Origin of the sequence: Burkholderia sp. 22313, assembly GCF_052045245.1 — a bacterium.
Lineage (GTDB): Bacteria > Pseudomonadota > Gammaproteobacteria > Burkholderiales > Burkholderiaceae > Burkholderia.
Genome location: NZ_JBQEON010000031.1, coordinates 1 through 53,789, shown reverse-complemented (window position 1 = coordinate 53,789; position 53,789 = coordinate 1). Strand labels below are relative to the sequence as shown.

At 64.4% G+C, this 53,789-nt stretch carries 61 protein-coding genes (1 of these 61 running past the window's edge); 6 read left to right on the top strand and 55 right to left on the bottom strand.

Translation table 11 applies throughout. From position 1 onward, the window contains the following. A protein-coding gene (gene thpR, locus ACTJKF_RS23565) for an RNA 2',3'-cyclic phosphodiesterase (RefSeq protein ID WP_440626569.1) crosses the window boundary here: on the bottom strand, nt 1–433 show its 5' portion. 113 nt of this gene lie to the left of the window's left edge; the window shows 433 of its 546 coding nt (coding positions 1–433); the start codon lies at nt 431–433; its stop codon lies beyond the left edge, outside the window. Next, nucleotides 430–1,920, bottom strand: coding sequence for an alanine/glycine:cation symporter family protein (locus ACTJKF_RS23560; protein WP_440626567.1), 1,491 nt, complete (start codon nt 1,918–1,920; stop codon nt 430–432). The genes thpR and ACTJKF_RS23560 overlap by 4 nt, the downstream gene beginning before the upstream one ends. Before the next feature lie 552 nt (nt 1,921–2,472). Here ACTJKF_RS23560 and ACTJKF_RS23555 point away from each other — a divergent pair. Further along, nucleotides 2,473–2,859 (top strand): hypothetical protein, encoded by a 387-nt coding sequence (locus ACTJKF_RS23555; protein WP_440626565.1) that lies wholly within the window; start codon nt 2,473–2,475, stop codon nt 2,857–2,859. A gap of 72 nt (nt 2,860–2,931) precedes the next feature. On the opposite strand, the gene ACTJKF_RS23550 is transcribed toward ACTJKF_RS23555, so the two are convergent. From ACTJKF_RS23550 to ACTJKF_RS23540, 3 genes are all read right to left on the bottom strand, one after another. Then, complete coding sequence (locus ACTJKF_RS23550) at nt 2,932–4,398, bottom strand: glutamate synthase subunit beta (protein ID WP_440626563.1); 1,467 nt, start codon at nt 4,396–4,398, stop codon at nt 2,932–2,934. A gap of 85 nt (nt 4,399–4,483) precedes the next feature. Next, the gene (locus ACTJKF_RS23545; protein ID WP_440626562.1) at nt 4,484–9,187 is read right to left on the bottom strand and encodes a glutamate synthase-related protein; all 4,704 of its coding nucleotides are present in this window, start codon (nt 9,185–9,187) and stop codon (nt 4,484–4,486) included. Nucleotides 9,188–9,475: 288 nt separating this feature from the next. Continuing rightward, nucleotides 9,476–10,189, bottom strand: coding sequence for a transposase (locus tag ACTJKF_RS23540; protein WP_440626560.1), 714 nt, complete (start codon nt 10,187–10,189; stop codon nt 9,476–9,478). A 193-nt stretch (nt 10,190–10,382) separates the two neighbouring features. Here ACTJKF_RS23540 and ACTJKF_RS23535 point away from each other — a divergent pair, with 193 nt between their 5' ends. Then, nucleotides 10,383–11,114 (top strand): OmpW/AlkL family protein, encoded by a 732-nt coding sequence (locus tag ACTJKF_RS23535; RefSeq protein WP_440626558.1) that lies wholly within the window; start codon nt 10,383–10,385, stop codon nt 11,112–11,114. Nucleotides 11,115–11,279: 165 nt separating this feature from the next. Here the strand turns inward: ACTJKF_RS23535 and ugpQ are convergent, their stop codons facing one another. The 12 genes from ugpQ to ACTJKF_RS23475 form a co-directional block, all read right to left on the bottom strand. Further along, complete coding sequence (gene ugpQ / locus ACTJKF_RS23530; RefSeq protein ID WP_440626556.1) at nt 11,280–12,044, bottom strand: glycerophosphodiester phosphodiesterase; 765 nt, start codon at nt 12,042–12,044, stop codon at nt 11,280–11,282. Between the two features lie 36 nt (nt 12,045–12,080). Then, the gene (locus ACTJKF_RS23525; protein ID WP_440626554.1) at nt 12,081–13,166 is read right to left on the bottom strand and encodes a sn-glycerol-3-phosphate import ATP-binding protein UgpC; all 1,086 of its coding nucleotides are present in this window, start codon (nt 13,164–13,166) and stop codon (nt 12,081–12,083) included. 27 nt (nt 13,167–13,193) lie between these two features. Then, nucleotides 13,194–14,039, bottom strand: a complete 846-nt coding sequence (gene ugpE, locus ACTJKF_RS23520) for a sn-glycerol-3-phosphate ABC transporter permease UgpE (protein WP_440626552.1) — start codon at nt 14,037–14,039, stop codon at nt 13,194–13,196. Beyond that, the gene (ugpA, locus tag ACTJKF_RS23515) at nt 14,036–14,920 is read right to left on the bottom strand and encodes a sn-glycerol-3-phosphate ABC transporter permease UgpA (RefSeq protein WP_440626550.1); all 885 of its coding nucleotides are present in this window, start codon (nt 14,918–14,920) and stop codon (nt 14,036–14,038) included. Before ugpA ends, ugpE begins: the two co-directional genes overlap by 4 nt. A 98-nt stretch (nt 14,921–15,018) precedes the next feature. After that, complete coding sequence (gene ugpB / locus ACTJKF_RS23510; RefSeq protein WP_440626548.1) at nt 15,019–16,353, bottom strand: sn-glycerol-3-phosphate ABC transporter substrate-binding protein UgpB; 1,335 nt, start codon at nt 16,351–16,353, stop codon at nt 15,019–15,021. A 90-nt stretch (nt 16,354–16,443) separates the two neighbouring features. Next, the gene (locus ACTJKF_RS23505) at nt 16,444–17,652 is read right to left on the bottom strand and encodes a deoxyguanosinetriphosphate triphosphohydrolase (protein WP_440626547.1); all 1,209 of its coding nucleotides are present in this window, start codon (nt 17,650–17,652) and stop codon (nt 16,444–16,446) included. Nucleotides 17,653–17,692: 40 nt separating this feature from the next. After that, nucleotides 17,693–18,772: a 3-dehydroquinate synthase gene (gene aroB, locus ACTJKF_RS23500; RefSeq protein WP_440626545.1), complete on the bottom strand. Its 1,080-nt coding sequence runs from the start codon at nt 18,770–18,772 to the stop codon at nt 17,693–17,695. Beyond that, nucleotides 18,769–19,323, bottom strand: coding sequence for a shikimate kinase (locus tag ACTJKF_RS23495; RefSeq protein ID WP_440626632.1), 555 nt, complete (start codon nt 19,321–19,323; stop codon nt 18,769–18,771). The genes aroB and ACTJKF_RS23495 overlap by 4 nt, the downstream gene beginning before the upstream one ends. Before the next feature lie 40 nt (nt 19,324–19,363). Beyond that, a complete protein-coding gene (locus tag ACTJKF_RS23490) occupies nt 19,364–21,028 on the bottom strand; it encodes a type IV pilus secretin PilQ (protein ID WP_440626543.1) in 1,665 nt (554 codons plus the stop codon). Next, the gene (locus ACTJKF_RS23485; protein ID WP_440626541.1) at nt 21,025–21,894 is read right to left on the bottom strand and encodes a pilus assembly protein; all 870 of its coding nucleotides are present in this window, start codon (nt 21,892–21,894) and stop codon (nt 21,025–21,027) included. Before ACTJKF_RS23485 ends, ACTJKF_RS23490 begins: the two co-directional genes overlap by 4 nt. Next, entirely contained in the window at nt 21,891–22,523 is a 633-nt protein-coding gene (locus ACTJKF_RS23480; RefSeq protein ID WP_440626630.1) for a fimbrial protein, read from the bottom strand. Before ACTJKF_RS23480 ends, ACTJKF_RS23485 begins: the two co-directional genes overlap by 4 nt. Then, on the bottom strand, nt 22,523–23,446 hold the full coding sequence (locus ACTJKF_RS23475) for a competence protein ComA (protein WP_440626539.1): 924 nt from the start codon (nt 23,444–23,446) through the stop codon (nt 22,523–22,525). Before ACTJKF_RS23475 ends, ACTJKF_RS23480 begins: the two co-directional genes overlap by 1 nt. A 226-nt stretch (nt 23,447–23,672) precedes the next feature. Between ACTJKF_RS23475 and ACTJKF_RS23470 the strand changes: the two genes are divergently transcribed. Then, entirely contained in the window at nt 23,673–26,060 is a 2,388-nt protein-coding gene (locus tag ACTJKF_RS23470) for a penicillin-binding protein 1A (protein ID WP_440626537.1), read from the top strand. 117 nt (nt 26,061–26,177) lie between these two features. Here the strand turns inward: ACTJKF_RS23470 and cyaY are convergent, their stop codons facing one another. Beyond that, complete coding sequence (gene cyaY, locus ACTJKF_RS23465) at nt 26,178–26,504, bottom strand: iron donor protein CyaY (protein ID WP_440626536.1); 327 nt, start codon at nt 26,502–26,504, stop codon at nt 26,178–26,180. A 36-nt stretch (nt 26,505–26,540) separates the two neighbouring features. Between cyaY and lptM the strand changes: the two genes are divergently transcribed. Then, complete coding sequence (gene lptM, locus ACTJKF_RS23460; protein ID WP_440626534.1) at nt 26,541–26,819, top strand: LPS translocon maturation chaperone LptM; 279 nt, start codon at nt 26,541–26,543, stop codon at nt 26,817–26,819. Nucleotides 26,820–26,904: 85 nt separating this feature from the next. Here lptM and msrQ read toward each other — a convergent pair whose 3' ends face one another. The 5 genes from msrQ to ACTJKF_RS23435 all read right to left on the bottom strand — a co-directional run bounded on the left by msrQ (nt 26,905) and on the right by ACTJKF_RS23435 (nt 33,080). Continuing rightward, on the bottom strand, nt 26,905–27,603 hold the full coding sequence (gene msrQ, locus ACTJKF_RS23455; protein WP_440626532.1) for a protein-methionine-sulfoxide reductase heme-binding subunit MsrQ: 699 nt from the start codon (nt 27,601–27,603) through the stop codon (nt 26,905–26,907). 19 nt (nt 27,604–27,622) lie between these two features. Then, a complete protein-coding gene (msrP, locus tag ACTJKF_RS23450; protein WP_440626531.1) occupies nt 27,623–28,618 on the bottom strand; it encodes a protein-methionine-sulfoxide reductase catalytic subunit MsrP in 996 nt (331 codons plus the stop codon). A 167-nt stretch (nt 28,619–28,785) separates the two neighbouring features. Then, nucleotides 28,786–29,976 (bottom strand): c-type cytochrome biogenesis protein CcsB, encoded by a 1,191-nt coding sequence (gene ccsB / locus ACTJKF_RS23445; protein WP_440626530.1) that lies wholly within the window; start codon nt 29,974–29,976, stop codon nt 28,786–28,788. Between the two features lie 4 nt (nt 29,977–29,980). Next, nucleotides 29,981–32,197: a cytochrome c biogenesis protein ResB gene (locus tag ACTJKF_RS23440; protein ID WP_440626529.1), complete on the bottom strand. Its 2,217-nt coding sequence runs from the start codon at nt 32,195–32,197 to the stop codon at nt 29,981–29,983. Nucleotides 32,198–32,423: 226 nt separating this feature from the next. Beyond that, nucleotides 32,424–33,080, bottom strand: coding sequence for a c-type cytochrome (locus ACTJKF_RS23435; protein ID WP_440626527.1), 657 nt, complete (start codon nt 33,078–33,080; stop codon nt 32,424–32,426). A 216-nt stretch (nt 33,081–33,296) separates the two neighbouring features. Here ACTJKF_RS23435 and yihA point away from each other — a divergent pair, with 216 nt between their 5' ends. Continuing rightward, the gene (gene yihA / locus ACTJKF_RS23430) at nt 33,297–33,956 is read left to right on the top strand and encodes a ribosome biogenesis GTP-binding protein YihA/YsxC (RefSeq protein WP_440626525.1); all 660 of its coding nucleotides are present in this window, start codon (nt 33,297–33,299) and stop codon (nt 33,954–33,956) included. 253 nt (nt 33,957–34,209) lie between these two features. Then, a complete protein-coding gene (hemB, locus tag ACTJKF_RS23425) occupies nt 34,210–35,208 on the top strand; it encodes a porphobilinogen synthase (protein ID WP_440626524.1) in 999 nt (332 codons plus the stop codon). Nucleotides 35,209–35,306: 98 nt separating this feature from the next. On the opposite strand, the gene dsbD is transcribed toward hemB, so the two are convergent. The 32 genes from dsbD to tuf form a co-directional block, all read right to left on the bottom strand. Continuing rightward, nucleotides 35,307–37,154: a protein-disulfide reductase DsbD gene (dsbD, locus tag ACTJKF_RS23420; protein WP_440626522.1), complete on the bottom strand. Its 1,848-nt coding sequence runs from the start codon at nt 37,152–37,154 to the stop codon at nt 35,307–35,309. Further along, on the bottom strand, nt 37,147–37,473 hold the full coding sequence (gene cutA, locus ACTJKF_RS23415; RefSeq protein WP_440626519.1) for a divalent-cation tolerance protein CutA: 327 nt from the start codon (nt 37,471–37,473) through the stop codon (nt 37,147–37,149). Before cutA ends, dsbD begins: the two co-directional genes overlap by 8 nt. A gap of 202 nt (nt 37,474–37,675) precedes the next feature. Continuing rightward, complete coding sequence (gene rplQ / locus ACTJKF_RS23410; RefSeq protein WP_440626517.1) at nt 37,676–38,071, bottom strand: 50S ribosomal protein L17; 396 nt, start codon at nt 38,069–38,071, stop codon at nt 37,676–37,678. A gap of 148 nt (nt 38,072–38,219) precedes the next feature. Beyond that, the gene (locus ACTJKF_RS23405) at nt 38,220–39,197 is read right to left on the bottom strand and encodes a DNA-directed RNA polymerase subunit alpha (protein ID WP_006477176.1); all 978 of its coding nucleotides are present in this window, start codon (nt 39,195–39,197) and stop codon (nt 38,220–38,222) included. Between the two features lie 124 nt (nt 39,198–39,321). Next, nucleotides 39,322–39,945, bottom strand: a complete 624-nt coding sequence (rpsD, locus tag ACTJKF_RS23400) for a 30S ribosomal protein S4 (protein WP_166966043.1) — start codon at nt 39,943–39,945, stop codon at nt 39,322–39,324. Nucleotides 39,946–40,101: 156 nt separating this feature from the next. Continuing rightward, a complete protein-coding gene (gene rpsK, locus ACTJKF_RS23395; protein WP_004197937.1) occupies nt 40,102–40,503 on the bottom strand; it encodes a 30S ribosomal protein S11 in 402 nt (133 codons plus the stop codon). Nucleotides 40,504–40,531: 28 nt separating this feature from the next. After that, nucleotides 40,532–40,897, bottom strand: a complete 366-nt coding sequence (gene rpsM / locus ACTJKF_RS23390) for a 30S ribosomal protein S13 (RefSeq protein ID WP_014898353.1) — start codon at nt 40,895–40,897, stop codon at nt 40,532–40,534. A 38-nt stretch (nt 40,898–40,935) separates the two neighbouring features. Next, nucleotides 40,936–41,052 (bottom strand): 50S ribosomal protein L36, encoded by a 117-nt coding sequence (gene rpmJ / locus ACTJKF_RS23385; RefSeq protein ID WP_004199844.1) that lies wholly within the window; start codon nt 41,050–41,052, stop codon nt 40,936–40,938. Between the two features lie 20 nt (nt 41,053–41,072). Then, the gene (infA, locus tag ACTJKF_RS23380; RefSeq protein WP_004521905.1) at nt 41,073–41,291 is read right to left on the bottom strand and encodes a translation initiation factor IF-1; all 219 of its coding nucleotides are present in this window, start codon (nt 41,289–41,291) and stop codon (nt 41,073–41,075) included. Between the two features lie 8 nt (nt 41,292–41,299). Continuing rightward, nucleotides 41,300–42,649 (bottom strand): preprotein translocase subunit SecY, encoded by a 1,350-nt coding sequence (gene secY / locus ACTJKF_RS23375; RefSeq protein ID WP_440626512.1) that lies wholly within the window; start codon nt 42,647–42,649, stop codon nt 41,300–41,302. Between the two features lie 42 nt (nt 42,650–42,691). After that, nucleotides 42,692–43,126: a 50S ribosomal protein L15 gene (gene rplO / locus ACTJKF_RS23370; protein WP_006482880.1), complete on the bottom strand. Its 435-nt coding sequence runs from the start codon at nt 43,124–43,126 to the stop codon at nt 42,692–42,694. A gap of 26 nt (nt 43,127–43,152) precedes the next feature. Next, a complete protein-coding gene (gene rpmD / locus ACTJKF_RS23365; protein WP_006400644.1) occupies nt 43,153–43,335 on the bottom strand; it encodes a 50S ribosomal protein L30 in 183 nt (60 codons plus the stop codon). Between the two features lie 15 nt (nt 43,336–43,350). Then, nucleotides 43,351–43,869, bottom strand: coding sequence for a 30S ribosomal protein S5 (gene rpsE / locus ACTJKF_RS23360; RefSeq protein ID WP_006752931.1), 519 nt, complete (start codon nt 43,867–43,869; stop codon nt 43,351–43,353). Nucleotides 43,870–43,883: 14 nt separating this feature from the next. Further along, complete coding sequence (rplR, locus tag ACTJKF_RS23355) at nt 43,884–44,249, bottom strand: 50S ribosomal protein L18 (RefSeq protein ID WP_006477183.1); 366 nt, start codon at nt 44,247–44,249, stop codon at nt 43,884–43,886. Nucleotides 44,250–44,261: 12 nt separating this feature from the next. Continuing rightward, nucleotides 44,262–44,792 carry a 50S ribosomal protein L6 gene (gene rplF, locus ACTJKF_RS23350; RefSeq protein WP_006758786.1) on the bottom strand — a complete coding sequence of 177 codons (531 nt, stop codon included), beginning with the start codon at nt 44,790–44,792 and terminating at the stop codon, nt 44,262–44,264. Nucleotides 44,793–44,810: 18 nt separating this feature from the next. Further along, the gene (gene rpsH / locus ACTJKF_RS23345) at nt 44,811–45,206 is read right to left on the bottom strand and encodes a 30S ribosomal protein S8 (protein WP_006477185.1); all 396 of its coding nucleotides are present in this window, start codon (nt 45,204–45,206) and stop codon (nt 44,811–44,813) included. 14 nt (nt 45,207–45,220) lie between these two features. Then, nucleotides 45,221–45,526: a 30S ribosomal protein S14 gene (rpsN, locus tag ACTJKF_RS23340; RefSeq protein WP_006482884.1), complete on the bottom strand. Its 306-nt coding sequence runs from the start codon at nt 45,524–45,526 to the stop codon at nt 45,221–45,223. Nucleotides 45,527–45,533: 7 nt separating this feature from the next. Then, the gene (gene rplE, locus ACTJKF_RS23335; RefSeq protein WP_006477186.1) at nt 45,534–46,073 is read right to left on the bottom strand and encodes a 50S ribosomal protein L5; all 540 of its coding nucleotides are present in this window, start codon (nt 46,071–46,073) and stop codon (nt 45,534–45,536) included. Between the two features lie 16 nt (nt 46,074–46,089). Next, entirely contained in the window at nt 46,090–46,398 is a 309-nt protein-coding gene (rplX, locus tag ACTJKF_RS23330) for a 50S ribosomal protein L24 (RefSeq protein WP_006477187.1), read from the bottom strand. Nucleotides 46,399–46,407: 9 nt separating this feature from the next. Beyond that, complete coding sequence (rplN, locus tag ACTJKF_RS23325) at nt 46,408–46,776, bottom strand: 50S ribosomal protein L14 (protein WP_006752929.1); 369 nt, start codon at nt 46,774–46,776, stop codon at nt 46,408–46,410. 309 nt (nt 46,777–47,085) lie between these two features. Further along, the gene (gene rpsQ, locus ACTJKF_RS23320; RefSeq protein ID WP_440626506.1) at nt 47,086–47,358 is read right to left on the bottom strand and encodes a 30S ribosomal protein S17; all 273 of its coding nucleotides are present in this window, start codon (nt 47,356–47,358) and stop codon (nt 47,086–47,088) included. Next, a complete protein-coding gene (gene rpmC, locus ACTJKF_RS23315; RefSeq protein WP_006400652.1) occupies nt 47,355–47,549 on the bottom strand; it encodes a 50S ribosomal protein L29 in 195 nt (64 codons plus the stop codon). The genes rpsQ and rpmC overlap by 4 nt, the downstream gene beginning before the upstream one ends. Before the next feature lie 9 nt (nt 47,550–47,558). Then, a complete protein-coding gene (gene rplP / locus ACTJKF_RS23310) occupies nt 47,559–47,975 on the bottom strand; it encodes a 50S ribosomal protein L16 (protein WP_006482873.1) in 417 nt (138 codons plus the stop codon). A 2-nt stretch (nt 47,976–47,977) separates the two neighbouring features. Further along, on the bottom strand, nt 47,978–48,778 hold the full coding sequence (gene rpsC / locus ACTJKF_RS23305) for a 30S ribosomal protein S3 (protein WP_006482899.1): 801 nt from the start codon (nt 48,776–48,778) through the stop codon (nt 47,978–47,980). A gap of 11 nt (nt 48,779–48,789) precedes the next feature. Continuing rightward, a complete protein-coding gene (gene rplV / locus ACTJKF_RS23300; RefSeq protein WP_004199272.1) occupies nt 48,790–49,119 on the bottom strand; it encodes a 50S ribosomal protein L22 in 330 nt (109 codons plus the stop codon). 12 nt (nt 49,120–49,131) lie between these two features. Then, the gene (gene rpsS, locus ACTJKF_RS23295; protein ID WP_004199273.1) at nt 49,132–49,407 is read right to left on the bottom strand and encodes a 30S ribosomal protein S19; all 276 of its coding nucleotides are present in this window, start codon (nt 49,405–49,407) and stop codon (nt 49,132–49,134) included. Nucleotides 49,408–49,417: 10 nt separating this feature from the next. After that, nucleotides 49,418–50,245, bottom strand: coding sequence for a 50S ribosomal protein L2 (gene rplB, locus ACTJKF_RS23290; protein WP_440626499.1), 828 nt, complete (start codon nt 50,243–50,245; stop codon nt 49,418–49,420). Between the two features lie 2 nt (nt 50,246–50,247). After that, nucleotides 50,248–50,562, bottom strand: a complete 315-nt coding sequence (gene rplW, locus ACTJKF_RS23285) for a 50S ribosomal protein L23 (protein ID WP_004199275.1) — start codon at nt 50,560–50,562, stop codon at nt 50,248–50,250. Continuing rightward, nucleotides 50,559–51,179: a 50S ribosomal protein L4 gene (rplD, locus tag ACTJKF_RS23280; RefSeq protein ID WP_006477192.1), complete on the bottom strand. Its 621-nt coding sequence runs from the start codon at nt 51,177–51,179 to the stop codon at nt 50,559–50,561. Before rplD ends, rplW begins: the two co-directional genes overlap by 4 nt. Further along, nucleotides 51,179–51,829: a 50S ribosomal protein L3 gene (rplC, locus tag ACTJKF_RS23275; protein ID WP_006752926.1), complete on the bottom strand. Its 651-nt coding sequence runs from the start codon at nt 51,827–51,829 to the stop codon at nt 51,179–51,181. Before rplC ends, rplD begins: the two co-directional genes overlap by 1 nt. Nucleotides 51,830–52,007: 178 nt before the next feature. After that, entirely contained in the window at nt 52,008–52,319 is a 312-nt protein-coding gene (rpsJ, locus tag ACTJKF_RS23270; RefSeq protein ID WP_004199280.1) for a 30S ribosomal protein S10, read from the bottom strand. A 288-nt stretch (nt 52,320–52,607) separates the two neighbouring features. Next, a partial coding sequence (gene tuf, locus ACTJKF_RS23265) for an elongation factor Tu (protein WP_027805213.1) occupies nt 52,608–53,789 on the bottom strand: 1,182 nt, incomplete at its 5' end.

The following is a 53,789-nucleotide window of genomic DNA, read 5'->3' as shown; positions in this document are numbered from 1 at the left end:
CGCCGCCGTGCGCGGGTTGTCCGTCCGCATCGCGCGGCAACCGCGCGAGTGTCACATGCGGCCGGAACGGCCGGCGGTCGGCCGGCACGTCCAGGTCGCGCAACAGGGCCGACAAGTCGGCATTCAACGCCGCACAGGCGGGATCGGGCGCGAGTTCCGCGACGATCAGCCTCGCGCGCGGCAGGCTCGGCCACCACGCGATCCGCTCGACCGGCAGCAACGGCAGCGCATGCGCGGCCGCGAGCGCCGGTAACTGCTCGGCCAGCGCGTCGCACCGTGTGCGTTCGATCGCACCGATGAATGCAAGCGTCACGTGCAGTTGCGCGGGCAGCGTGCGCCGTGCACCGCGGGTGACCGGCAACGCGTGCAGCGCGTCGCGCGATGCCGTATCGGGCATCAGCGCGACGAACGCACGCAGCCGCTCGCCGTTCATGACTCGCGCACGGTCACGCGCGCTTCGGCCATCGCTTCGGCCGAAACCGGACGCCGCGGCAGCGGGCCGTGCTCGCCCCACACGTCGGCCGGCAGCACGCGTGCGAGCTCGGGAATCGTGTTGCGCGTGAACACGGGATCGGCAACGCCCTGCGCGCGCTGGTGGCGATAGTCGCGCCACGCGGCATGCGCATACTTGCCGAGCGCGAGAATCGCGACAAGGTTGATGATCGCCATCAGCCCCATGCTCGTATCGGCCATCGCCCACACGAGCGGCAGTTGCCCGACGCTGCCGAACATCACCATCCCCAGCACCGCGATGCGGAACAGCGGCAGCACGCCGCGCCGCTTCGTGATGAACTCGACGTTGCCTTCCGCATACGCGTAGTTGCCGATCACCGACGAGTACGCGAAGAAGAAGATCGCGACGGCCATGTAGATGCCGCCCCAACCGCCGACGTGGCTCGCGATCGCGCGCTGCGTGAGCGCCGCGCCTTCCATGCCGGTGCCGAGCGCATACTGACCCGACAGCAGGATCACGAACGCGGTCGCGCTGCAGATCACGATCGTGTCGACGAACACGCCGAGCATCTGGATCAGCCCCTGCACGACCGGATGCCGCACGCTCGCGGTCGCGGCCGCGTTCGGCGCGCTGCCCATGCCGGCCTCGTTCGAGAACAGCCCGCGCTTCACGCCCATCGCGACTGCCTGACTGAGCGCATAGCCGGTCAGGCCGCCCGCCGCCTGCTCGAGCCCGAACGCGCTCTTCACGATCAGCGCGATCACGTCCGGCACCAGCGCGACGTGCGTCGCGACCGCGTAGACCGCCAGCGCGAGGTAGCCGATCGCCATCACCGGCACGATCACCTGTGCGACCGACGCGATGCGGCGAATTCCGCCGAAGATGAGCGGCGCGGTGAGCAGCACGAGGCCGAGGCCGACCGTCTCGCGGCGCCAGCCGAACGACGTGTGAAAGGCATCGGCGATCGCATTGGCCTGCACCGCGTTGAACACGAAGCCGAACGCGAGGATCAGCGACAGCGAGAACAGCACGCCGAAGCCGCGCGAGCGCAGGCCCGTCTGGATGTAGTACGCGGGGCCGCCGCGATAGCTGCCGTCCGGGTGCGATACCTTGAAGATCTGCGCGAGCGTCGCCTCGACGAACGCGGACGACATCCCGACGAGCGCCGTCATCCACATCCAGAAGATCGCGCCCGGCCCGCCGACCGTCAGCGCGACCGCGACGCCGGCGATGTTGCCGGTGCCGACGCGGCTCGCGAGCCCGGTCGCGAACGCCTGGAACGACGAAATGCTGCCCGGCTCGCCCTTGCTGCCGACCAGCCTGATGCTGAGGAACAGCGCCTTCAGCTGGATCATCCGGAACCGCAACGTGAACCACGCGCCGGCGCCGAGCAGCAGCGCGATCAGCACGTAGTTCCACAGCACGCCGTTGATGGCGTCGATCAGGCCTTGCACGAATGCTTCCATCCAGAGTCCTTGTAAATGGGATCAGTCATATGAGGTGGCCGCCCGCTTCACGGCCGAAGGGGCGACATGATATGACAATTCACAAGAAAAATTACAAAACGAAAGGATTCAGCACCACGACAAATCAAGGGCGCGCCCCTTCCCAATCAGAGTCAACACCCCTTACCTTAAGCAATCTCGCGTGACTATTGGACACATTGATCAGCCCGGCGCCGGCATGCCGAGAAAGACATCCCCGCATTTCGATTTTTTAGCGCCTGCCCGAAGGATACGCAGCGGTAGCTGATCAGCCCGCCGACCATGCCTCGGCGGCTACAAATATTTGCCGGGCGCCAACCAATACGGGTTCAACTTCGAACCAGGTCACTATGCCAACATCACTGCATTATTTGTGCATATACATTGGTCAGTCACACGGCATCTTCCAACGAATACATTCGGATCGTATGGCGATTTATCGCGTCGACACCTATTCATTCGGTACCGCCTTCAGCACCAACATCTTCAATCACGGGACAAAGGATCTCTGCTCTCGTCCACATCGAGCACCTCATGATTTCCAGAGTCAGACGCGGAGTTCTCAGGCTAGCGCTCTGGCTAGTTGTCGCAACGATCTGCGTCTACATACTGCTGTTCATTGTCGTCGCGATTTCCCGGTACGAGAGAACCGAAGGCAGCTGCCCCAACATGTCTCTCGCTACGCTGAGAAAGCAACTCCTGGTACGTCTTCTCGATGAGCACGGAATACCGCCGGACCGCATCCGGTTCGACGGTGCGCCGCAGTATCACGCATGGAAGCTGGGGGTATGGGAGTTTCCGCTACGCGTCGACGAAATCAGATACACCGCGATGATCGATTGCAACGAGCAGCTTTCAAGCTACGGGCGAACCATCGATCGGCCGCTCGACCAGACCGGACAAGCTCACGCTCGCCAATAACTGCGGAAATAAAAAAACCGGGCGCCCCTTTCGAGCGCCCGGTCGATACGCCAGCAACCTGGCGAGCGGCGCTCAGCGCGGCAGTTCCGAATGCCCCATCAGGTACGCGTCCACCGAGCGTGCGCACTGGCGGCCTTCGCGGATCGCCCAGACGACGAGCGACTGGCCGCGACGCATGTCGCCGGCCGCGAACACCTTGTCGACCGACGTGTAGTACGAACGATCGCCTTCGGTCGCCGCACGCGCATTGCCGCGCGCATCCTTCGCGACGCCGAATGCCTCGAGCACGGTGGCTGCCGGCTGCGTGAAGCCCATCGCGAGCAGCACCAGATCGGCCTTCATCTCGAACTCGGAACCCGGCACTTCCTGCATCTTGCCGTCCTTCCACTCGACGCGCACCGCGATCAGCTTCTCGACCTTGCCGTTCTTGCCTTCCAGGCGCTTCGTCGCGACCGCCCAGTCACGCTCGCAGCCTTCGTCGTGCGACGACGACGTGCGCAGCTTGATCGGCCAGTACGGCCACACGAGCGCCTTGTTTTCCTCTTCCGGCGGCTGCGGCAGCAGCTCGAACTGCGTGACCTGCTTCGCGCCGTGACGGTTCGACGTGCCAACGCAGTCCGAACCCGTATCGCCGCCGCCGATCACGATCACGTGCTTGCCCTTCGCCAGCAGCTGATCGACGAGCTTGTCCCCCGCGTTCACACGGTTCTGCTGCGGCAGGAAGTCCATCGCGAAATGCACGCCGGCGAGCTCGCGGCCCGGCACCGGCAGGTCGCGCGGCGTTTCAGAGCCACCCGCGATCACGACCGCGTCGAACGCTTCCTTCAGCTTCTCCGGCGAAATGGTTTCCTTCGCGAGGCTGCCGATCGATTCGGGCAGCGGATCCTTGCCGATGAACACGCTGGTACGGAACGTCACGCCTTCGGCTTCCATCTGGCGCATGCGGCGATCGATCAGCCACTTTTCGAGCTTGAAGTCGGGGATCCCGTAACGCAGCAGGCCGCCGATGCGATCGTTCTTCTCGAACACCGTCACGTCGTGACCGGCACGCGCGAGCTGCTGCGCGACGGCGAGGCCCGCGGGGCCCGAACCGACGACCGCGACCTTCTTGCCGGTCTTGTGCTCGGCCGGCAGCGGCTTCACCCAGCCTTCCGCCCAGGCCTTGTCGATGATCGCGTGCTCGATCGACTTGATGCCGACCGGATCGTCGTTGATCCCGAGCGTGCACGCCGCTTCGCACGGCGCCGGGCAGATGCGGCCCGTGAATTCGGGGAAGTTGTTGGTCGAATGCAGGACTTCGATCGCCTGCTGCCAGTCCTGGCGGTAAACGAGATCGTTGAAGTCCGGGATGACGTTGTTGACCGGGCAGCCGTTGTTGCAGAACGGGATGCCGCAATCCATGCAGCGCGCGCCCTGGACCTTCGCGTCCGCGTCGGTCAGCGCCGCGACGAATTCCTTGTAATGCTTCACGCGCGTAAGCGGTGCTTCGTACGCCTCGTGGCGGCGTTCGAACTCCAGAAAACCGGTTGCCTTGCCCATAAGGTGCTCTTCTGTTCGGTGTATCGGGTGGGGGAGCCGCGCGCGGCAATCATGCGCGCGCGGCATTCGCTATGTCGTTCGTCGCTCAGGCGGCCAGCACTTCCTTCGCCGCCTTCTTCGCACCGATCTCGCCCAGCGCGCGCTTGTATTCGTGCGGGAACACCTTCACGAACTGGCGGCGCGCCGCGTCCCAGTTTTCCAGCAGCGACTTCGCGCGCGGCGAACCCGTGAACTGGAAATGACGCTCGACGAGCCCCTTGAGCAGCGCTTCGTCCGTCGTGCCCGCATGCCAGAGCGCGCGGTCGACCGTACGCTCCTGCTCGGCCTGCTGCAGCACCGGCTCGAGCGCGACCATCGACTTGTTGCACTTGGCCGCGAACGTGCCTTCCGGATCGTAGATGTACGCGAGACCGCCCGACATGCCGGCCGCGAAGTTGCGCCCGGTTTCGCCGAGCACGACGACCGTGCCGCCCGTCATGTATTCGCAACCGTGGTCGCCCGTGCCTTCGACGACCGCCGTTGCGCCCGAGTTACGCACGCAGAAGCGCTCGCCCGCGACGCCGCGGAAGAACGCTTCGCCTTCGATCGCGCCGTACATCACCGTGTTGCCGCAGATGATGTTTTCCTCGGACTTGCCGCGGAAGTCGTTGGTCGGACGGATAATGATCCGGCCGCCCGACAGGCCCTTGCCGACGTAGTCGTTGCCGTCGCCGACGAGATCGAGCGTCACGCCCTTCGCGAGGAACGCGCCGAAGCTCTGGCCGGCCGTGCCCTTCAGCTGGATGTGCACCGCGTCGTCGGCCAGGCCGTCGTGGCCGTGCTTCTTCGCGATCACGCCCGACAGCATCGCGCCGACCGTCCGGTTCACGTTGCGCACCGGCTGGATGAACGACACATGCTCGCCGTTCTCGATCGCGGCCTTCGCCTTCTCGATCAGCACGTGGTCGAGCGCGCGCTCGAGGCCGTGATCCTGCACGTCGACGTGACGCGGCGCGACGTCCTCGCACTCTTCCGGCTGGTAGAAGACGCGCGAGAAGTCGAGGCCCTTCGCCTTCCAGTGCTCGATGCCCTTGCGGGTGTCGAGCAGGTCGGCACGGCCGATCAGGTCGTCGAACTTCGCGACGCCGAGCTGCGCCATGATCTCGCGCACTTCCTCGGCGACGAAGAAGAAGTAGTTCACGACGTGCTCGGGCTGGCCCTTGAACTTCGCACGCAGCACCGGATCCTGCGTCGCGACGCCGACCGGGCACGTGTTCAGGTGGCACTTGCGCATCATGATGCAGCCCTCGACGACGAGCGGCGCCGTCGCGAAGCCGAATTCGTCCGCGCCGAGCAGCGCGCCGATCACGACGTCGCGGCCCGTCTTCATCTGGCCGTCGGCCTGCACGCGGATCCGGCCGCGCAGGCGGTTCAGCACCAGCGTCTGCTGCGTTTCGGCCAGGCCGAGTTCCCACGGCGTGCCCGCATGCTTGACCGACGACAGCGGCGATGCGCCCGTGCCGCCGTCGTGGCCGGCGATCACGACGTGATCGGCCTTGGCCTTCGCGACACCGGCCGCGACCGTGCCCACGCCCACTTCCGACACGAGCTTCACCGAGATGCTCGAGCTCGGGTTCACGTTCTTCAGGTCGTGGATCAGCTGCGCCAGATCCTCGATCGAGTAGATGTCGTGGTGCGGCGGCGGCGAGATCAGGCCGACGCCCGGCACCGAGTAACGCAGCTTGCCGATGTATTCCGACACCTTGTGGCCCGGCAGCTGACCGCCTTCGCCCGGCTTCGCGCCTTGCGCCATCTTGATCTGGATCTGGTCGGCCGATGCCAGGTACTCGGCGGTGACGCCGAAGCGGCCCGACGCGACCTGCTTGATCTTCGAGCGCAGCGAATCGCCGTCCTTCAGCGGAATGTCGCTGACGATCTCGTCGCCGATCACCGACTTCAGCGTCTCGCCCGCCTTGATCGGAATGCCGCGCAGTTCGTTGCGATAACGCTTCTGGTCCTCGCCGCCTTCGCCGGTGTTCGACTTGCCGCCGATCCGGTTCATCGCGACCGCGAGCGTCGCATGCGCTTCGGTGCTGATCGAACCGAGCGACATCGCGCCCGTCGCGAAGCGCTTGACGATGTCCTTCGCCGACTCGACGTTTTCGATCGGGATCGCCTTGGTCGGCTCGACCTTGAACTCGAACAGGCCGCGGAACGTCATGTGACGCTTGGTCTGGTCGTTGATCAGGTGCGCGTATTCCTTGTACGTCTGGTACGAGTTGCTGCGCGTCGCGTGCTGCAGCTTCGCGATCGAATCCGGCGTCCACATGTGGTCTTCGCCGCGCACGCGGTACGCGTACTCGCCGCCCGCGTCGAGCATGTCGCGCAGGACCGGGTTGTCGCCGAATGCGTCGCGGTGCAGGCGAATCGCTTCTTCCGCGACTTCGAACAGGCCGATGCCGCCGACCTTCGAAGCCGTGCCCTTGAAGTACTTCTCGACGAGGTCGCTCGACAGGCCGAGTGCTTCGAAGATCTGCGCACCCGTGTACGACATGTACGTCGAGATGCCCATCTTCGACATCACCTTCTGCAGGCCCTTGCCGACCGCCTTCGTGAAGTTGTAGACGGCCTTCTCCGGCGACAGGTCGCCCGACAGGCCTTCGGCCATCTTCGCGAGCGTTTCCATCGCGAGGTACGGGTGCACGGCTTCCGCGCCGTAGCCCGCGAGCAGCGCGAAGTGGTGCGTTTCACGCGCGGAGCCCGTCTCGACGACGAGGCCCGTGCTCGTGCGCAGCCCTTGCTGGACGAGGTGCGTGTGGATCGCCGACGTGGCGAGCAGCGCCGGAATCGCGACGTGCTCGGCGTCCGTCTTGCGGTCCGACACGATCAGCATGTTGTAGCCCGACTTCACCGCGTCGACGGCTTCCGCGCACAGCGACGCGAGGCGTGCCTCGATGCCTTCCTTGCCCCATGCGACCGGATAGCAGATGTTCAGTTCGTACGCGCTGAACTTGCCGCCCGTGTACTGGTCGATCGCGCGGATCTTCGCGATGTCCTTGAAGTCGAGCACCGGCTGCGACACTTCGAGACGCATCGGCGGGTTGATGTTGTTCGTGTCGAGCAGGTTCGGCTTCGGGCCGATGAACGACACGAGCGACATCACCATGTTCTCGCGGATCGGGTCGATCGGCGGGTTCGTGACCTGCGCGAACAACTGCTTGAAGTAGTGATAGAGCGTCTTGTTCTTGTTCGACATCACCGCGAGCGGCGAATCGTTGCCCATCGAACCGACGGCTTCTTCACCCTGCTGCGCCATCGGCGCCATCAGGAACTTCAGGTCTTCCTGCGTGTAGCCGAACGCCTGCTGGCGGTCGAGCAGCGCGGCGCCCTGCGTGCGGCCGGCCGCGACTTCCTCGGCCTTCGGCTCGATTTCGTCGAGCTTGATGCGCACGGCGTCGATCCAGCTCTTGTACGGCTTCGCGTTCGCGAGGTTGTCCTTGAGCTCCTTGTCGTCGATGATGCGGCCGTGTTCCATGTCGATCAGGAACATCTTGCCCGGCTGCAGGCGCCACTTCTTGACGATCTTCGATTCGGGGATCGGCAGCGTGCCGGCTTCCGACGCCATGATGACGAGGTCGTCGTCCGTGACGATGTAGCGTGCCGGACGCAGGCCGTTACGGTCGAGCGTCGCGCCGATCTGGCGGCCGTCGGTGAACGCGATCGCGGCCGGGCCGTCCCACGGCTCCATCATCGCGGCGTGGTATTCGTAGAACGCGCGGCGGTTCTCGTCCATCAGCGTGTGCTGTTCCCAGGCTTCCGGGATCATCATCATCACCGCGTGCACGAGCGGGTAGCCGGCCATCACCAGCAGTTCGAGGCAGTTGTCGAACGATGCGGTGTCCGACTGGCCCGGGTAGATCAGCGGCCACAGCTTCGGCAGGTCGTCGGCGAGCACGTGCGACGCGATCGCGCCGGTACGCGCGTTCAGCCAGTTCACGTTGCCCTTCACGGTGTTGATCTCGCCGTTGTGCGCGATCATCCGGTACGGGTGAGCCAGCTCCCACGCCGGGAACGTGTTGGTCGAAAAGCGCTGGTGCACGAGCGCGAGCGCCGACACGACGCGCTCGTCCTGCAGGTCGCGGTAGTACACGCCGACCTGGCCCGCCAGCAGCAGCCCCTTGTAGACGACCGTGCGCGCCGACATCGACGGCACGAAGTATTCCTTGCCGTGCTTGAGCTTCAGCGCCTGGATGCGGTGGCTCGCGGTCTTGCGAATCACGTACAGCTTCCGCTCGAGCGCGTCCGTCACCATGATGTCCTTGCCGCGGCCGATGAAGATCTGGCGGATCAGCGGCTCGCTCGCCTTGACCGTCGGCGAAATCGGCATCGCATGGTCGACCGGCACGTCGCGCCAGCCGAGCACGACCTGACCCTCTGCCCGCACCGTCCGCTCGAGCTCCTGCTCGCACGCGAGACGCGATGCATTTTCCTTCGGCAGGAAGATCATCCCGACCCCGTATTCGCCGGCCGGCGGCAGCGTCACGCCCTGCTTCGACATTTCCTCGCGATAGAACGCGTCGGGAATCTGGATCAGGATGCCCGCGCCGTCGCCCATCAGCGGATCGGCGCCGACCGCGCCGCGGTGATCGAGGTTCTCGAGGATCTTCAGACCCTGCTGAATGATCTCGTGGCTCTTCTTGCCCTTGATGTGAGCGACGAAGCCGACGCCGCAGGCGTCGTGTTCGTTTTGCGGGTCGTACAGACCTTGTGCGGCGGGCACCGCGGCGAGCGGCTGCTGGTGGTCGTTCATGGGGACACCGTCGTAAAGGGGCCTCGAGGGCCGTTGAACCATTTTTTGTTGCCGTCGAACCCGCTCTCGATGGGAGGCGGCACGGCCGACAGTGGTTGGGCAAGCTTCACCCGGGCCACCGGAATTCGGAATATACGCGACGAATCAAGGGAATAGCAACAAAAACCGCTTGATCGAACCCCAATTAAAGGCATGCTCCTATCTGGTGCCATTTTATTGGGGGCGCATCAAATTGGTGCAAAAAGAAGCGGCGCCCGCAGCGCCGCCTCGTGATCCGCCTTTCCCGCGTTACTGCTGGATCGGCGGGGTATTTTCACGCACCTTTCTGGGGCGTCCGCGCGGCAGCGGCGAGACGCGGCGGTTCGCGGTTCGCGCCGCCCACTCGCGGTAATTCTCGCCGCCGAGCACCCAGCCCTTCAGCGTCGCCTGCTGGAGCTGATCGGCCTGCCGCTCGTCGAGCGGCTGTTCGCACAGCTCCTTGTACGCGCGCTGCCGGTCGAACGGCGTGTTGCCGAGCGCCCAGTAGAGCGGATGGTCGGTGATCAGGCCGTCGACCGTGAGCCCGACGTGGTGCCGGAAGCTCGACCAGCGATAGGCGTCGGCCGTCGCGACCAGCTGCGCGCGCACCGGGCTCATCTCGACCACCCGGCTCGCGAGCAGGAAATAGCGCTCGCCTTCGATCACGGTCGCGCGATAGCGGCCTTCCCACAGGGTGCCGCGGCGGGAATAACGCCGGTTGAAATGCGCGACGTAGCGGCGGCCGACCGCCTGCATCGCCTTCGGCAGGCTCGCCTCGTCGCTCGGCGTCACGAGCAGCTGCACCTGACGCGGGAGCAGCACATAGGCATGCACCGAAAGATGGTGATCGCGTGCCGCGGCCTTCAGACAATCGATGAAGAGTTCGTAGTCCTGGTCGTCGACGAACGCGGGTTGCTGATCCAGGCCGCGCAGTATCACGTGCTGCGGCTGATCGGGAACGTAGAGTCGTGCTAACCGTGCCATGCTGAATGTCCGTTTGAACGCGTTAGGAAATACCCGGAGGTCCGAAAATGCGCACCTGCGTAGAATGCCTGTCCCTGCGGGGCGCGGAAGCGTACGGTCGTGCGGATCCTAGGGAGAAAGCTCTAGCTTGCGAGCTTGTTTGGTTTTAAACGCAGTCGTCATAATGAGCACGCCTTTGATCGGAGGAGACACAATGAAACGAAAACTGGCCATCACGGGGGCCGCAGCGCTCGCATTCGCATTGGCGGGCGGTACGGCACACGCACAATCTGCAGGTGATTTCTACGTCAGCACCGGCTGGTTCCACCTGGCCCCGCAGGACAGCAGCGACCCGCTGTTCGTCTACGGCGTAGGCGGCACACCCATCAATCAATCGATTCCCAACACCGGCGCCGGCATCAGTGACGCCGATACGCTCGGGCTCGCAACGGGTTACTTCGTCACCGACCATATCTCCACCGAACTCGTCATGGGGATACCGCCGAAGTTCGACATTACCGGCAAAGGTCAGTTCGAAAAGTTCGGCGTACTGGGCCGTGCGTACCAGTGGAGCCCAGCCGTATTGCTTCGCTACCACTTCAACGACGCCAATGCGAAGTTCCGTCCGTATGTCGGCGTGGGTGCCACGTACATCTGGTTCACCGGCGCGAAAATCACCAACGGCGCGTTCGAAAACGGCGTGCTCGGTGGCCCGACCAGCGCGACCACCAGCAACCAGTGGGCGCCCGTCTTCAATGCCGGCTTCACGTACAACTTCACGAAACACTGGTTCGCGGGCCTGTCGCTGTCGTATATCCCCGTCAGCGTGACCGCGACCTTCACGACGGCCAGGCGTACCCAGGTCGGTACGCTGACCGAGACGTCGAAGGCCCACATCTCGCTCAACCCGATCGTCACGTACCTGAACGTCGGCTACCGCTTCTAAGCGTAGTCGAATATTTGGGGAATGGTTAATCCTGCTGCAATTTGTAGCGGATTTTTCCTTGAGTAACGTGCTCGCCATACGAAACGCCCCGGTCGGAATCCCGCCGGGGCGTCGTTTTTTCGCGTCAGGCACGTTCCCGTGCAGGGTTTTGCCCGATGCGTGGCGTTACGCGATGTCGTCGAGTGCCGTCGGGGCAATCAGGTCGATCCGGTCCGTACAGACCGCATCGACACCCCAGCGCACCAGTTCGCGCGCCCGGGCCAGGTCGTTGACCGTATAGACCAGGATGCGCAACCCGGCCGCCTTGATCGCGCGCACGAGCGGCTCGTCGAGTTCGTTGTGGTTCGCGTGCAACGATACGCAGCCGAGCGCGCCGATCACCTGCGCGTGCCAGTCGTCCGGCACCGCTTCGTAAAGCATTCCGCGCGGCAGCGCGGGCGCCGCCTCGCGTGCCTGTCGCAGCGCGTCGAACGAGAACGACGACAGCAGCGGCGGCACCGCCGCGCCGTGCCAGTACGCGGCTGCGTCGGCGGCCACCCGCCGCCCGGTATCGCGCTCACGGCCCGGACACGGCTTGATTTCGACGTTCGCCGCCAGCCCGTGCGCGAGGCAACGCGCCGCCGCCGCCTCGAACGTCGGCATCCGCTCGCCCGCGAAGCGCGCGTCGAACCAGGCGCCCGCGTCGAGCGCGGCCAGCGCCGCATAACGCATGCCCGCTGCCGGCCCGCTGCCGTTCGACGTACGGTCGACCGTGTCATCGTGCAGCAGGAACGTCACGTCGTCGGCGGACAGCTTCGCGTCGAACTCGACCATCCGGTGACCGCGCCGCGCGCCCTCGTCGAACGCGGCAAGCGTGTTCTCCGGCGCAAGCGTGCCGCCGCCGCGATGGGCGACGACGCGCGGATAGGGCCAGTCGGGACGGGAAGTCATCGTGAGCCTCGCAGCGGGTTCAGCAGGTTGGTCAGGTCAGCCGGCACGCTTGCCGGTGTCGGGATCGAAGAAATGCAGCCGGTGCGCAGGCAGCGCGGCGCCCAGCGCCGTGCCGCGCGCCGGGCGATCCGCGTGCGGCAAGCGCACCGCGACGTCATGATTGCCCCAGCGGCCGTGCGCCAGATTATCCGCGCCGAGCAGCTCGCACGAATCGACCGGCAGCGTCGCCTGCGCGACGCCCGGCTGCGGCGTCATGTGCTCCGGCCGCACGCCCAGCACCCAGTCGCGCCCGGTGGCGATCGCGCTGCCGATGCCCGGCGCGCCGGCGACCGGCAGCGCCGGGCCACCGCCCGCGACCGCGAACGTCGCGCCATCCTCCGACAGCCGGCCGTGCATCAGGTTCATCGCCGGCGAGCCGATGAAGCCCGCGACGAACACCGTCGCCGGCTTCTCGTACACGTCGACCGGCGCGCCGATCTGCTCCGCATAGCCGCGGTTCATCACGATCACACGCTGCGCGAGCGTCATCGCCTCGATCTGGTCGTGCGTCACGTACACGCTCGTCGTCGCGAGCCGCGCATGCAGCCGCTGGATCTCGAGCCGCATCTGCACGCGCAGCTTCGCATCGAGGTTCGACAGCGGCTCGTCGAACAGGAACACCGACGGCTCGCGCACGATCGCGCGCCCCATCGCGACGCGCTGGCGCTGGCCGCCCGACAGTTCGCGCGGGCGCCGTGCGAGCAGCGGCTCGAGTTCGAGGATCTTCGCGGCCGCAGCCACCCGCGCGTCGATCGTCGTGCGCTCGAGGCCGCGGATCTTCAGTCCGTAACCCATGTTCTGCGCGACCGTCATGTGCGGGTACAGCGCATAGTTCTGGAACACCATCGCGATGTCGCGATCCTTCGGCTCGAGTGTGTTGACGATGCGCTCGCCGATCGCGATCTCGCCGTCCGTCACCGTCTCGAGCCCCGCGATCATCCGCAGCAACGTCGATTTGCCGCAGCCCGACGGGCCGACCAGCACGATGAATTCGCCGTCGGCGATCTCCACGTCGATGCCGTGCAGCACGTGCTGCTTGCCGTCGTAGGATTTCCTGACGCCCTTCAAGCTCAGCGCAGCCATACCTGGTCCTTCTCCCGGTTACGTCCGTTATTTTTCGGAGTCGACGAGGCCGCGCACGAACCAGCGCTGCATCGCCAGCACGACGACGAGCGGCGGAATCATCCCCAGCAGCGTCGCCGCCATCACGTATTGCCATTCGGTCGCGGCGTCGCCGCTCGCGATCATCGTCTTGATGCCCACCACCGCCGTCGACAGCGAGGCTTCCGTCGTGATCAGGATCGGCCACAGATACTGGTTCCAGCCGTAGATGAACGTGATCACGAACAGTGCCGCGATGCTCGTCTTCGACAGCGGCAGCACGACGTCCCAGAAGAAGCGCAGCGGCCCCGCGCCGTCGATGCGCGCGGCATCCATCAGCTCGTCGGGCAGCGTCATGAAGAACTGGCGGAACAGGAACGTCGCGGTCGCCGACGCGATCAGCGGCAGCGTGAGCCCCGCGTAGGTGTTCGTCAGCTGCAGCGTCGACACGACCTGCACGGTCGGGAAGATCCGCACCTCGACCGGCAGCATCAGCGTGATGAAGATCAGCCAGAACGCCGTGTTGCGGAACGGGAAGCGGAAATAGACGATCGCGTACGCGGACAGGATCGACACCGCGATCTTGCCGACCGCGATCCCGAGCGCCATCACGAAGCTGTTGACGAGCAGCCGGCCGAACGGCGCCGTCGTGCCGCCGCTGCCGTGCCCCCAGATGTACGCGATGTTCTCCAGCAGGTGCGTGCTCGGCACCAGCGACAGCGGGATCGTGAACACTTCCTGCGCGTTCATCGTCGCCGCGCAGAACGCGACGTAGACGGGAAACACGATCAGCACGACGCCCGCGATCAGCACCGCGTGGCAGAACAGGTCGAAGCCCTTGCGATTTTCGATCATGCGTATTGCACCCGGCGTTCGACGAAGCGGAACTGGATCACCGTGAGCCCGACGACGATGACCATCAGCACGACCGACTGCGCGCCCGAGCTGCCTATGTCGAGCCCCTGGAAGCCCTCCGTGAAGATCTTGTAGATCAGCGTCTTCGTGCTTTGCGCGGGTCCGCCGGCGGTGGCCGCGTCGATCACCGGGAACGTGTCGAAGAACGCGTAGACGAGGTTCACGACCAGCAGGAAGAAACTCGTCGGCGACAGCAGCGGCAGCACGATGTGGAAGAAGCGCCGCACCGGGCCGGCGCCGTCGATCGCCGCCGCCTCGATCAGCGAGCGCGGAATCGCCTGCAGCCCCGCGTAGAAGAACAGGAAGTTGTAGCTCACCTGCTTCCACACCGACGCGAGCACGACCAGGAACATCGCCTGCCCGCCATTCAGCGCGTGGTTCCACACGATGCCGCCCTTCGCGAGCGCATAGGTGACGAGGCCGATGCTCGGGTTGAACAGGAACGCCCACAGCACGGCCGCGATCGTCGGCGCGACCGCGTACGGCCAGATCAGCAACGTGCGGTACACGCGCGCGCCGCGAACCACGCGATCGGCGCACGCGGCGAGCAGCAGCGACACGACGAGCCCGCTGACCGTCACGAGCGTGCTGAACACCAGCGTCGTACGGAACGAGTCGAGGTACAGCGGATCGGCGAACAGGTGCGTGAAATTCGCGAGGCCGACGAATTCGCTCGAGGTGCCGAACGCATCCTGCATCTGCGTCGACTGCCACAGCGCGACGCCGGCCGGCCACAGGAAGAACACGGCGGTGATCGCGAGCTGCGGCGCGATCAGCAGGTACGGCAGCAGGCTCGCGCCGAAACGGGAACGGGATTGCATCGCGGGTATCCGGTCAGGCGAATCGGAAAGGGAACCGTGCCGCCGGCCCGCGCGCGCATGCGCGATGCGGCGGCCGGCGGCACGAACGCGATGCGGGCTCAGCCGCCCGACTTCTCGAAGCGGCGCAGCAGCTCGTCGCCGCGCGACGCCGCCGAATCGAGCGCGTCCTTCGGCGACTTCTTCTGCGCCCAGACCTGTTCGAGCTCTTCGTCGACGACCGTGCGGATCTGCGGCATGTTGCCCAGACGCAGCCCCTTCGTGTACGGCAGCGGCGGCTTGTTCATCATCTGCTTGATCGCCGTTTCCGCGCTCGGGTTCTTCGCATAGAAGCCCTGCTGACGCGTGAGGTCGTACGCGGCCGTCGTGACCGGCAGGTAGCCCGTTTCCTGGTGCCACTTCGCGGCAACCGGCGGCGAGGCCAGGAAGGCGAGGAATTTCGCGACGCCCTTGTAGGTCGCCGCATCCTTGCCGCCCAGCACCCACAGGCTCGCGCCGCCGATGATCGCGTTCTGCGGCGCGCCCTTCACGTTCGCGTCATACGGCATCATGCCGGTGCCGTAGCTGAACTTCGCGAACTTCTGCACGTTCGCGAGCGCGCCCGACGACGTCGTCATGATCCCGCAGTCGCCGCTGTAGAACTTCGCCGATGCCTCGTCCTTGCGGCCCGCATACGTGAACGTGCCGTCCTTCTCCATCTGCTGCAGGAATGCGATGTGCGCGATCTGCTGCGGCTTGTTGAATTCGAGCACCGCATCGGCGCCGTCGAAGCCGTTGTTGCGGCTCGCGAACGGCAGCGCATGCCACGCGCTGTAGTTCTCGAGCTGGATCCAGCCCTGCCAGCCGGTCGTGAAGCCGCACGCCATCCCGGACTTGCGCAGCTTCTCGGCGTCGGCCTTCACGTCGGCCCACGTCTTCGGCGGCTGGTTCGGATCGAGCCCGGCCTTCTTGAACGCGTCCTTGTTGTAGTACAGCACCGGCGTCGAGCTGTTGAACGGCATCGACACCAGATGGCCCGTCTTCGCGTCGCTGTAGTAGCTGGCGATAGTCGGCACGAACGCCTTTTCGTCGAGCGGCACGCCGGCCTGCTTGAACACGTCGTAGACCGGCACGACGGCCTTCTTCGCCTGCATCATCGTCGCGGTGCCGACTTCATAGACCTGGAGGATCGCCGGTGCGTTGCCGCTGCGATAGGCGGCGATGCCGGCCGCAAGCGCCTGATCGTAGGTGCCCTTGAAGACCGGCACGATCTTGTAGTCGCTCTGCGAGGCATTGAACTGCGCGGCGATCTCGTTCACCCGCTCGCCGAGCGCCGACTCCATCGCATGCCAGAACTGGATCTCCGTCACGGCGAACGCCGCATGCTGCACCCCGAACATCAGCGCGCCGCCAAGCGCGATCGAGCGAACCATGGTCCCCGCAGGCTTCTTCTTCATCGACCTCTCTCCTATGAAAACGTTACCAACAGCGTGTGCAACATTCCCGTCGCCATTGAACCGGCGAAGTCTAGTGATCGTTTGTGACAGTCAGTTGTCGTTGATGACGAACAGGCGCTGATATTCCTTCAACGCGAAGCGGTCGGTCATGCCGGCGATGTAGTGCGCGACGAGGCGCGGCTGGTGCGCTTCGTCGTCCGACTGGTACGGCGGCGGCAGCAGGCGCGGATCGTCGATGAACGCGTCGAACAGCCCGGTGACGACGCGCTGCGCCTTGTTCGCCATGCGCATCACCTTGTAGTGGCGGTACAGGTTCTTGAACAGGAAACGCTTGAGCGCGGCCGCCTGCGCGGCGATCGCCTCGCTGTGCGCGACAAGCGGCGGCGCCGCGCGCACGTCGTCGAGCGACGCGGGCGCGACACGCGCGAGATTGCGCGTGGTTTCGTCGATCAGGTCGACGATCAGCGTGTTGATGATGCGGCGCACCGTCTCGTGCACGAGGCGGCGGCCTTCGAGATGCGGGAATTCGGCGAGCGCGGCATCGTAGTGGCGCTGCCACAGCTCGACTTCGGCGAGCTGCTCGATCGTGATCAGGCCGGAGCGCAGGCCGTCGTCGACGTCATGGTTGTTGTACGCGATTTCGTCCGCGATGTTCGCGAGCTGCGCTTCCAGCGACGGCTGGCGCCCTTGCAGGAAGCGCTCGCCGAGCGCACCGAGCTTGCGTGCGTTCTCGCGCGAGCAGTGCTTGAGGATGCCTTCGCGCGTCTCGAAGCACAGGTTCAGGCCGTTGAACGCGCCGTAGTGCTCCTCGAGTTCATCCACGACGGCCAGGCTCTGCAGGTTGTGCTCGAAGCCGCCGTGCTCGCGCATGCACGCATTCAATGCGTCCTGCCCGGCATGGCCGAACGGCGTATGGCCGAGATCGTGCGCGAGCGAGATCGCCTCGACGAGATCCTCGTTCAGGCGCAGGTTGCGCGCGACCGACCGCGCGATCTGCGCGACTTCGAGACTGTGCGTGAGGCGGGTGCGGAACAGGTCGCCTTCGTGATTGACGAAGACTTGCGTCTTGTATTCGAGCCGGCGAAATGCGGTCGAATGAACGATGCGGTCGCGGTCACGCTGGAATTCGGTGCGCGCCGCCGGCGGCGTTTCCTGGTGGCGGCGGCCGCGCGACTGCGATGCGTGGGCGGCATACGGAGCGAGATGGGCTTCCAGCGCCGCCAGCGTCGGCGGCTCGGCCAGCGCCGTGACGGATGTGCGGCCGGCTTCGGGAAATTTGCTGCTGGATGTCTCGCTCACGTCTGCTCCATGTCAGGGGCGCCGGGGCATCCGGGCGCCGTTACCGGGTTGTCTGCGCCAGGGTAGCGAACACGGCCTCGTCGGGCGCCTGCGTGATCAGCGTATCGCCGAATCGCTTCAGCAGGATGAACTTGATCGCACCGGCTTCGGCCTTCTTGTCGACGCGCATCAGGTCCATGTAGCGCGCATCGCCGAGCGCCGGCCCGCGGACCGGCAGGTGCGCGGCGGCAATCACCGCATCCAGCCGCTGCCGCGACGCTTCGTCGAGAAGGCCGAGGCGCACCGACAGGTCGCCCGCCATCACCATCCCGCAGCCGACCGCTTCGCCGTGCAGCCACTCGCCGTAGCCGAGCCCGGCCTCGATCGCATGGCCGAACGTATGGCCGAAGTTCAGGATCGCGCGCAGGCCGCCTTCGCGTTCGTCGGCCGCGACCACGCTTGCCTTGATCTCGCACGAGCGCTTCACTGCATGCGCGAGCGCAGCCGGGTCGCGGCGATTCAGCGCGTCGACGTTCGCCTCGATCCAGTCGAAGAACGCCGCATCGGCGATCGCCCCCGTCTTGATGACTTCGGCGACACCGGCCGCCAGCTCGCGATCGGGCAGTGTGGTCAGCGCGCCGATATCGGCGATCACGGCCTGCGGCTGGTAGAACGCGCCGATCATGTTCTTGCCGAGCGGGTGATTGATGCCCGTCTTGCCGCCGACCGACGAATCGACCTGCGACAGCAGCGTCGTCGGTACCTGGATGAACGGCACGCCGCGCATGTAGCACGCGGCGGCGAAGCCGGTCATGTCGCCGATCACGCCGCCGCCGAGGGCGACGAGCGTCGTCTTGCGATCGGCGCGCTCGGTCAGCAGGCCGTCGAAGATCAGGTTCAGCGTTTCCCAGTTCTTGTAGGCCTCGCCGTCCGGCAGCACGACGGTCGACACGCGCTTGCCGAGCGGCGCGAGCGCCGCGCGTAGCGCATCGCCGTAGAGCGGATCGACGGTCGTGTTCGTGACGATCGTGACCGACGAACCGGTGATGTGAGGGGCGAACAGCTCAGTGCGGCCGATCAGGCCGGCACCAATGTGAATCGGGTAGGCGCGGTCGCCCAGATCGACGTTGACGGTAATCATGCTTGTAGCGGCTTGGCGATGACGCCTGCGAGTTCGAGTTGCATCAGCACCATGTTGACGAGGCCGTTGACCGATGGACGGCCGGTCTCGATGATGAAGTCCGCGCATTCACGGTACAGCGGATCGCGCGCCTCATAAAGCGCTTCGAGGCGCGCCTTCGGATCGTCGGTCTGCAACAGCGGGCGGTTCTTGTCCTTGCGGGTGCGCAGCCACAGATCGTGCGGATTGGCGCGCAGATAGATGACGATGCCGTTGCCTTTCAGGCAATCGCGGTTTTCGGGGCGCAGCACCGCGCCGCCGCCCGTCGCGAGCACGATGCTCTCGCGCTGCGTGAGTTCGGCGATCACCTGCGATTCGCGGTCGCGAAATCCGGCCTCGCCCTCCATCTCGAAGATCACCGGGATGCGCGCACCCGTGCGGGCCTCGATTTCGTGGTCGGAGTCGAAGAACGTCCTGTCGAGCCGGCGCGCGACCGCACGGCCCACGGTGGTCTTACCCGCTCCCATAAGGCCGACGAAAAATACGTTTGCATGTGGGTCCCGCGCTTGCAACGGCTTCCTCTGCTTGAATCTTGCTGGTGTGTGGCGCAGCTTACTGGCAAAGCAGCTGCCTTGTCGAGCCTGCGCCACCGGCTTCCGGCCCCGTTTCTCCCGCATCCGCGTCGCTCGCGCCGGCCGTCCCGCAACGCGCGCCGACAACCGTCGGCGTGATGAAGACGACCAGTTCGCTGCGCTGATCGCGCCGCGCGCGGTGCCGGAAAAGCGCGCCGAGTACGGGTATTTTGCCCAAGAGCGGCACGCGCGTCACATCGTCCCGGTTCAACTGCTCGTAAATCCCGCCGATCGCGACCGTCCCGCCGTCCTCGACCTCGACGCGCGTCTGGACGTGTTTCGTATGAATCGCGGGCCCGGCCGCGGTCGGCTCGCCGATGCTGTCCTTCGTCACGTCCAGGTCGAGCACGACGCGCCCGTCCGGCGTGATCTGCGGTTCGACCTCGAGCTTCAGCGTCGCGCGCCGGAACTGCACCCCGCTCACGCCGTTGCCGACCTTCGCCTGGTACGGTAATTCCGAGCCCTGTTCGACGATCGCCTTCACACGGTCGGCCGTCACCACGCGCGGGCTGGAGACGATCTGGCCCCGCCCTTGCGCCTCGAGCGCGCTCAACTCGACGTCGAGCACGCGGCTCAGCGGTGCGGCGAACAGCGTGAAGCCGGCCGTCGCCGCCTCGAAGCCGCCGAGCGGTCGCGCGGCCAGGTCGAGCGCATTGCGCGTGTCGGGCGCGGATGCCGCGCCGTCGGCGGCAGGCGGCCGTCCCTGCGCGCGCAGCGCGACACGTGCGCCGAGGTTGCGCGAAAAGCCCTGCTCGCCTTCGACGATGCGCGCCTCGATGCGTACCTGCCGCGACGGCCGGTCGATCGCGTCGATCAGGCTCGCGATCTGCGCGATGCGCGGCGCAAGGTCGGTGACGAACAGCAGGTTCGTGCGCGGGTCGGCCGCCGCGGCGCCGCGTTTCGACAGCAGGCGCTGGCCGGTGGCCCCGGCCAGCAGCCGCTGCACGTCCTGCGCCCGCGCGTAATGCAGCGCGAAGGTCCGGCTCGCAAGCGGCTCCAGCTCGGCGGCGCGCGCGTGTGTTTCGAAGCGCTCGCGCTCGCGCGCGGCCAGCTCGGCCGCCGGCGTGACCCAGATCACGTTGCCGCGCCGCGACATCGCGAGCCCGTGCGTGTCGAGCAGCGTATCGAACGCATCGCGCCAGCGGACATTGTTCAGACGTAATGACACGGTGCCGCGCACCTGCTCGCCGACGATGATGTTGAGTCCGGTGAATCGCGCGAGCGCGTCGAACGCGGCCGCGAGCCCGGCGCCTTGCAGATTCAGCGAGATCCGCCGCGTGTCGTCCGCATCGCCGGGGTGCCGGGCTGCGGCGTCGTTCATGCGCGTCGGCGGCGGCAGCGGAATCGGCGGCCCTTCCAGCACCGGCGCGGGCGCGGGTGCGGGCGCGGAAGTTTCCGCCTGAAGCGCCGCGCGCGCCGCCTGGCCGAACGGCGGGGCATCCGCCTGCTGCGGCGCACCGCCACCCGCGGCATCGAGCATGTCCTGCGGCAGCGGCATGCCCTCGGCGTGCGCCTGCATCGACACGACCGGCCAGCCGGCCGGCGGTAAAGGGGGCAGAAGAGATGGCGGTGGCAGCGCCGCGTGCGCCGCCGCCACACACGATCCGATCCAGAATGCGATCGCCCTGCATCGGTACTTCATCATGAGCGACCTCCGTCGTCCACGACGAACCGGCGCGCGCCGTCGGCCGTCGCGAGCGTCACGGCCCCGGCATCGACTCGCATCACGCGCGATGCCCCAAGCGCCTCGCCCGGCGCGACGGCCGCGAACACACCATCACCGGTGTCGAACAGCGCAAGCGCGGCACGAGCGTCGCGAATCGTGCCGGCCAGGCGCAGCGCCGGGGCGTCGAACACGATCGGCGAATCAGCGCCGCCGAATGGGTCGCCAGCCGATGCGCCGGCCAGTACTCGCCCCGCACCATCCGGCGCTCGGGCCGCCGCCAGCACCGGGAACACGTCGACCGTCATGTCCACTCGCGACGCAGGCGTTTTCCGTTCGATCTGCAACACCGACGGCACCACCAGCACGCGGAAATCCGCCAATTCGCCCATCAGGCGCAACAGAGCCGGGAAACCGCCATCCGCGACGATCCGTACCGTGCGTCGGCCGTCCGGCGCCGCATCGTCCGCGCGCCGCGGTTCGATCGATACGATCTGCAATCCGCTCGCCCCCACCAGGTCAGCCAGCTCAAGCATCAGCGCGGGCCATGTCGGCGCACGCGGCGCGCCGCGGTCGGGCACGGCAGCCGGCTCGACGTCGCGCCGCTGCGTGCCGGCTGCGACCATCCGCTCTGCATCAGCGGCTCGCCCCTGGGCGGTTGCCAACAACACGCGGCTGCGGGCGAGTCCGCTCCAGTCGGCCGCATCCGTCAGATGAATGCCGCCCGCCATCGCGGACGCAAATGCCAGCACGCAACCCACCGCGTGCGCCGCGGCCGGCGACACCCGCGTCGCCCGGCTGAGCCACCCGGCGCGGCCCGGCATGGGTCGGTGCACGATCGCCGTCATGCGCCGCCTCCCGCCGCCTTCTGCCGCGATGGCGCGTCGTGCCAGCGTACCTGCACGGAGAACCGGAACGGTGCGTCCGCACCCGTGACCGGCATGGCCGAAGCCGGTGCCAGCGCATCGATATCGAATCGCCAGTCGCGCTGTTCGGCCGCGATGCGGGTGAGCCATCGCGCGGCCGCCCGGTAACTCGTGGCGCGCGCGTCGAGCACGGCGCCGGACGATGTCGTACGCAATGCGTCGAGCCGAACGGTATCGTCGCGTGCCTGCGCCAGCGCCGCGAGCAGCCCGACGACTCGCCGGTAAGGCGCAGCAAGCACGGCTGCCCGCGCATCGCGTTGCGCGAGATCGGCGGCCACGCCGGCGATGCGCCGGGCGGCCTCCACCTGCGGCTGCAATTGCCGCAGCCGCACCTCCACCCGCGTCCGCTCGGCATCCACTTGCCATCGCCACGCGGTCGCCACCCCGGTCCAAAGGCCAGCCGCGAATACCCCGAGCAGGATCGCCGCCCCGCACTGGCTGGCGCGGCGGCGCCGCAACGCTTGCGCCAGCCGCTCTCGGTACGGCAACAGATTGAATCCGCCGAGCGCGGGAGGGCTGGCGGCAACCCGCCCGAGCCCCGTAGCGGCCATCACTCCCACACCCCGCGCAACGCCAGCCCGATTGCCAGCGCAAACGCCGGCCCGTCCGGCGCGCCGGTGCGTTCGCCCGGCACGCCGTCCCATCCGGTGCAGTCGAACGGCACCGCGGCCACGCCGAGCGCATCGCCGATATCGGCGACCGACGTGCCGCAGCGAGCGATGCAGCGCGCATCGCCGGCCACGAGCACGCAGCGCACCGACTCGATCACGCACTGACGCAATGCATCGGCAAATGCCGCCTGCATGTCGCCGAACACCGCGAACACCGGCGCGGCGACCGCGCCGTCGACCCGCCAGCCGTGCACCCCCGTGTCGCCAAACCAGAATGCGGCGTACGGGCCATGCGCGTCGAGCTCGAACCGCGCGGCATAGCGCAACGCGCGCAGCGCGGCGGCCGACTCGCCGTCGACGGCCGTCAGGTCGACGCCGGCCTGCGCGGCCACGTCGATCCGCCGTTCGAGCAACGCCTGCGGCGCCACGGCGACCGCAACCTCGTCCGAGCGCACGCCGCCGTCCTGTCGCCAGTCGAATGCGAGGCTCTCCGGCGCGAGCCCCGAGATGCGCTCGGCCGCCTGCCGGGCGGCGTGCGCAACATCGTCGCGCCCGGCCAGATCGAGCGTGGCGGTGCGCATTTCGTCGTCGCGCAGTGCCATCACGCCGCGCGTGTCGCAACGCACGCCCGCCGCCGCCAGCCGCGAGACGGCCGCCGCCAATGCGCGCGCAACCGCGGCCCAGCGTGCGTGCTCCGGCCCGCCCGCCAGTCCGACCGGCTCCCGCTCGAGCCCTTCGACGCGCACCTCCGCGACCCGGCCGCGCCGACTCAGCACGGCCACCCTCACCTCGTCCGCCCCGACGTCGATTCCCGTCGAACGGTGCCTCCCCGGCGCGAACCGCGCCGCCCATCGTCCAGCCATCCCAGCCTCCCGCGATCGTTGCGGCCCACGCCGCGTTTCCGAGGCCTGATTCTGCAGAGCGGCGCGTGCGCCCGACAGTCAGCCGGACGGCCAGTTGTCACGCGGCGCGGCCGCGCGGACACTATGCGGACGACACCGCGATCCGCCGCTTGCCGGCGGGCGCCGCCCGCGTCAGGACCGGTCTTACCGGGCAGCTATAATCGCGGGACTGTTTTCCGGTATGCCTATGCAATCCACGTCTCCTACGTCCCCGCCTCCCGCGCCCGAGCCGAAAAAGCGGCCCTGGTGGCAGAAAGCCCTGATCGGCGTTGCCGCGATGTGCGTGGCCCTCGTCGTGGCCGGCGGCCTCGTGCTCGGCTACGCGCTCGTCGTCGCGTGGCCGAACATGCCGTCGCTCGACGCACTGACCGACTATCGTCCGAAGGTACCGCTGCGCATCTATACGTCCGATCACGTGCTGATCGGCGAATTCGGCGAGGAACGCCGCGACATCGTCCATTTCAAGGACGTGCCCGACTCGCTCAAGAAGGCCATCCTCGCGATCGAGGACGCGCGTTTCTACGATCACGGCGGCGTCGACCTCACCGGCATCGCCCGCGCCGGCTTCGTCGCGCTGACGAACGGCCATGCCTCGCAGGGCGCGAGCACGATCACGATGCAGGTCGCGCGCAACTTCTTCCTGTCGAGCGAGAAGACCTACACGCGCAAGATCTACGAGATGCTGCTCGCGTACCGGATCGAGCGCGCGCTGACGAAAGATCAGATTCTCGAGGTCTACATGAATCAGATCTATCTCGGCCAGCGCGCGTACGGCTTCGCGAGCGCCGCGCGGGTCTACTTCGGCAAGGACCTGAAGGACATCACGCTCGCGGAAGCTGCGATGCTCGCCGGGCTGCCGAAGGCGCCGTCCGCGTATAACCCGGTCGTCAATCCGAAGCGCGCGAAGGTGCGCCAGGAATACATCCTGCAGCGGATGCTCGAGCTGAACTTCATCACGCGCGAGCAGTACGACGCAGCCGTCGCTCAGCCGCTCGTCGTCAAGGGCGCGGGGCGCGAATTCAGCGTGCACGCCGAGTACGTCGCGGAAATGGTCCGACAAATGATGTACGCGCAGTACCGCGAGGAAACCTATACGCGCGGCTTCAACGTCGTCACCACGATCGACTCCGCCGACCAGCAGGTCGCGTACACCGCGCTGCGCAAGGGCATCATGGATTACGAGCGCCGCCACGGCTATCGCGGGCCGGAAGGCTTCATCGAGCTGCCGGCCGGTGCCGACGACCGCGAGCAGGCGATCGACGATGCGCTGCTCGAGCACCCCGACAACGGCGAGCTGATCGCCGCGGTCGTCACCGCGGCAACCCCGCGCCAGATCACGGTCGCCTTCATCGACGGCAGCAACGCGACGATCGAAGGCGACAACCTGCGCTTCGCGTCCGGCGCGCTGTCGGCCAATGCGCAGCCGAACCGCCGCATCCGCCCGGGCGCGATCGTCCGTGTCGTGAAGAACGACGCCGGCAAGTGGTCGATCACGCAATTGCCGCAGGTCGAGGGCGCGTTCATCTCGATCGTCCCGCAGGACGGCGCGATCCGCTCGCTCGTCGGCGGCTTCGACTACAACAAGAACAAGTTCAATCACGTCACGCAGGCGTGGCGCCAACCCGGTTCGTCGTTCAAGCCGTTCATCTACTCGGCGTCGCTCGACAAGGGCCTCGGCCCGGCCACGGTGATCAACGACGGCCCGCTGTATTTCAGCGCCGCGGAAACCGGCGGCCAGCCGTGGGAACCGAAGAACTACGGCGGCGGCTTCGAAGGCCCGATGTCGATGCGCACCGCGCTGCAGCGCTCGCGCAACCTCGTGTCGATCCGGATCCTGAATCACATCGGCACGAAGTACGCGCAGCAGTACATCACGCGCTTCGGCTTCGACGCCGATCGCCATCCGGCCTACCTGCCGATGGCGCTCGGCGCGGGCCAGGTCACGCCGCTGCAGATGGCCGGCGCGTACTCGGTTTTTGCGAACGGCGGCTTCCGCGTGAATCCGTACCTGATCGCCGAAGTGACCGATCCGAATGGCGCGATCGTCGCACGCGCGCAACCGCTCGTCGCCGAGCAGAACGCGCCGCGCGCAATCGACGCACGCAACGCGTACGTGACGAACAGCCTGCTGCAGAGCGTCGCGCAGCGCGGCACGGGCGCGCGCACCAACGTGCTGAAGCGCACCGACCTCGCGGGCAAGACCGGCACGACGAACGACTCGCACGACGCGTGGTTCGCCGGCTACCAGCACTCGCTCGCCGCGATCGCGTGGATCGGCTACGACAACCCGCGCAGCCTCGGCGATCGCGAAACGGGCGGCGGGCTGGCGCTGCCGGTCTGGATCGAATACATGGGTGCGGCGCTGAAAGGCGTGCCGGAGTTCAAGCCGACAATGCCGGACGATGTCCAGTCGCTCGGCGGCGAGCTGTACTTCACCGAATTCACGCCGGGGCACGGCTTCGTGTCGACGGTCGGCGTGCCGCAGGCGCCGGCCGCGCAGGACGTCGGCGAAGCGGTGCCACATGTCGACGAACAGGAGAAGCAGGACATCATGAACCTGTTCCGCGGCCACTGACACGCACGGTCCGAGCATGAAAAAAGCGCCCCGCGGGGCGCTTTTTTCATTGCGTTTCGATTCGGCGTCTCGACCGTCTCGACGTATCGACGCCCGGCCAAGCAAGCGAGCCGGTCGTTACGCGGCGAACGTGATCGGCAGGCCGGCCTGCTGCGTCGCGTAGTCGGTAAGCGCCGAGAAGAACTCGGTGCCGGTGCGCGTATCGCGCCATTCGCCGTCGATGAAACGGTAGTGGAACCCGCCCGCCTTCGCGGCGATCCACAGTTCCTTCATCGGCGGCTGCAGGTTGACGATGATCTTCGAGCCGTTCTCGAACGTCAGCGTCAGCACGCCGCCGTTGCGCTCCAGATCGATGTCGTGATCGCCGTCGTTCGCGGCATCCACGGTGCGCTCGACGGCCGCCAGCACGGCCTCGGCACGGGCCAGGTATTCAGTATCGGACATGCTAAACTCTATCGGTTAAATTGTTCAGGGACGATCATGCGAGTCGTTTTCCAGATGAGCGCGATTGTAGCGGCTTTGGCGATTCTTGCCGGTTGCGGTCAACGCGGTCCGCTCTATCTGCCCACCGTGCCTCCGTTGCCGGCGAAGCCCATCCAGCAGGACGCACCGCCGTCGGACGTCACGCCGACCGATGAAAACGCGTCGTCCGACAGCATTCCCGATTCTTCCGGCACGCCGCTCACGCTGTCGCCCGAGTTGTCGAGCGGTGCGTCGAAGGCCGCCGTACCGGCATCAGGCCCGGCCGCCACGCAGTAATCGCGCGCCGCCGCTCGCGCGCTTCCTTGGCGACACAAGGCGATGACTTCCCGTCATCGCCTTTCGTTTTTCCAGGCCCGCATCATCACGCACGGATGCGCCGCCAGCCCCACTCCAGCAGCCGCCAGCCCAGCAGCACCGCGACGATCGCCGCATAGAGCTTCGGCAGCGCGAGATCGTGCTTGCCGGCGCGCATCCACCAGAAATGCAGCACGCCGGCCAGCGCAATCACATAGATCGCGCGATGCAGTGTCGCCCAGCGGCGGCCCAGCCGGCGCACCATCGCGCGCGGCGAGGTCGCGGCCAGCGGAATCAGCAGCACGAACGCGCCAAAACCGACCGTGATGAACGGGCGCTTGCCCACGTCCTTCAGGATCGCGAGCACGTCGAACCACTTGTCGAACCACAGATACGTGGTGAAATGCAGCGTCGCGTAAAAGAACGCGAACAGGCCGACCATCCGGCGAAAGCGCAGCAGCGCGGGAACGCCCGTCACGCGCCGAAGCGGCGTGACGGCAAGCGTGACGCAGAGGATCACGAGCGTCCAGAGGCCGGTCGAACGCGTGATGAACTCGATCGGGTTCGCGCCGAGCCGGTCGGTCAGTCCGAACAGCACGAGACGCGCGAGCGGATAGAGGCCGGCCGCGAAAACCAGCACCTTGGTCGGTACAAGCCAGCGCGGCGAGCCGGTGCGCACCGCGCCGGCCCGGGCAGTCGCCGCGCTGGCCGCGGTGGCCGCGCGCGTGCCGGACGCGCGTGCAGGCGTCAGCGTCGAGGGAGGCATGTCGTTTCTCACCATCGGCTCAGAAGTTCTTTTTCAGGTCCATGCCCTGATACATCGACCCGACGAGATCGCCGTAGCCGTTGAACATCAGCGTCTTGCGCTTCGGCGTGAAGAAGCCGTCCTCGCCGATCCGGCGCTCGGTCGCCTGACTCCAGCGCGGGTGATCGACGTTCGGGTTCACGTTCGAATAGAAGCCGTATTCGTTCGACGCATACGTGTTCCAGCTCGTCTTCGGCTGCTTGTCGACCAAGCGGATCTTCACGAGCGATTTCGCGCTCTTGAAGCCGTACTTCCACGGCACCACGATCCGCACCGGCGCGCCGTTCTGGTTCGGCAGCACCTGGCCATAGACGCCCATCGTCAGTAGCGTCAGCGGATTCATCGCCTCGTCCATCCGCAGTCCTTCCGAGTACGGCCAGTCGAGTACCGGCGTCGAGAGCCCCGGCATTTGCGACGGATCGGCCAGCGTGATGAACTGAACGTATTTCGCGTTGCCGGTCGGCTGCACGCGCTTGATCAGCTCGGACAGCGGCACGCCGATCCATGGAATCACCATCGACCAGCCCTCGACGCAGCGCAGCCGGTACACGCGCTCCTCGAGCGGCGCCAGCTTCAGCAGTTCGTCGAGATCGAATACCTTCGGGTGCAGCACCTCGCCCTCAACGCTCACGCGCCACGGACGCGGCCGCAACGTGCTCGCGTTCTGCGCGGGGTCACCCTTGTCGGTGCCGAATTCATAGAAGTTGTTGTAGGACGTGATGTCCTTGAACGGTGTCACCTTGTCGGCCGCGACGAACTTCGGATTGGTCTTTGCCACGAGCTTCGCGGCCCTCGCGTCGGGCGACGCATAGGCGGCAAATGCCGAGCCGCTGCGGCCGAGCAATCCGCCCGCCGCCATTAGGCCTGCGGCCTGCAGGATCCGCCGCCGGTTCTCGAACACCGCGCGCGGCGTAATCTCGCCTGGCGCGATGTCACCGCCGGTCAGTACGGTGCGCAAAGGGGGTTTGATCCACATCGTGCTGCTCCTCCTGCATGCGCGGCGCGCACGCTTCATGAGCGTTCGACTCGCCCCGTCATGCGCCGTTCGACGTCGGGGCAGCCTGCTCGTTACGCTCGTTACAAAAGAAAACCGCCGGGCACGCAGTGCGCCGGCGGTCTTTTGTCGGACCCGCGTCGGAAATCTTACAGCTTGCCGTAACTGTGCAGCCCGGACAGGAACATGTTCACGCCGAGGAACGCGAAGGTCGTCACGAGCAGGCCCGTCAGCGCCCACCAGGCGGCGACCGAGCCACGCAGGCCCTTCATCAGGCGCATGTGCAGCCACGCCGCGTAGTTGAGCCACACGATCAGCGCCCAGGTTTCCTTCGGGTCCCAGCTCCAGTAGCCGCCCCACGCTTCGGCGGCCCACAGCGCGCCGAGGATCGTCGCAATCGTGAAGAACGCGAAGCCCACCGCGATCGACTTGTACATCACGTCGTCGAGCACGTCGAGCGTCGGCAGGCGGTCGGCGAGCATGCCGCGCTCCTTCATCAGGTACGCGACCGACACCATCGCCGACAGCGCGAAGCTGCCGTAGCCGATGAAGTTCGCCGGCACGTGGATCTTCATCCACCAGCTCTGCAGCGCCGGCACGAGCGGCTGGATCTGCTGCGCATCGCGGGCGACCGAATACCACATCAGGAAGCCGACCGCCGCGCTGATCACCAGCAGCACGAATGCGCCGAGCGCACGCGTGCCGTAGTGGCCTTCGTAATACAGATAGAGCAGTGCGGTGATCAGGCTGAACAGCACGAACACTTCATACAGGTTCGACACCGGAATATGCCCGACATCGGCGCCGATCAGGTAGGACTCGTACCAGCGGACCATCAGACCGGTGAAGCCCATCAGCACGGCGACCCACGTGAGCTTCTGGCCGATCGCGGAGCCCGATTCCGCACGCGCGAGCAAGCCGATCCAGTAGAAGATCGTCGCGAGCACGAACAGCGCGCTCATCCACAGGATCGCGGACTGGCTCGACAGGAAGTACTTGAGGAAGAACGCCGAATCGGCGCGCGCGAGATCGCCCTGATAGATCTGGATCGACAGCAGCGACAGCACCGCGATCGACGCCATCATCAGCCGCGCGGGCTTCCAGCGCCAGCCGAGCACGACAAGCGCCGGCACCGTGCCGATCATCACCGCCTTGTCGTAGTAATTCATGTGTTCGTTGTAGTGCACGAACGCATAGCCGGCGCCGACCACGAGCGCCAGGGCGAACAGCCAGTCGACGATCGACAGGCGCGTGAGGAACGGACGGTCGTCGAACAACGGCGCGGAAACCGGGGCTTTGGCCGGCCCCGAACGGGAAGAGGAAACTTGCGTGAGATCCATGATGTTACCGGGTGGAATTCTCGGAATCGGAACCGCCGCCGACGGGCGAGCGGGCAGTCGCTGCCGCACCGTTGGGTGTGGCGTCGCGCGGTACGGCGCGCAAGGCGGCGCCGGCCGCGTCGCGCGTCTGCACGAATTCTTTCTCGAAATCGAAGGTCTTGCGGGCCGTGGACATTGCCATCACCACATCGACGCCCGACCCGGCATCCTTGAGCCAGAACCAGAGGCGCCGCTCGCGTACGTAGAACATCGAGAAGATACCGGCGACCAGCAGTAGGCTGCCAAGATACACCAGATTCTTGCCGGGTGCGCGCGTCAGCTGAAATACCGAAGCTTGCACCTGTTTGAAGGAGTCCAGCTGCAAATAGACCGGCGATCCATACAAAAAGCTGTCAGATAGCGCATTGATCGCGTTCTGCACGAAGCGGATCGTGTCGTTGCCCTGCTGGGCGGCCGGCTCCCCGGCGCGCTCGCGTGCGATCTGCCAGACCTCCCACATCGAACCCTCGAGCATGCGCAGCAGCAGGCTGGCCGCCTTCTCCTGCTCGGCCTTCGGCACCGAACGGTCGATGAACGTGGCCACCGCCTGGAAGCCGCCGACCGGCTGGCCGTCGGCGGCGCGGCCAACGCTGTCGTCGCTCGCCGCGAACAGGGTCAGCACCTTGAATGCACTGTCCTGCAGACGGCTACGCAGCGACGCGTCGGTACCCGGCAGCGAACGCTGCGCGAAGCGCGCGGCGGCGTCCGCACGCACGGCCGGATCCTCGAGCGCGGCGCGCAGGCGCATCCATTCGCCGATCGAATCCTGGCTGTCGGCCGGAATCCGCATGTAGCGGAACGGATCGTTCGGGCTCGAGCGCACGCCGGCGAGGAACACGCGCGTGCCGCCCATGTCGACGGGCAGCATGTAGTTGTTGAACTCGCGCGCCTGGCCGTCCTTGCCGCGAATCTTGTACTGCACCGACGGGCCGATGTTATGCAGCTGCATCGGCTTCGACGTCTTCGCGCCCGAACCGAGACGCTCGTCGAACGCCTCCTTCAGCGACTCCGTCTTCGCGACGCCGCGCACGTCCGGCTTGCCGTTCGCATCGGCCATGTTCTCGACGTTGATCGCGCGGAAATCGGCAAACTCGATCGTGTCGCCGTCGCTGCCCGGCATCTGCAGCGGCGCGGTACTGCCGATCGTGCCCTTCACCGCGAAGGTCTTCGCGTTGTCGCCCGTCATCGGGTAGGCCGTCATCTCCATCTGCGAGCCGCCGTCCTGGAAGCTCGACTGGTAGATCGACACGCCCTTGTACGTGAACGGCTTGTTGACCTCGACGCGCGCCGGGATCTTCTTGCCCGTCTCGCGATCGATCACGACGATGTCGCTCGCGAAGAGCTTCGGCATCCCCGTCGTGTAGTAGTCGACGATGAACTTGTTCAGCTGGATCGAGAACGGCAGGTCCTGGATCAACGAGCCGTTCGGCTGGTTCAGGATCGCGGTCGACACGAACTGGCCTTCCGGCACCCACGCATAGCCGCGGAACGTCGGATTCGATGCGGACAGCCGGTGATCGGCCGAGATCTCGCTGATCGTCGCGCTCGTGTTGACCGGGCTCTTGCCGAACATCCACATCTGGAATTTGATCGGCAGGTTGCTGTCGAGCAGGCCGCCGATACAGATCACGACGATCGCGAGGTGCGCGGAGATGTAGCCCCACTTCGTCAGCGCACCGCGCTTCGCGGAAATCAGTGTCGCGCCGTCGGTTTCGCGCACGACGTGCTTGTAGCCGGCCTTGGTGACGAACGTCGCAAGCGTGGCCGCGACGGTCGCGCGCGTGCCGGACGCCGCGTATTCGGCCTTGTGGTGGAAGGCGCGCAGGCTGCCTTCGCGGACCTTGTCCTTCCAGCTCTTCGCGTCGGCGAGCATCTTCGGCGCGTTGCGGATCACGCACAGCGAGATCGAGATGACGAGGAAGATCAGGATCAGCATGAACCACCACGCGCTGTACACGTTGTACAGGCCCAGCGAGCGGAAGATGTCCGCCCAGAACGGGCCGAACTGGTTCACGTAGTTCGGATACGGGTCATCCTGGGTCAGGACCGTGCCGATGATGCTCGCGATCGACAGCACCACCAGCAACGCGATCGCGAAGCGCATCGAGCTCAACAGCTCGATCGCGCGCCTGGACGCACTTTGACCCGACTTCGACTGCAACCCCGACGTGGTAACGCTCATTCAAACTCCGACTAAGGGGAAACAGCCCCCAACGCTCACTATGTTCGCTGTGGGGGGGCGCCGCCCCCCATTCCCGGCATGTCTCTTCATCCTGGCTTGGGACGGCCCGGCGAGTGCTGACAACAAAAAAGGGCAAGGCGGCCGCACGCAGCGGCGCCCCACCCTTTTCTTGTTCTGACTCCGGCCGCCCTTCGGGCAGCCGGTCATTTCATTCGCGACTGTCCACTCAACGCAGGCCGGCGATGTAATCCGCGACGGCCTTGATCTCGTTGTCCGACAGGCGCGATGCGATCTGATGCATCGCCTCGTTGTTGTTACGCGCGCCGACACCTTGCTGGAACGCGGTCAACTGGGCCACCGTGTAATCGGCCCACTGCCCCGACAGACGCGGGTACTGGACCGGAATCCCCTGCCCCGTCGGCCCGTGGCAGCTCGCGCAGGCGGGTACACCCTTTTCCGCGATGCCGCCGCGATAGATCTTCTGGCCGATCGGCACGGTCGCCGCATCGCGTGCGGTGCCGAGCTTTGTCGTCTGCGAGCCGTAATACGCCGCGACGTTGCGCATGTCGTCCGCACTCAACGCGCTCGCGAACCCGACCATCACCGGATTGGTCCGCGCCGGCCCCTTCGCGCCCGGCTGGACCTTGAAGTCGTTCAACTGCTTGACCAGATAGTCGGGATGCTGGCCGGCAAGCTTCGGGAAACTGCCCGACGCGCTGTTGCCGTCGGCGCCGTGACACGACGCGCAAACCTGCGCGGCAATCGCCTTGCCACGGTCGAGATCCGGCTTCTTTGCCGCCTCCGCCGCGTTTGCCTCCGCTACGAAACCTACGAACCCTGCTGCAACCTGAAGCACCATCAGAGACTTGCACAGTCGATTCATTCGCACACCCTGTTTCGTCTTGTGGGAATTTGAGGTTCTGCAAAAAACGACGTCGACCAGTCTACCGCAGAAGCTGCATAAAAGCGCGAGGCCGGCGCCCGCAGCCCTTCGGCAAAACCGCCGTATTGTACAATATCGCGCTGAAAGCTCCCGCGCCTATCGGGGCTACCCCGCCTCCACCCAGCGGCTCGCGCCGCCCCGTCCCACCGGTTTCCCATGGCCTTTTTGCTCCATCAAGCCCGCTTCTACACGACCGTCAACCATCTGCGCGACCTGCCGCCGACGGTGCAACCGGAAATCGCGTTCGCGGGCCGCTCGAATGCCGGCAAATCGACGGCGATCAACGTGCTGTGCAACCAGAAGCGGCTCGCGTTCGCGTCCAAGACGCCCGGCCGCACGCAGCACATCAACTACTTCTCCGTCGGCCCGGCCGACGAACCCGTCGCGAACCTCGTCGACCTGCCCGGCTACGGCTACGCGGAAGTGCCGGGGGCCGCGAAGGCCCACTGGGAAATGCTGCTGTCGTCCTATCTCGCGACGCGCTCGCAGCTGTGCGGCCTGATCCTGATGATGGATTCGCGTCGCCCGCTGACCGATCTCGACCGCCGGATGATCGAGTGGTTCGCGCCGACCGGCAAGCCGATCCATACGCTGCTGACGAAGTGCGACAAATTGACGCGCCAAGAGAGCATCAACGCGCTGCGGAACACGCAAAAGGGGCTCGACGCGTATCGCGACCAGGGCGTGAAGGGGAAGCTGACCGTCCAGCTGTTCTCGGCGCTGAAGCGCACGGGCCTCGACGACGCGCACGAATTGATCGAGAGCTGGCTGCGGCCGTCCGTCGCCGACGAAAATCTCGAGCCTGTAGCAAAATGATCGGACAACGCGCGGCCGGGTTCGGTCGTGCGCGCCTGACGGTGCCCGTGGATTCGGCCGGCTCATAAAAAAACCCGCCGTTGAACGGCGGGTCAAACAGCCTAATCGAAAAACGACAGGCACCCGCTCAGGGAGGAGAAGCGGGGAGCTGCACGCGACGCGTGCCGCTCGATCGCTATCATATACCAACGGTCTCGAAAATGACCGAAGGGTTCCGTAAGGTCCTTCTTGCCCTGATTTCTGCCAAATCGCCATGAGCTTCCATCCACTTCATCGTCCGCGCCGGATGCGCCGCGACGACTTCTCCCGGCGCCTGATGCGCGAAAACCGCCTGACCACCGACGACCTGATCTACCCGGTGTTCGTCGTCGAAGGCACCCACGAACGGCAATCCGTGCCGTCGATGCCCGGCGTCGAGCGCGTGTCGGTCGATCTGCTGATGCATGTCGCCGAGCAGTGCGTCGAACTCGGCGTGCCCGTGCTGTCGCTGTTCCCGGCCATCGAGCCGTCGCTGAAAACGCCTGACGGCCGCGAAGCGGCCAATCCGGAAGGCCTGATCCCGCGCGCGGTGCGCGAGCTGAAGAAGCGCTTCCCCGAGCTCGGCGTGCTGACCGACGTCGCACTCGATCCGTACACGAGCCACGGCCAGGACGGCGTGCTCGACGAGAACGGCTACGTGATCAACGACGAGACGATCGAGATCCTGGTCGACCAGGCGCGCGCGCAGGCCGAGGCCGGCGTCGACATCGTCGCACCGTCAGACATGATGGACGGCCGCATCGGCGCGGTCCGCGAAATGCTGGAAAGCGACGGCCACATCCATACGCGCATCATGGCCTACTCGGCCAAGTTCGCGTCGGCGTTCTACGGTCCGTTCCGCGATGCGGTCGGCTCGGCGTCGAATCTGGGCAAGGGCAACAAGATGACCTACCAGATGGATCCGGCGAACAGCGACGAAGCGCTGCGCGAAGTGCGCCTCGACATCGACGAAGGCGCCGACATGGTGATGGTCAAGCCCGGCATGCCGTATCTCGACATCGTGCGTCGCGTGAAGGATGAATTCCGCTTCCCGACCTACGTGTACCAGGTGAGCGGCGAATACGCGATGCTGAAGGCCGCCGCGATGAACGGCTGGCTCGACCACGACAAGGTCGTGCTCGAGTCCCTGCTCGCATTCAAGCGCGCGGGCGCCGATGGCGTGCTCACGTATTTCGCGCTCGACGCCGCGCGTCTGCTGAAGGCCCAGCGCTAAGCCGCGCGCCGGCAGGCACCAAGAAAAACGGCGGGACACTGAAGTGTCCCGCCGTTTTTTTATGCGCGGTCCGCACATCGGGCGCCGATGCACGCGCGTTATACCGTCGGCACCGCCGCGCGATCGAGACTGCGCAGGAACGTCTCCGCCGCCTGATAGCCGACGACACGACCGATTTCATGGCCGTTGCGATCGAAGAAGATGATGCCCGGCGGGCCGAACAGGTTGAAGCGCTTGAGCAGCGCCTGGTCGTCCGGGTTGTTCGCGGTGACGTCGGCACGCACCAGGCGAAGCTGCGCGAGCCGCGCCTGCACGCGCGAATCGGTGAACGTCAGATGCTCCATCTCCTTGCAGCTCACGCACCAGTCTGCGTAGAAGTCGAGCATCACGGGCTGGCCCGACGTCTTCAGCAACGCGTCGAGTTCGCCGCTGGAGCGCACCGCCGCGAACGCGGGGCCGGCCTGCCCTGAAGCCGCACCGGCTGCCGATGCATCGCCCGCCGCTACCGTGCGTGCCGCGAGGATGGCCAGCGGCTTCACGGGGTCATTGGAGCCCGCCGCGAGACCGACGAGCAGCGTCGCCGCCCAGATCGCGAGCGCCGCACCCAGCCCTCGGCCGAGGCGACGCCAGATCGACGCGGCGCCGGCATGCGGCGTGAACAGGCCGAGCGCCGCGGCCGCGACGAGCAGCCACAACGCGGCGAGCATCATCTTCAGGCTGCCCGCAAGCACCGGCCACACGATCCACAGCGCGGCGGCGAGCAGCACGATGCCGAAGAACACCTTCACGCCGTCCATCCATGCGCCTGCGCGCGGCAGCACCGTGCCGGCGCCGATGCCGACGACGAGCAGCGGCACACCGAGCCCGAGCCCCATCGCGAACAGCGCGGCGCCGCCGAGCAGCGCATTGCCGGTATGCGCGATGAAAGCGAGCACCGCAAACAGCGGCGCCGTCATGCACGCGCCGACGACCAGCGCCGACAACGCGCCCATCGCGGCAACCGCGACGAAGTGGCCGCCCCGGCGGGCGCCCGAGGCCTCCGCCGCACCGTTCTGCCAGCGCGCGGGCAATGCGATGTCCTTGCCCGAAATCAGCGATACCGCGAACGCGGTGAGCAGCACGCCGAACGCACCGAGCACCCACGGGTTCTGCAGCCATGCGCCAAGGCTCTGGCCGACCAGCGCCGCGGCGATGCCGAGCACCGTATAGACGAGCGCCATGCCGACCACATAGGTCAGCGACAGCGCGAAGCCACGCGCATGCGTGGCGCGCGTACCCTGGCCGATGATGATCGCGGATACGATCGGAATCATCGGATAGGAACACGGCAGCAGGCTCAGCACGACACCTGCGACGAAATACAGCGCGACGATCGTGAAGAAGCCGTGCCCCTCGAGCAGCGACTGCGCGAAATCCGCGCTCGTGACCTTGTCGAACCAGCTGCCCGAAGCTGCCGCGCCATCGGCTGCGGCGGCCGCACCCAGCGCTGCGCCGTCGACCTTCACGACGTGCTCGGCGGGCGGATAGCAGATCCCCTCGTCAGCACACCCTTGCGACGTCACCGCGAGCTCGAACGGCCCCGAGGCCTGCTTGACCGGCACGTGAACCACGACCTCGTCGCGATACGTCTCGACTTCCTTCTGGAACGTCTGGTCGAACTTCACGTGGCCGGCCGGGAACTGCGGCTCGCCGAGCGTCGCCTGCCCGCTCTTCACCGCGAACGCAAACCGCTCGCGGTACAGGTAATAGCCGTTCGCGACCTTGAAGCGGACGTCCACCTGCCCGGGCGATTCGCTCGCGCTGAACTTGAATGCCACCGACGGATCGAGGAAATCGTCGGCCGCGCGCGCGACCGACAGGCCGCCCAGCACGAACATGAACGACAACAGGACTGCGAGGAACCGCAGCGCGCGCACGCGCACGGAAAGCGCCATACCGTTAAACATGAAATAGACGTTGAGTTTCACGGGTCACCCACTGGCCGTACGCGGCCGAGGCCGTCGCCTGCCATGAGACGATTTCCGGCGTCTCGTATGGATGATGCGCGAGAATAAATCGCTCCAGTTCGAGCGAGCGCGCGGCGCTCGTCTTGAACAGCAACTGGATCTCTTCGGCCGTTTCGACCTTGCCCTGCCAGTGATAGCGCGACTTGATCGCACCGAGCTCCGACACGCATGCGGCAAGCCGCGCGTCGAGCGCGCCGCTGGCGAGCGCTTCGGCCGTCGCCGCATCCGGCACCGTCGTCAGCATCAACACCACCACCATACGCGCCCCCTGGCTGGCTTACCGGCTTCCGCCGTCCCGAATCGGCCCCAAGGGCCGCACCGACAGTCCCGTATCGTAGCGCAGCACGCACGTCGCTGCCGGCACCGGCCTGCGACAATCGATCGCAGCCCCGGCGGCGCCAAAAACAAAAAGGGCCAAGCAATCGCTCGGCCCTTTTCAGAGACTGCTGCGTACCGGAAGCTTATTCAGCTTCTTGCACGTTTTCCGTTTCGTCGACTTCCGGACGATCGAGCAGCTCGACCAGTGCCATCGGTGCGTTGTCACCGACGCGGAAGCCGAACTTCAGCACGCGCAGGTAGCCGCCCGGACGGTCCGCGAAACGCGGACCGAGCACGTCGAACAGCTTCGCCACCGAGTCACGATCGCGCAGGCGGTTGAACGCCAGGCGACGGTTTGCCAGCGACGGCTTCTTGCCGAGCGTGATCAGCGGCTCGACGACTTTACGGAGTTCCTTCGCCTTCGGCAGCGTCGTCTTGATGACTTCGTGCTCGATCAGCGAGTTGGACATGTTACGGAGCATAGCCAGACGGTGGCTGCTCGTGCGGTTCAGTTTCCGCAGACCATGACGATGGCGCATTTCAGTTTCCTTGATTCAAAGTTTTGATCCAGCTCTTCTATCGCACCTCTGGGGTGCACGGGCCGGTAACGAAAAAAAGCAAGATGCGGATTTTAAAGGAAAATCCGCATCTTTGCCAACTACAGCTACAACCAGGCTACAAGCGGGCTTACTTGTCGAGACCAGCCGGCGGCCAGTTTTCGAGCTTCATGCCCAGCGTGAGACCGCGCGAAGCGAGCACTTCCTTGATCTCGTTGAGCGACTTGCGACCGAGGTTCGGCGTCTTCAGCAGCTCGTTTTCCGTGCGCTGGATCAGGTCGCCGATGTAGTAGATGTTCTCGGCCTTCAGGCAGTTCGCCGAACGGACCGTCAGCTCGAGATCGTCCACCGGACGCAGCAGGATCGGATCGATCTGCGGTGCGCGCGACGGTGCCTCGGCAGCCGTTTCCGTGCCTTCCAGCGCCGCAAATACGGACAGCTGGTCGACCAGGATGCGGGCCGATTGACGGATCGCCTCTTCCGGGGTGATCACGCCGCTCGTCTCGATGTTCATCACGAGCTTGTCGAGGTCGGTACGCTGCTCGACACGTGCGCTTTCAACGGCATAGCTCACGCGGCGAACCGGCGAGAACGATGCGTCGAGGACGATGCGGCCGATGATCTTGGCCGTGTCTTCGCCGTAGCGACGGACGTTGCCGGGCACATAGCCGCGACCCTTTTCGATCTTGATCTGAACGTCGAGCTTGCCGCCCTTCGACAGGTGTGCGATCACGTGATTCGGGTTGATGACTTCGCAATCGTGCGCCAGCTCGATATCGCCGGCCGTGACGACGCCTTCGCCTTCCTTGCGCAGGGTCACCGTCACTTCGTCACGGTTGTGCAGCTTGAACACCACACCCTTCAGGTTCAGCAGCAGGTTGACGACGTCCTCTTGCACGCCGTCAAGCGTCGAGTACTCGTGCACCACGCCTGCGATCGTCACTTCGGTCGGCGCGTAGCCAACCATCGACGACAGCAGCACGCGGCGAAGCGCGTTGCCCAAGGTGTGGCCGTAACCGCGTTCGAACGGTTCCATGACCACCCTCGCGTGGTTCTCGCCCAGCGATTCCACGGCGATGATCTTGGGTTTCAGCAAACTGGTTTGCATGGGCTTTCCTCTTCAATACCCTCGGCTCGTTACACCGATAAGGCTGACCGGTAACAACCAGAAAATAAACAGCCGAGGGCCCTCCTTGCGCAACGCAATCGGGGTACCTCGGCCGTCAATCGGATTAACGCGAATACAATTCGACGATCAGGCTTTCGTTGATGTCGCCTGCGATGTCAGCGCGTTCCGGCATTTGCTTGAACGTGCCTTCGAACTTCTTCGCATCGACTGCAACCCAGCTCGGCATGCCGCCTTGCTCGGCCAGCGACAGCGCTTCGACGATACGCGCCTGCTTCTTTGCCTTTTCGCGGATCGCGACGACGTCACCCGACTTCACTTGCTGCGACGGGACGTTCGCGACGACGCCGTTCACGGTGATCGACTTGTGGCTCACCAGCTGACGCGCTTCAGCGCGGGTCGAACCGAAGCCCATGCGATACACGACGTTGTCGAGACGCGACTCGAGCAGTTGCAGCAGGTTTTCACCCGTGTTGCCCTTGCGGCGGTCGGCTTCAGCGAAGTAGCGGCGGAACTGACGCTCCAGCACGCCGTAAATACGCTTGACCTTCTGCTTTTCGCGCAGCTGCGTACCATAGTCGGACGTACGTGCGCCCGAGGTACGGCCGTGCTGACCCGGCTTGCTGTCGAGCTTGCACTTGTCGGCGAGCGAGCGGCGCGCGCTCTTCAGGAACAGGTCGGTGCCTTCACGGCGGGACAGCTTGGCCTTAGGGCCGATATAACGTGCCACTTTGCATTCCTTTATCAATCAGTCACGCGGATCGGGATCCGCGCTAGTTCGCGCCCTTTGGGGCGAACGGTGGGCTTAGTCAATCAAAAAAGCAACGCCCGTCGACGCTACGCGGCGACAGGCAAATGCGCCAGCACGAACGTGCCAGCAGCATTCTCAGATACGACGGCGCTTCGGCGGACGGCAGCCGTTGTGCGGAATCGGGGTGACGTCCGAAATCGCGGTGATCTTGATGCCGAGGCCATGCAGTGCACGCACTGCCGACTCGCGACCCGGGCCCGGGCCCTTGATCCGCACTTCCAGATTCTTCACGCCATATTCCATCGCCACGCGACCGGCCGACTCAGCAGCAACCTGAGCAGCGAACGGCGTCGACTTGCGCGAGCCCTTGAAGCCCTGGCCGCCCGACGTCGCCCATGCCAGTGCATTGCCCTGGCGATCGGTGATCGTGATGATCGTGTTGTTGAACGACGCGTGAACGTGAACCACGCCTTCAGCGACGTTCTTCTTAACCTTCTTGCGAACGCGTTGCGCCGCGGTGTTCGAAGCCTTAGCCATTACGTTTTCCTGTAACTGTCAGTTCCGCTTACTTCTTCAGCGCTTGCGCTGCACGACGCGGACCCTTGCGGGTACGTGCGTTCGTACGCGTACGCTGACCGCGCATCGGCAGGCCCTTGCGATGACGAACACCACGGTAGCAACCGAGGTCCATCAGGCGCTTGATGTTCATCGTCACTTCACGGCGCAGATCGCCTTCGACGATGAACTTGCCCACTTCTTCACGCAGCTTTTCGAGGTCTGCGTCGGTCAGGTCCTTGACCTTCTTCGAGAATTCCACGCCAGACGCCACGCAGATGCTGCGCGAGCGCGTGCGGCCGATACCGAAGATTGCCGTCAGGCCGATCTCGGTATGCTGGTGATTCGGGATGTTAACCCCTGCGATACGAGCCATTGTTTTTCCTCAAACAAAAAGCGCAAACAAACGCGCGGTCAGCCTTGGCGCTGCTTGTGGCGCGGATCCGAGCTGCAGATCACGCGAACGACGCCTTTGCGCTTGATGATCTTGCAATTGCGGCAAATGCGCTTAACCGATGCCATCACTTTCATGATAATACCCTTTTTTCAAATCACTTCGCCCGGAACACGATCCGCGCACGAGACAGATCGTAAGGCGTCAATTCAACCGTCACCTTGTCGCCCGGCAGGATGCGGATGTAGTGCATCCGCATCTTCCCGGAGATATGCCCCAACACGACATGGCCGTTTTCCAGCTTCACGCGGAAGGTCGCATTCGGGAGGTTTTCGATCACCTCACCCTGCATCTGGATTACATCGTCTTTGGCCATAGTCCGAATTAACGCATTGGGATGTTGCCGCCCTTGAAGTTTGCCTTCTTGAGCAGCGACTCATACTGTTGCGACATAACGTACGACTGCACCTGCGCCATGAAGTCCATCGTGACGACGACAATGATCAGCAGCGACGTTCCACCAAAATAAAACGGCACGTTCCAGCGCAGCACCAGGAATTCCGGCAGCAGACACACGAAGACGATGTAGATCGCACCGGCCAGCGTCAGACGCGTGAGGATGCGGTCGATATATCGTGCGGTCTGATCGCCCGGACGAATGCCCGGAACAAACGCGCCGCTCTTCTTCAGGTTGTCCGCGGTTTCCCTGCTGTTGAACACCAGTGCGGTGTAGAAGAAGCAGAAAAACACGATTGCCAGCGTGTACAGCAACACATAGACCGGCTGACCCGGCTTCAGCGCCTCCGCGACGTTATGCAACGTGTTGGAGATCCAGCTCCCCGTCGGTTGACCCGTGCTGAACCAGCCGAGAATCGTGGCCGGGAACAGGATGATCGACGATGCGAAGATCGGCGGAATCACGCCCGACATGTTCAGCTTCAGCGGCAAGTGCGACGACTGTCCACCGTAGATCTTGTTGCCGACCTGGCGCTTCGCGTAGTTCACGAGGATCTTGCGCTGACCGCGTTCGATGAACACGACCACGTAAGTCACCGCGGCAATCAGAACGACGATGATGATCGCCGAAATGATGCTCATCGAACCCGTGCGCACCAGCTCGAACAGCCCACCGACGGCATTCGGGAACCCTGCTGCGATCCCGCCGAAGATGATGATCGAGATGCCGTTGCCCAGACCACGCTCGGTGATCTGCTCACCCAGCCACATCAGGAACATCGTGCCGGTAACCAGCGTCACGACCGTCGTCAGTCGGAACAGCATGCCGGGGTCGATGACGAGGCCCGGCTGGTTTTCCAGCGCAGCCGCGATACCGAACGCCTGGAAGGTCGCGAGCACCACGGTGAAATACCGCGTGTACTGCGTGATCTTCCGTTGCCCTGCCTGCCCTTCCTTCTTCAGCGCCTCGAGCTGCGGCGAGACGATCGCCAGCAGCTGCATGATGATCGACGCCGAGATGTACGGCATGATCCCCAGCGCAAAGATCGTGAAGCGGGAAAGCGCGCCACCCGAGAACATGTTGAACATGCCCAGGATGCCGCCCGCCTGACTCTGGAACAGCTTCGCCAGTTGATCCGGATCGATGCCCGGCACGGGGATGTGCGCGCCGATGCGATAGACGATCAGCGCCAGGAGCAGAAACATCGCTCGCCGACGCAGATCGCCGAATTTCGCCGTGCTTCGACCGGGTTTTGCAAGACTCGGGCTGTTAGCCAAGTACCTTCTCCGATGAATGCAAGTAACGACGCGCTACGCGTGTCACTCGGCGAACGAACCGCCAGCCGCTTCGATCGCAGCGCGCGCACCCTTGGTGGCACCGAGACCCTTCACGACGATCTTGCGCTTCAGTTCGCCCGTCGCGATGATCTTTGCGCTCTTCGTCAGCTCGCCGACCAGGCCGGCTTGCTTCAGTGCGAGCAGATCGATTTCATCGACCGGCAGCTTCTCGAGGTCGCCCAGGCGCACTTCACCGACGAATTCCTTCGTCAGCGACGTGAAGCCGCGCTTCGGCAGACGACGTTGCAGAGGCATCTGACCGCCTTCGAAACCGACTTTGTGGAAGCCGCCCGAACGCGATTTCTGACCCTTGTGACCACGGCCAGCCGTCTTGCCGAGGCCCGAACCGATGCCGCGGCCGACGCGACGCTTGGCGTGCTTTGCACCAGCGGCCGGCTTCAGGTTATTCAATTCCATATCAACTCCTTGATCCGTAGGGCCGCTTACGCGATGACCTTAACGAGGTACGAGACCTTGTTGATCATGCCGCGGACCGCCGGCGTGTCCTGCAGCTCGCTAACCGAGTTGAGTCGGCGCAGGCCCAGGCCACGCACGGTCGCGCGGTGCGATTCGCGGGTCCCGATCAGGCTCTTAACGAGCTGAACCTTGACAGTTTTTTCAGACATGGTGACCACCCGGGCTTAGCCCAAAATATCTTCGACGGACTTGCCGCGCTTCGCCGCGATGTCTGCCGGGGTCGACTGCTTGCGCAGACCGTCCAGCGTGGCGCGAACGAGGTTGTACGGGTTCGTCGAACCGTGGCTCTTCGCCACGACGTTCTGAACGCCCATCACGTCGAACACTGCGCGCATCGGGCCGCCGGCGATCACGCCCGTACCTGCCTTCGCCGGAGCGAGGAGGACAGCGGATGCGCCATGCTTGCCGTGCACTTCGTGCTGCAGCGTGCCGTTCTTGAGCGGCACCTTGAACATGTTGCGGCGAGCTTGTTCCATTGCCTTCTGGACAGCGACCGGCACTTCCTTCGCCTTGCCCTTGCCCATACCGATACGGCCATCACCATCGCCAACCACGGTCAGTGCGGCGAAGCCGAGAATACGGCCACCCTTCACGACCTTGGTCACGCGATTGACCGAAATCATCTTTTCACGAAGGCCGTCGTCGCGCTCGTCAGCCTGAACTTTCGCTTGCATCTTTGCCATGACGAATTCCTTCCTTAGAACTTGAGCCCAGCTTCGCGAGCTGCCTCAGCCAGCGCCTTGACGCGGCCATGGTAGCGGAAGCCCGAGCGGTCGAAGGCGACGGATTCGATGCCGGCAGCCTTTGCCTTCTCGGCAATACGCTTGCCGATCAGCGTCGCGGCATTAACGTTGCCGCCCTTGCCCGACTTGTCGGCCAGTTCGGCGCGCACTTCTGCCTCGAGCGTCGACGCGCTGGCGAGCACCTTGGTGCCGCAGGGCGAGAACACTTGAGCGTAGATGTGCGTGTTCGTGCGATGCACGGCGAGACGCGCGACCTGCAGCTCAGCGATCTTGATACGCGTCTGGCGAGCGCGGCGCAGGCGAGATTGAGTCTTATCCATGATTGCGCACCCTTACTTCTTCTTCGTTTCTTTGAGGATCACAACCTCGTCGGAATAGCGCACGCCCTTGCCCTTGTAGGGCTCCGGCGGACGGTAACCGCGGACTTCCGCAGCCACTTGACCGACTTGTTGCTTGTTGATCCCCTTGATCACGATTTCGGTTTGCGTCGGGGTTTCAGCCTTGACGCCTTCCGGCATCTGGTGCACCACCGGGTGCGAGAAACCCAGCGACAGGTTCAGCTTGTCGCCTTGCGCTTGCGCACGATAACCGACGCCAACCAGCGTCAGCTTGCGCTCGAAACCCTTGGTCACGCCGTGCACGGCATTCGCGATGATCGCGCGCATCGTGCCCGACAGTGCATTTGCTTCGCGGCTTTCGTCGACCGGCGACAGATTCAGCGTGCCGTCGTTGTTCGCCACGTTCACGAGCGGATTGATCGCTTGCGTGATGGTGCCCAGCGGGCCCTTGACGGTGATCGCACCGTCGGCCAGCTTGACTTCCGCGCCTTGCAGCGCGATCGGGCTCTTACCTACTCGAGACATGTTTCTCTCTCCTCGGCTTTAAGCAACGTAGCAGATGACTTCGCCGCCGACGCCGGTAGCGCGCGCCTTGCGGTCGGTCATCACGCCCTTCGGCGTCGACACGATTGCCACGCCCAGGCCGTTCATGACCTGAGGAATGTCGTTACGGCCGCGGTACACGCGCAGACCAGGCTTCGACACGCGCTCGAGGCGTTCGATGACCGGGCGACCTGCGTAGTACTTCAGCGCGATATTCAGTTCGGACTTCGCACCTTCCGCCTTGACGGCGAAATCGTCGATATAACCTTCGTCCTTCAGGACTTGCGCGATTGCAACCTTGACCTTCGACGAGGGCATCGCAACCGATACCTTCTCGACCATCTGCGCGTTGCGGATGCGAGTCAGCATATCGGCGATAGGATCACTCATGCTCATTTACGTTTCTCCTATTACCAGCTCGCCTTGGTCAGGCCAGGAATCTCGCCACGGAATGCGATTTCACGAATCTTGTTACGCGCGAGGCCGAATTTACGGAACGTGCCACGCGGACGGCCCGTGATCGCGCAGCGGTTACGCTGGCGGGTCGGGTTTGCGTTGCGGGGCAGTTGCTGCAGCTCAAGGCGTGCTTCGTAGCGCTCTTCTTCCGACTTGCTTTGGTCTTCGACGATCGCCTTCAGCGCTTCGCGCTTTGCTGCGAACTTCGCGACCAGGCGGGCGCGCTTCTTTTCACGTTCGATCAGTGCCAGTTTAGCCACGGTAACCTCAGTTTCTGAACGGGAACTTGAAGCTGGCGAGCAGAGCCTTTGCTTCGTCGTCGGTCTTCGCAGTCGTCGTGATGCTGATGTTCAGCCCACGCAGTGCGTCGATCTTGTCGTAGTCGATTTCGGGGAAAATGATCTGCTCTTTCACACCGATGTTGTAGTTGCCGCGGCCATCGAAGGCACGACCCGACACACCGCGGAAGTCACGCACGCGGGGCAGGGCAACGGTCACGAAACGGTCGAGGAATTCGTACATCGCCTGGCCACGCAGCGTCACCATCGCGCCGATCGGGTAACCCTGGCGGATCTTGAAGCCTGCGATTGCCTTGCGTGCCTTCGTGACGACCGGCTTCTGACCAGCGATCTTCGTGAGGTCGCCAACGGCGTTCTCGATGATCTTCTTGTCAGCGATCGCTTCGCCAAGACCCATGTTCAGCGTGATCTTGGTGATACGCGGCACTTCCATGACCGACTTGTAACCGAACTTCTCGATCAGGCCGGGCACAACCTTTTCTTTGTAAAACTCTTGAAAACGAGCCATTTTTTACTCCGCTGCGTCAGGCGCTCAGTACGGCACCGGTCGTCTTCAGGAAGCGAACCTTCTTGCCTTCCTCGACCTTGATGCCAACACGCGACGCCTTGCCATTCGCGTCGACCAGTGCGACGTTCGAAATATGCAGGGGCATCGTCTTCGCTTCCACGCCGCCCGTCGTACCCTTCATCGGGTTCGGCTTCACATGCTTCTTGACGAGGTTGATACCTTCAACCGTCACATGTTCAGCACCGACAGCCAGCACGACGCCGCGCTTGCCCTTGTCCTTGCCAGTGACGACGATGACCTCGTCACCTTTGCGAATCTTGTTCATCGCGACTCCTTACAGCACTTCCGGCGCCAGCGAAACGATCTTCATGAATCGTTCGCTACGCAGCTCACGCGTCACCGGCCCGAAGATACGGGTGCCGATCGGCTCAAGCTTGTTATTCAAAAGCACAGCGGCGTTGCCGTCGAACTTGATCAGCGAGCCGTCTTGACGGCGAACACCCTTGGCGGTGCGGACCACCACGGCGTTGTAGATTTCGCCTTTCTTCACGCGCCCGCGCGGCGTTGCTTCTTTGACGGTCACCTTGATGATGTCGCCAATGCCGGCATAACGACGCTTCGAGCCGCCGAGCACCTTGATGCACATGACTTCACGTGCACCCGTGTTGTCGGCTACTTCGAGCCGAGATTCGGTCTGGATCATGGTTTGTCTTTCCCAACTTAATCCGGATGCACCACCATGATGCATTCGGTCAGTCTTGGTCCCGTCAGCCAATCGGCTGCTTGGGTTGGAACAGCAGCGACGGCAAACGAAACCCGCCATCGCAATTCGGTGAATCTTTCGGACAGGCTGGCGCCAGTCCGCTTCCCCCACCAACTTCGCCCGCGACGGGGCTCCCATAAAGAGGGAAGACCAGGATTATAACAAATAACCCTGGTCACGCAAGCAAAAACTTTGCGATTTCAAGCACTTCGTGGCGAAGTGCTTGTTACTGCCTACTGCGCTGCCCGCTTAGATGACGCGAGCTGCTTCGACGAGGCGCGACACCGTCCAGGCCTTCGTCTTCGACAGAGGACGAGTTTCCTGGATTTCAACGAGGTCACCCTCGTTGCAGGTGTTCGCTTCATCATGCGCGTGGTACTTCTTCGAGCGCACGACATACTTGCCGTAGATCGGGTGCTTGACGCGGTGCTCGATCAGCACGGTGACGGTCTTGTCCATCTTGTTGCTGACGACCCGACCGACCAGCGTCCGCTTCAGCGAGGTTTTCACGCTATCGTTCATTTCTGGTTCGCCTTCTGAGTCATGACGGTCCGCACACGTGCGATGTCGCGACGAACCTTCTTCAGCTGACTCGTGTTCGTGAGCTGCTGGGTCGCGAGTTGCATGCGCAGGCCGAATTGCGCCTTCAGCAGGTCCGCCAGCTCCTTGTTGAGCGCGGCCTGGTCTTTCTGGAGAAGTTCGGAAGCCTTCATGTTTTCTCCTTAGGCGCCGAGCTGGCGCACGATGAACGCCGTCTTCAGCGGCAGCTTGGCTGCAGCCAGACGGAACGCTTCGCGTGCCAGTTCTTCGGTTACGCCGTCCATTTCATAGAGCATCTTGCCCGGCTGGATTTCGGCGACGTAGTACTCCGGGTTACCCTTACCGTTACCCATACGCACTTCTGCCGGCTTTTGCGAAATCGGCTTGTCCGGGAAGATCCGGATCCAGATGCGGCCGCCACGCTTGATGTGACGCGTCATTGCACGACGCGCCGCTTCAATCTGACGTGCGGTCAAACGACCGCGACCGATCGCCTTCAGGCCGAATTCACCGAACGACACTGCGTTGCCGCGCGTCGCCTTGCCGGTGTTGCGACCCTTCTGCTCTTTGCGATACTTCCTGCGTTTCGGTTGCAGCATCGTTATTCTCCAGTCTTGCCGTCTTCCGGCTTGCCGGCGCCACGGCGCGGTGCGCCACGACGAGCACCCGGAGCGCCGCCTTCGCCGTCACGGCGCGGACGACGGTCGCCCGGACGCGCATTGCGACGCGGACGCTTGTCTTCGGCTACTTCTTCCACCACCGGCGCGTCATTGCGGCCGAGCGTGTCGCCCTTGTACACCCACACCTTGACGCCGATGATCCCGTAGGTCGTCTTCGCTTCCGAAGTCGCGTAGTCGATGTCGGCACGCAGCGTGTGAAGCGGCACGCGACCTTCGCGATACCACTCCGTACGAGCGATTTCGATACCGTTCAGACGGCCTGCGCTCATGATCTTGATGCCTTGGGCACCCAGACGCATCGCGTTCTGCATCGCACGCTTCATCGCGCGACGGAACATGATCCGGCGCTCGAGCTGTTGCGTGATCGAGTCAGCGATCAACTGAGCATCGGTTTCCGGCTTGCGGATCTCTTCGATGTTGACGTGAACCGGCACGCCCATGCGGCGTTGCAGTTCCGTCTTCAGCTGTTCGATATCCTCGCCCTTCTTGCCGATGACGACGCCCGGACGCGAGCTGTAAATCGTGATGCGCGCGTTCTTCGCCGGACGCTCGATGACGACCCGACCGACCGAAGCGTTCTTCAGCTTCTTCTTCAGGTATTCACGAACACCGATGTCTTCCTGCAGCATCGCCGCGAAATTGTTGTTGTTCGCGTACCAACGCGAAGCCCAATTGCGGCTGACAGCCAGGCGGAAGCCAGTCGGATGAATTTTCTGTCCCATCGTATGGCTCCTTAATTCCCGACCGTCACAGTGATGTGACAGGATTGCTTCTCGATGCGGTTACCGCGGCCCTTGGCGCGCGCGGTGAAACGCTTGAGCGATGCAGCCTTGTCGACGTAGATGCTCTTGATCTTGAGCTCGTCGATATCAGCGCCTTCGTTGTGCTCCGCATTCGCGATTGCCGACAGCACAACCTTCTTCACGATGCCAGCCGCCTTCTTCGGCGAGAACGTCAGAACGTTCAGCGCCTTGTCGACCGGCAAACCGCGGATCTGGTCAGCCACAAGGCGCGTTTTTTGCGCCGAGATGCGGGCACCGCGATGAATTGCTTTCACTTCCATCTTGATTGCCCCTTATTTCTTGGCCTTCTTGTCGGCTGCGTGACCCTTGAACGTACGGGTCAGTGCGAACTCGCCAAGCTTGTGGCCGACCATGTTTTCCGAGATGTACACCGGAACGTGTTGACGGCCGTTGTGAACAGCGATCGTCAGGCCGATGAAATCCGGCAGAATCGTCGAGCGACGCGACCAGGTCTTGATCGGCTTTTTGTCGCGCGAAGCTGCAGCCGCCTCAACTTTCTTCAGCAAATGGGCGTCGCAGAACGGACCTTTTTTTACAGAACGTGCCATTGCCTACTCCTTAACGCTTGTGACGGCGCTGGACGATCATCGTCGTCGTGCGCTTGTTGCTACGGGTACGGTAACCCTTAGCCGGCGTACCCCACGGGCTCACCGGGTCACGACCTGCAGCCGTCTTGCCCTCACCACCACCGTGCGGGTGATCAACCGGGTTCATCGCAACGCCACGCACCGTCGGGCGGATACCGCGCCAGCGGTTCGCGCCAGCCTTGCCGATCTGGCGCAGGCTATGCTCTTCGTTGCCGACTTCACCGATCGTTGCACGGCACTCGATGTGCACGCGGCGGATTTCGCCCGAACGCAGACGAACCTGCGCGTAGACGCCTTCACGTGCCAGCAGCATGGCCGACGTGCCAGCCGAACGCGCCATTTGCGCGCCCTTGCCCGGCAGCATCTCGATGCAGTGGATCGTCGTACCGACCGGAATGTTGCGGATCGGCAGCGTGTTGCCTGCGCGGATCGGCGCTTCCGAACCCGACATCAGCTGTTGGCCGACCGCCAGGCCCTTCGGGGCGATGATGTAGCGACGCTCGCCGTCTGCGTAGAGCACCAGCGCGATGTTCGCGCTACGGTTCGGGTCGTACTCGAGACGTTCGACCTTTGCCGGGATGCCATCCTTCGTGCGACGGAAATCGACGATACGGTAGTGCTGCTTGTGACCACCACCCTTGTGACGCGTGGTGATACGACCGTTGTTGTTACGGCCGGCGGTCGAGCTCTGCGTGTCGAGCAGTGCCGCGAACGGCTTGCCCTGGTGCAGGTTCTTGTTGACCACCTTGACCATCGCGCGGCGACCCGGCGATGTCGGCTTAACTTTAACGATTGCCATGATTACTTGGCCTCCGCTTCAAAGTTGATTTCCTGGCCGGGCTTCAGGCAAACGTACGCCTTCTTCACGTCCTTGCGGCGGCCCATCGAACGGCCGAAGCGCTTTTGCTTGCCCTTCTGAACCAGCACGTTGACCGAATCAACTTCAACCTTGAACAGCAGCTCGACAGCCGCCTTCACTTCCTGCTTCGTGGCATCCGGTGCGACTTCGAACACGACTTGCTCGTTCTTGTCGGCAACCAGCGTCGCCTTTTCCGAGATCACCGGTGCGAGCAGGACCTGCATCAAACGATGATCGTTCTTGCGAATCTCGCTCATGACAGCAACTCCTCGATCTGGGCGACCGCAGCCTTCGTGACCAGCACTTTCTTGAAGTAGATCAACGACAGCGGGTCAGCGTAGCGCGGCTCGACAATCGCCACGTGCGGCAGGTTGCGCGAAGCCAGGTACAGGTTCTCGTCGACCGTGTCCGTGATGATCAGAACGGAGTCGAGACCCATGGTCTTGAATTTGTCGGCCAGCAGCTTGGTCTTCGGCGCTTCGAGGATGATGTCCTCGACGACCGACAGACGGCCTTCACGGGCCAGCTGCGAGAAGATCGAGCAGAGACCTGCGCGATGCATCTTCTTGTTGACCTTGTGCGAGAAGTTCTCTTCCGGCGAGTTCGGGAAGATGCGACCACCGCCACGCCACAACGGGCTCGACGACATACCGGCACGAGCGCGGCCCGTACCCTTCTGACGCCACGGCTTCTTGGTGGTGTGCTTGACTTGCTCACGGTCCTTCTGCGCGCGGTTACCCTGGCGAGCATTCGCCTGGTACGCGACGACGACCTGGTGGATCAGCGCTTCGTTGTAGTCACGACCGAACACGACGTCCGACGCGTTGACCACTGCACCTTCCTGACCATTTTCATTCAGGAGCTTGAGTTCCATTATTTCGCCCCCTTGGTCTTGACGGCCGGCGTCACGAAAACCTTGCCGCCCTTCGCGCCCGGAATCGCACCCTTGACGAGCAGCAGCTTGCGCTCTGCATCGATACGAGCGATTTCGAGGTTCTGCACCGTCACCGTAACGTCACCGAGGTGACCCGTCATGCGCTTACCCGGGAAAACGCGACCCGGATCCTGCGCCATACCGATCGAGCCCGGCACGTTGTGCGAGCGCGAGTTACCGTGCGTGGCACGGCCGGAGGAGAAGTTGTAACGCTTGATCGTACCGGCGTAGCCCTTACCGATCGACACGCCTTGCACGTCGACCTTCTGGCCTACTTCGAAAAGATCAGCACCGACCACGGCGCCATTCGACAGCTCAGCTGCCTTGGCCGCGTCAATGCGGAATTCCTTGAGGATTTCACCGGCTTCGACACCGGCTTTGGCGAGATGACCTGCCAGCGGCTTCGTCACGCGCGATGCGCGGCGGGAGCCGAATGCAACCTGCACGGCCGTGTAGCCGTCGGTTTCAACAGTCTTGATCTGCGTCACGCGGTTGTCCGACACGTCCAGCACGGTGACGGGAATCGAATCCCCTTCAGCCGTGAAGATACGGGTCATGCCAACCTTGCGACCTACGAGTCCAAGGCTCATCATTTTCTCCATTCCCGACTGCGATTGGTCGGGGCTGATTTACAAAATGCCGGGCACGCAAGGCCCAACTTTTTTTCGCGAATACACGAAAAGCCAAGCAGTATAGCCCGACTTCTCGATTTCCGCAAGCAATACAAAGACTTAGCACCACCCGGCAAGCCGGCCGGCGCCGAAAGCCTTACTGCAGCTTGATTTCCACGTCGACGCCAGCCGGCAGGTCGAGCTTCATCAGCGCGTCAACCGTCTTGTCGGTCGGATCGACGATGTCCATCAGGCGCTGGTGGGTACGGATTTCGAGCTGATCGCGCGACGTCTTGTTGACGTGCGGCGAACGCAGGATGTCAAAACGCTGAATGCGCGTCGGCAGCGGCACCGGGCCACGGACGATTGCGCCAGTCCGCTTCGCGGTATCGACGATCTCGGCAGCCGATTGATCGATCAGGCGATAGTCGAATGCCTTCAGGCGAATGCGGATTTTCTGTTGCTGCATGACGATTCCTTGAAAAGAGCGAGGCGATGTTGCATCGCCGGACACTAAAAGAACGCGAACCCTGCTGCCTGCGGGGAGCGAAGCGCCAGGTTCCGAACGGTACTTCCACTGCTAAGCCCGCGATTCTACACGAAAATTCGGAGCGGTGGTGTGCGTTTGTCAATACAGCAATGCGCCCGCCTCAAAGAAAAACCGGGTGCCAGATCGAACTGGACACCCGGTTTCGGCGGTACGACTGCTACCTACCGTGGAATCGCGGACCCCGGAGGGATCCGCGGATCGTCGATATTACTCGATGATCTTGGCGACGACGCCCGCACCGACGGTACGGCCGCCTTCGCGGATTGCGAAGCGCAGGCCTTCTTCCATCGCGATCGGAGCGATCAGCTTCACCGTGATCGACACGTTGTCGCCCGGCATCACCATTTCCTTGTCCTTCGGCAGCTCGATCGAGCCCGTCACGTCCGTCGTACGGAAGTAGAACTGCGGACGGTAGTTGTTGAAGAACGGCGTGTGACGGCCGCCTTCGTCCTTGCTCAGCACGTACACTTCAGCCGTGAAGTGCGTGTGCGGCGTGATCGAACCCGGCTTCGCCAGAACCTGGCCACGCTCCACGTCTTCACGCTTCGTGCCGCGCAGCAGGATACCGACGTTGTCGCCTGCCTGACCTTGGTCCAGCAGCTTGCGGAACATTTCAACGCCCGTGCAGGTCGTCTTCACCGTCGGCTTGATACCGACGATTTCGATTTCTTCGCCGACCTTCACGATGCCGCGCTCGACACGACCCGTCACAACCGTACCACGGCCCGAGATCGAGAACACGTCTTCCACCGGCATCAGGAACGCGCCATCAACTGCACGCTCCGGCGTCGGGATGTACGTGTCCAGCGCGTCGGCCAGGCTCATGATCGCCACTTCGCCCAGCTCGCCCGTGTCGCCTTCCAGCGCCAGCTTCGCCGAACCCTTCACGATCGGCGTGTCGTCGCCCGGGAAGTCGTACTTCGACAGGAGTTCGCGAACTTCCATCTCGACCAGCTCGAGCAGTTCAGCGTCGTCCACCATGTCGCACTTGTTCAGGAACACGATGATGTACGGAACGCCAACCTGACGTGCCAGCAGGATGTGCTCACGCGTCTGCGGCATCGGGCCGTCTGCTGCCGAGCAAACCAGGATCGCGCCGTCCATCTGTGCCGCGCCCGTGATCATGTTCTTCACATAGTCAGCGTGGCCCGGGCAGTCGACGTGTGCGTAGTGGCGGTTAGCCGTTTCGTACTCGACGTGTGCCGTGTTGATCGTGATGCCGCGCGCCTTTTCTTCCGGTGCCGCGTCGATCTGGTCGTAGGCCTTCGCTTCGCCGCCGAACTTCTTCGTCAGCACCGTCGTGATCGCTGCCGTCAGCGTCGTCTTGCCGTGGTCAACGTGACCAATCGTACCAACGTTGACGTGCGGCTTGGTCCGCTCAAATTTACC

Coding starts and splice junctions, on each gene's coding strand:
- ACTJKF_RS23560 (WP_440626567.1), bottom strand. CDS start 1,920: ATGGAAGCATTCGTGCAAGGCCTGATCGACGCCATCAACGGCGTGCTG.
- ACTJKF_RS23555 (WP_440626565.1), top strand. CDS start 2,473: ATGATTTCCAGAGTCAGACGCGGAGTTCTCAGGCTAGCGCTCTGGCTA.
- ACTJKF_RS23550 (WP_440626563.1), bottom strand. CDS start 4,398: ATGGGCAAGGCAACCGGTTTTCTGGAGTTCGAACGCCGCCACGAGGCG.
- ACTJKF_RS23545 (WP_440626562.1), bottom strand. CDS start 9,187: ATGAACGACCACCAGCAGCCGCTCGCCGCGGTGCCCGCCGCACAAGGT.
- ACTJKF_RS23540 (WP_440626560.1), bottom strand. CDS start 10,189: ATGGCACGGTTAGCACGACTCTACGTTCCCGATCAGCCGCAGCACGTG.
- ACTJKF_RS23535 (WP_440626558.1), top strand. CDS start 10,383: ATGAAACGAAAACTGGCCATCACGGGGGCCGCAGCGCTCGCATTCGCA.
- ugpQ (WP_440626556.1), bottom strand. CDS start 12,044: ATGACTTCCCGTCCCGACTGGCCCTATCCGCGCGTCGTCGCCCATCGC.
- ACTJKF_RS23525 (WP_440626554.1), bottom strand. CDS start 13,166: ATGGCTGCGCTGAGCTTGAAGGGCGTCAGGAAATCCTACGACGGCAAG.
- ugpE (WP_440626552.1), bottom strand. CDS start 14,039: ATGATCGAAAATCGCAAGGGCTTCGACCTGTTCTGCCACGCGGTGCTG.
- ugpA (WP_440626550.1), bottom strand. CDS start 14,920: ATGCAATCCCGTTCCCGTTTCGGCGCGAGCCTGCTGCCGTACCTGCTG.
- ugpB (WP_440626548.1), bottom strand. CDS start 16,353: ATGAAGAAGAAGCCTGCGGGGACCATGGTTCGCTCGATCGCGCTTGGC.
- aroB (WP_440626545.1), bottom strand. CDS start 18,772: ATGATTACCGTCAACGTCGATCTGGGCGACCGCGCCTACCCGATTCAC.
- ACTJKF_RS23490 (WP_440626543.1), bottom strand. CDS start 21,028: ATGATGAAGTACCGATGCAGGGCGATCGCATTCTGGATCGGATCGTGT.
- ACTJKF_RS23485 (WP_440626541.1), bottom strand. CDS start 21,894: ATGACGGCGATCGTGCACCGACCCATGCCGGGCCGCGCCGGGTGGCTC.
- ACTJKF_RS23480 (WP_440626630.1), bottom strand. CDS start 22,523: ATGGCCGCTACGGGGCTCGGGCGGGTTGCCGCCAGCCCTCCCGCGCTC.
- ACTJKF_RS23475 (WP_440626539.1), bottom strand. CDS start 23,446: ATGGCTGGACGATGGGCGGCGCGGTTCGCGCCGGGGAGGCACCGTTCG.
- ACTJKF_RS23470 (WP_440626537.1), top strand. CDS start 23,673: ATGCAATCCACGTCTCCTACGTCCCCGCCTCCCGCGCCCGAGCCGAAA.
- cyaY (WP_440626536.1), bottom strand. CDS start 26,504: ATGTCCGATACTGAATACCTGGCCCGTGCCGAGGCCGTGCTGGCGGCC.
- lptM (WP_440626534.1), top strand. CDS start 26,541: ATGCGAGTCGTTTTCCAGATGAGCGCGATTGTAGCGGCTTTGGCGATT.
- msrQ (WP_440626532.1), bottom strand. CDS start 27,603: ATGCCTCCCTCGACGCTGACGCCTGCACGCGCGTCCGGCACGCGCGCG.
- msrP (WP_440626531.1), bottom strand. CDS start 28,618: ATGTGGATCAAACCCCCTTTGCGCACCGTACTGACCGGCGGTGACATC.
- ccsB (WP_440626530.1), bottom strand. CDS start 29,976: ATGGATCTCACGCAAGTTTCCTCTTCCCGTTCGGGGCCGGCCAAAGCC.
- ACTJKF_RS23440 (WP_440626529.1), bottom strand. CDS start 32,197: ATGAGCGTTACCACGTCGGGGTTGCAGTCGAAGTCGGGTCAAAGTGCG.
- ACTJKF_RS23435 (WP_440626527.1), bottom strand. CDS start 33,080: ATGAATCGACTGTGCAAGTCTCTGATGGTGCTTCAGGTTGCAGCAGGG.
- yihA (WP_440626525.1), top strand. CDS start 33,297: ATGGCCTTTTTGCTCCATCAAGCCCGCTTCTACACGACCGTCAACCAT.
- hemB (WP_440626524.1), top strand. CDS start 34,210: ATGAGCTTCCATCCACTTCATCGTCCGCGCCGGATGCGCCGCGACGAC.
- dsbD (WP_440626522.1), bottom strand. CDS start 37,154: ATGTTTAACGGTATGGCGCTTTCCGTGCGCGTGCGCGCGCTGCGGTTC.
- cutA (WP_440626519.1), bottom strand. CDS start 37,473: ATGGTGGTGGTGTTGATGCTGACGACGGTGCCGGATGCGGCGACGGCC.
- rplQ (WP_440626517.1), bottom strand. CDS start 38,071: ATGCGCCATCGTCATGGTCTGCGGAAACTGAACCGCACGAGCAGCCAC.
- ACTJKF_RS23405 (WP_006477176.1), bottom strand. CDS start 39,197: ATGCAAACCAGTTTGCTGAAACCCAAGATCATCGCCGTGGAATCGCTG.
- rpsK (WP_004197937.1), bottom strand. CDS start 40,503: ATGGCTAAGGCTTCGAACACCGCGGCGCAACGCGTTCGCAAGAAGGTT.
- rpsM (WP_014898353.1), bottom strand. CDS start 40,897: ATGGCTCGTATCGCAGGGGTTAACATCCCGAATCACCAGCATACCGAG.
- rpmJ (WP_004199844.1), bottom strand. CDS start 41,052: ATGAAAGTGATGGCATCGGTTAAGCGCATTTGCCGCAATTGCAAGATC.
- infA (WP_004521905.1), bottom strand. CDS start 41,291: ATGGCCAAAGACGATGTAATCCAGATGCAGGGTGAGGTGATCGAAAAC.
- rplO (WP_006482880.1), bottom strand. CDS start 43,126: ATGGAATTGAATAACCTGAAGCCGGCCGCTGGTGCAAAGCACGCCAAG.
- rpmD (WP_006400644.1), bottom strand. CDS start 43,335: ATGTCTGAAAAAACTGTCAAGGTTCAGCTCGTTAAGAGCCTGATCGGG.
- rpsE (WP_006752931.1), bottom strand. CDS start 43,869: ATGGCAAAGATGCAAGCGAAAGTTCAGGCTGACGAGCGCGACGACGGC.
- rplR (WP_006477183.1), bottom strand. CDS start 44,249: ATGGATAAGACTCAATCTCGCCTGCGCCGCGCTCGCCAGACGCGTATC.
- rplF (WP_006758786.1), bottom strand. CDS start 44,792: ATGTCTCGAGTAGGTAAGAGCCCGATCGCGCTGCAAGGCGCGGAAGTC.
- rpsH (WP_006477185.1), bottom strand. CDS start 45,206: ATGAGCATGAGTGATCCTATCGCCGATATGCTGACTCGCATCCGCAAC.
- rplE (WP_006477186.1), bottom strand. CDS start 46,073: ATGGCTCGTTTTCAAGAGTTTTACAAAGAAAAGGTTGTGCCCGGCCTG.
- rplX (WP_006477187.1), bottom strand. CDS start 46,398: ATGAACAAGATTCGCAAAGGTGACGAGGTCATCGTCGTCACTGGCAAG.
- rplN (WP_006752929.1), bottom strand. CDS start 46,776: ATGATCCAGACCGAATCTCGGCTCGAAGTAGCCGACAACACGGGTGCA.
- rpsQ (WP_440626506.1), bottom strand. CDS start 47,358: ATGAACGATAGCGTGAAAACCTCGCTGAAGCGGACGCTGGTCGGTCGG.
- rpmC (WP_006400652.1), bottom strand. CDS start 47,549: ATGAAGGCTTCCGAACTTCTCCAGAAAGACCAGGCCGCGCTCAACAAG.
- rplP (WP_006482873.1), bottom strand. CDS start 47,975: ATGCTGCAACCGAAACGCAGGAAGTATCGCAAAGAGCAGAAGGGTCGC.
- rpsC (WP_006482899.1), bottom strand. CDS start 48,778: ATGGGACAGAAAATTCATCCGACTGGCTTCCGCCTGGCTGTCAGCCGC.
- rplV (WP_004199272.1), bottom strand. CDS start 49,119: ATGGAAGTGAAAGCAATTCATCGCGGTGCCCGCATCTCGGCGCAAAAA.
- rpsS (WP_004199273.1), bottom strand. CDS start 49,407: ATGGCACGTTCTGTAAAAAAAGGTCCGTTCTGCGACGCCCATTTGCTG.
- rplB (WP_440626499.1), bottom strand. CDS start 50,245: ATGGCAATCGTTAAAGTTAAGCCGACATCGCCGGGTCGCCGCGCGATG.
- rplW (WP_004199275.1), bottom strand. CDS start 50,562: ATGAGCGAGATTCGCAAGAACGATCATCGTTTGATGCAGGTCCTGCTC.
- rplD (WP_006477192.1), bottom strand. CDS start 51,179: ATGGAACTCAAGCTCCTGAATGAAAATGGTCAGGAAGGTGCAGTGGTC.
- rplC (WP_006752926.1), bottom strand. CDS start 51,829: ATGAGCCTTGGACTCGTAGGTCGCAAGGTTGGCATGACCCGTATCTTC.
- rpsJ (WP_004199280.1), bottom strand. CDS start 52,319: ATGCAGCAACAGAAAATCCGCATTCGCCTGAAGGCATTCGACTATCGC.